The organism is Cohnella rhizosphaerae (assembly GCF_029525575.1).
In the GTDB taxonomy this organism is placed as follows: domain Bacteria; phylum Bacillota; class Bacilli; order Paenibacillales; family Paenibacillaceae; genus Cohnella; species Cohnella rhizosphaerae.
Window position 1 is genome coordinate 576,715 of sequence record NZ_JAPDIA010000001.1, and the last position, 57,671, is coordinate 634,385.

Here is a 57,671-nt window from a genome sequence, read left to right on the forward strand (position 1 = left end):
CGGTCCGATGTTTGCGGCTGGGAAACCGTGCCCCTCCCGCAGCAATCGCCGCTTGAGAGCAGAGTAATACGGAGAAGCGAGGCCAGTTGGCGGGATAAAAGCAACATCTCGTCTTATGCAACAAAGATACGAATGATGATATAATAGCAATGATAATAATTGGAGTTGATTCGGATGCACGACCTGCTCGACCCTAAAAATGATTTCGTCTTTAAACGCATCTTCGGCAGCGAAGAGAATAAGGATATTCTGCTTGCCTTCCTCAACAGAACCTTCATGGAGGCTGGCGCCGTCGACGGAGATCGTCCTGTTGAACCCCTATACGGATAAGGATTCACCGCGCGATAAACAATCGATCTTCGACATCCAGGCCAAGACGACCGAAGGTCAGCTTATTAACGTCGAGATGCAACTGTTCAACAAATACGACAATGAAAAGCGTACGCTTTATTATTGAAGCAAACAATACGCAGGGCAGCTTGAAGAAGGGCAATCCTACAAGCAGCTCCGAAAGTGTGTCACGATCAACATCCTCAACTTTTCCATTTTGCCGAATGATCGTTATCACAGCGTTTTTCATCTACGGGAAGACCATAGCGGCATTGCGCTAATCGATGACATTGAAATCCATATCATGGAGCTATCAAAACTGAGTACGCAAAACATTCCGAACGAAGGCGGTCTGCTCAACTGGCTGCTGTTCCTGAAAAGCGAAGATACGACGAATTGGGAGGTGCTGAAGGTGAACGAACCCACGCTGGGCAAAGCGATGACTGCGCTTGAATTTTTAAGCCAAGATGCTGAAGCACGCAGACAGTACGAAATGAGACAAAAGGCGCTTCATGATGAAGCATCAATGATTGAAGGTGCGCGCGCGGAGGGAATCATACAAGTCGCAAAAAATATGTTGCTGCTGGGCATCGATCTGGAAACCATTTCGCAAGCAACCGGGTTGCCCTCCCAAGAGTTAAAGAAACTGCAACAAACACATTAGGCTATACAGACGAAGCCAACAACGTAGGGTGAGCAAGAGCATTTCCTAAAGCGATCAGATCGCTTGGGAAATGCTCTTTTTTCAGCTTGCTGTCACGAAAGCATGTTAAGCCCTTCTTTCGTTCCTCTCTCCTGTCCCTCAAAAACACAAATAAAAAAAATCCCTTATGCATCAAGGGATTTCATCATTTAAGTTATGGTGCGGTCGAGAGGACTCGAACCTCCACGGTATTGCTACCGCCAGCCCCTCAAGCTGGTAAATTGTATATCTTGTAATTATCAATAATGTCCTACACTTACCATTACACATAATTTTATAATAGCGGTTAACGAGGTTGGTATCGCTAGTGTCGGCATATAGCCTGCCATTTCTTTATTAATGTGACCATATATGTGACCAAGCAGTATCAATCTAATGAGCCAAACAGTGAATCGATATCAGTGGAAGTATGACCATCCCCGCGAAAATCTCTCCAGTCATCATCAGGAGAATCAGGTTCGGTAATATCTTCTTCCAATTTTTTTTATTCGCTCTTGTAATGAATCAATCTCTTCTGTCATGTCTACATCAAAGAAAGAGGCTAACCTTTCAAGACTATCATAATAGCCATTAATATTATCTATATCGCTCTCTTCTTCTAAATAATGTTCCTGCTCTGATTCAATAATTTGTATGAAATTTTGTTGTATATATCTTTTTTCTTCAGAGCTTATGAAGTTTGGAATTAATTCATCCAACTCCATAAAAATTCCGAATGTTTCGAAATCCTCAAGATACTCCATCAAGTTATCTTTAATGGAACTAAGCCATTCTTCTTTCGTTATTCCGAAACGAAATCCATGTCTCATCAATAACTTAATTATCTCAGGATAACCTTCCCTCCAGCGAACTTTAAAAGTTAACACTCTGGAATAAATTAACTTTTCAACTCTAGCAATCTCCTCTATAGACGAGACGTAATTGATTTCAGTTAGAATATCGAGAATACTAATAAAACGTTGTTCAACAGAGAAAATAACTTTCGAAACTACGGAGAAAGGGTTTAGGTTTGCATAATTATGTAATGTGTACGTTGAAGCCTCAAATAACTCAACTAAAGAATGAATAAATTGTTTAGACAATTGTCTTTTTTATTACCGTAGTACAAGCAGTATTATTCCAGAGAGTAATACATTGGTCGAAGAAATATAAAGATTCGCACAATGGTCTTAATTCATGTAAATTTTCAGCTAAGTAATTTTCTATAAAGTCTCTAATTGATGGGTTACTATAAGCTATGATAGTTTCTTCTTTAACTTTAATAACTCTAATGAAGTTCCCCTCTAACTGATGCAAAGCCTTTCTAAAGTCGGATGGACTACTTACCAGGTGCCTAGATGAATCGTATGTCTGTAAAGCAAATTGTAGGTCCTCTAAGAGAACATTGGGAGATAAAGTACTTAAAACAATCAAAATTCTTTGGGCAACCTCGGAAATTTGATACTCAAAAGCATGTTGCCACAGACGATGAGGATTATCCAAATGATGAATAAATGTTTTAAAGTAGTCTTTGTCTTCCTTATTATTTACTACTGTCATCCACTCAATAATACGAGGGCTATAATTTTGATGATTAATTATCTTTAAGTAGTTTTTATTCTCTAATATTTTTTGTTTATTCAAAGCCGGTGTTTCTGAAAAATACAGATGGTTATATAAAATCTCAGCCTTATTAAACGATGTATAGTTAGAAAGTTGAATTATACATTTCATTTCGTCAAAATTAGAGGTAGCTAGCTTTTCATATATTATTTTTGCTTGATTTAGTATGTATTCCCTGGTAGTCAAAATAAATTTTGTATGTTGCGCTTTCCTGACACTTTTGATAAATTTGATTATTCCTTCATCTTCATTATTATTTAGTTTGCGGTCAAGACTTGTTTGACCTAAAAAATCATCATAATAAAAAGCCTGCTTTTTTTCCGGATTATACAATCTGTAAGCTTCTTCAATGTTGGAGACTTTAAAAATCTCGTATTCGTGAGCTAAATAATCTACTAATAACATTTCAGCCAGTGTTGTTTTACCTATACCTGGGGCTCCCGCGATAATACAATAGTTGGCCTCGGTCAATATTTTTTTTGCTTGAAGATAACTATTATTTTGCACATAAAATTTTATTTTTTGTATTATTAAGTCTAACTCAATGTCAGATTTATTATAAACATCACTGTGAATAATTCTTTCCATTACAGTGGCACTTGTTAGCCATAATTTGAAATTGCTTCGTTCCACTTCAGGGAACTTACCTAATAAATTATTTATATCATCCTTGCCATAGATATCACCAGTAGTAAGGATGTATGGATCTAAAAGCTTTAAAATAGAATCCTTATTAGCAGGTGTTAATCCAAGCGAAGTTACTAGAACATACCTCTTAACATTCATCTTCTCAATTTTTGGCAATTCTTTCTTTAATTCTGTTGTTAAATTTGTGAATGTTGATTTCGCATAGTGTTTGCATTGTACAATGATGGTGCTTGCTCTATTAGCACTATATCTTAGATCGATTCCTCCATCTCTTCCACTTTTAAAACTCTCAAAAGTTTTATCTTTAAGCTCCTTTTGTAGTAGATCTCTAGTTAAAAGTTCAAAATCGTAGCTTGATAACGATGTAAAATCATAATCTGGCACCATATTCACCTGTCTTCTTTTGGACTTTATTTAGTTTGATCATTTACTTTGACGATCGTCATTCTATAACTCGCTTTATTTATAAGTATGTTGCCATTTCTAAGGAGATAGAGTGCTGCTAGAAGTCTAAACAAAACATTGATAACTTTTTTTAGAAGATACCCTAAGGTTAAGTTATTCCCATCCTTAGTGGGACTCGATTTCGTCATTTAATGTCAAAGATAATGATATAGTGACAAACTTATATATGTAAATATGAGACATGTAAAAAAAGCCCTGCATTTAACAGGGACTTATCAAATCATATAGAGCGAGGGGGGCCTTACTCTAGGGATACTTTTATTAGTTCGTAAATCTTTTTCCTCTTCTTTCCAGACAGCTTTTTATCATTGAAATAAAGCTCAACTTGATTATCTTGTAGTAATTCATCCAAGCTAATTTTTCCGACATAAAATCGCTCTAATTGAGTTACAACATCATTAATATCATAGCCAAGCAACAAATAATTCGCTGACACTTCTAATGCTTCCGCTAACTTAGTCATATCTGTATTTGTTACTTCTGTGTATTCCCGTTCCCAATTTGAAATCACCTGCGTTGAGACACCAATTTTATTTGCAAGCTGGTTTTGAGTCCATTTTCTCTCTTTCCTGGCTTTCTTAATCCTGATACCCAATCCAGCTCCGATTTTAGGTAATTCCATCTGATCCCTCCGAACAGGTTCTTCTGTCTAATATCATAGCACTTAATAAAAACTAACGGAATGTTAATAGAAAATATTGAAAATAACGATATTCGTTATTATAATGTATATAACGGATTCCGTTAGTATATTTGCAGGAGGTGTATGGCAATAAGTGTACAGGCAGAATTAGAAAAGTGTTATACAGCTTTGATCAAAACACGAGCAATACAAACTGTCCAAGAAAAAAAAGCTTTTAAGACTAATTAATTCTCTTCGGCGAAGCCTGCAGAGCGAAGCCGATACCGGCTCGGCGCGTAGCGACGACCGGCTTGGCCTTGACATGGAGAGGCAAGACATGCCAGGCTGATCTGCCGGTCAGGCCACTCCGTGGCATGGCCGCAAGCCTGACAAGCATGTCTTGTAGAGGCTCCATGTCGAGGCTGAGGCGTCTCTAGGACGCCGCCCAGCAACCATATAACATGCTGGGCGTAAATTACAACTTAAGGAGTCGGGAGCCCTTGTTATTAAAGGCAATTGATACTTTAGAGTTTGGTTTAGAAATTTTAAATTATACCTCTTCTATGAATGAATATCTAAAAAAAATTTAAAGAACTTAAAGACAAGGCACAAAAAGAAGGTAAAGAACACAGTTTAAACATCGGCGGAATTGAATTGACAGTACATGCATCAGGCGTAAAGTTTTATGCTTTTCGTCTTTCATGTAATGACTTTCTAATTTGCTTTATGGATAAAGAAACAAAAACAAATTCACCAATTACAGTTCGATTCTTGTCTTCTTATTTATGGTCATTTGGCGTTATTCAAGCCTATCTGAACTTCCTAAAATGGTTCAACAACTTTTCAGTAGACGTTCAAAGCACCAAATTATCTCGCGTCGATCCCTCGCTAGATGCGGATGAAATTAGTTTTAAACAAAAAGATGCAATGGGAATTGTGACACGAGCGAAAGGAAAGACACAGCACTTTGTAGATGAGATATATACGAGCGGCAGAACATTTAGCGGATTCACAGTAGGTCGAGGTAATCCAATATTGGCGAGAATTTATAATAAGACGTTTGAAATAAACAACTCAGGAAAACTGTGGTTTCGAGACATCTGGAGGAATAACGGTTGGGATGAGAATAAGCCGGTATGGCGAGTTGAATTTCAAGTAAGAAGACAAGCTCTTATCGAATTCGGAATTCCTACTTTCGATCTCTTTGCTGATAAGCAAGATGAGTTATGGGCTTATCTGACTCAGGAGTGGTTAAGTTTGCGAAAACCATGCTCTGATAACATCTCTAGATGGAAACTCACAACAAAGTGGATGAAGGTGCAGAGAGCAATAACCAATTACTCTGCTGAGCCATTGATTCGTGAAACGATCAAGCAAAGCAACTTGATTCAGCTACTTGATCAAGCATCGGGATTATTCATGTCTGTGGCAGCACTAAGTAATCACGATTCCCCCGAGCGATACATCAAAATTATTAGAGTCGTGGTGCGAAATAAAGCTATTAAAAAAAAGATAAATCATTTGATAGCGAAAAGAAATTGAGACAGAGCAAATTTATGAATGCAAATGAGGTGTAAAAATGTCAACAACTTATGACGGTTTTCCTCCGGTACTTGACGTTCACCATATACAAGAGATCTTAGGGATTGGTAGAAGACAAGCCTATGAGTTAGTTAACTCCGGTCAATTCCATGTTGTTCGTGCCGGTAAAAGGATAAAGATTGCAAAGGACGTCTTCGTTTCATGGTTAATCGGTCCAAAACAATTACCAATAAATTAGGGGGCATTGCATTGGAAAAATACACGATAAAAACTAACACAAGCGTATTGATAGGTTACATAGTTGAACCAAACTTGGCAACTCCGCATCCTTTAATTAATGCTATGACTAATGGTATTTGGATTAGGCGAGAGAAGCATATAACTTTCCTGGCAAAATCAGAAATTATCGAAATGAGACCGACTTTGCCAACAGATAAAGAATCGGATCATATTTAAGGAGAATATCATGGCGGGATCAGTTCGGAAAGATGGCGCATCGTGGTATTACGTCCTAGAGCATTATGAGAACGGCAAAAGGAAGCAGATTAAGAAAAAAGAGGCTTCACAACGAAAAAAGACGCTCAGAAAGCCCTTGTAGAGGCTGAGAACGCCTTGAATACAGGGACATATCTAAAGCCCTCTACCCTGCTGCTAAAGGACTATTTGCTTGAGTGGATGCGCGATAAACAGCACACAATCGGTCGGCAAACCGCCGAGAACCATTGGACATGCATTCATAAGCACATAAACCCGATTATCGGCAATATACCCCTTACGAAGTTGACCACCTTTGACGTTCAAAAGTTTACTACCCGACTAGTCGAAAAGGGGTTAGCACCCGCAACAGTAAAACGGATATTTAACATTGTGCATACGGCTTTGAATAAAGCGGAGAAAATGCAGCTGGTGAATAAGAATGTAGCTTCCTTGATCGACAAACCTAAGGTGACACGGAAAGAATTAGATGTTTGGGATACAGACGAGGTAAATGCGTTTCTTGAACTTGCTAAAACCACTCGATACTACATCGCTTATCATTTGGCTGTAATGACCGGAATGCGTCAAGGCGAAATACTAGGCCTAAGATGGCTAGACGTCGATTTTGAAAGGCGCAAACTGTTCATACGACAAACCCTAAGTCACGATGGCAAAACATTTAATGTCGGTGCCAAGACTGCATCCAGCGTGCGTTCAGTCACGTTAGATGAATTAACCGTTAAGCGTCTTCAAGAACACCAACGCAAGCAAGAGAACGAGAAGAGATTAGCTCAAGGCGTTTTCATTGATAAAGGGTTAGTAATTTCAACATCGACAGGAAACCAGCTTAATCCTCGTGACCTAAAGAAAATTTTCGACCGAATTATTAATGATGGTGGATTAAGAAAGATAACCTTTCATGATTTACGTCATACTCATGCATCTCTTTTGTTAAAGCAAAACATCCATCCTAAAATAGTGTCTGAACGGCTGGGGCATTCATCTATTCAAATGACTTTGGATACCTCTCACATCTGATGCCTAATATGCAGCAAAAGGCAACCGATGACCTAGCAGATTTACTTTTTTAGACATTAAAGTTTTAACCGCCCTTGGGCGGTTACTTTGTTATGTGAAGGTTTGGATATTCTTACAAATCGGATAGTTAGAACATGCAAGGACAATTCCCTTTGAACTCTTACGCTGAATCATCGTTTCGCCACATAAAGAACAGTTTGATTGCTTATCATGACTTTGAGATGGTGAAGACTTTGATGTATTTGCTGCTACTGCTGTCTTTTCTGGAGAATTCACTTTTAACATCATTTCAATGAGCTCATCACGATTAATTAAGCGAACATTATTGGACTTTGCCAAAGTTACCGCCTGATCCGTAAAATAGCTGTTTGTTACGACCCATGCCTCTGATGCCCCGTACTTAGCCTTTCCAGTATGAACTTCTTGTACTGCTTTAAGACCTACATTATCTTTGTATCGCTTCGCTTGTACAGCGATCTTCCTCCCCTGTGTCCGAAGGACGAGGTCAACTCCGTAATCTCCAGTTGCTTAAGTGACCTCTGTTTGATAGCCAAATGAGCGGAACATTTGACCAAGGTATTTCTCAAAGTTATATCCGTCCATCTTGTCAATGTCGGCTATTCCGGAACGCTTGAGCTTCTCCAACCGAACGCTTTTTAACATTTGACCAATGACGACGAGGATTAACCCTCCCATTAGAAATGCGATACCGCCGGCAACCAATGATTTTGTAGCTGAGAAGACCAGAAAGAATGCTCCAAGCATAACTGGAGCTACAAGAAGTTCAAGAAGCGAGGATTGTTTCTTTTTTCTCCGTGCCAAAACGAGCGCCTCCAATTTGTTAGTTCGGAGACTTTCGACAAGAATGGCACATTTTCCTGCAAGATTGTTAATCGCATTAAAATGTCCTATGTGACCAATCCGTGACCATCAATTGAAATTTGAGTTTTCAAGGACATTTAAAATTGTCTTTAAAGTTAAGTGCACAATAAAAAAATCCCTTGCTGCGCAAGGGATCTCATCGTTTAAGTTATGGTGCGGTCGAGAGGACTCGAACCTCCACGGTATTGCTACCGCCAGCCCCTCAAGCTGGTGCGTCTGCCATTCCGCCACGACCGCATATTAAAAGTGTTGCTGTTCTCCAAGCGGCAGTGCCGGGGGAACTTGTTAAAGACTTTTCTTTGCGTAAAGCGACGATTCTGCCGATCGAAGGTGGTGAGCCATGAAGGACTCGAACCTTCGACACCCTGATTAAAAGTCAGGTGCTCTACCAACTGAGCTAATGGCTCGTACTGAAGTTGGTGACCCGTGGGGGGAATCGAACCCCCCGTTACCTCCGTGAAAGGGAGGTGTCTTAACCGCTTGACCAACGGGCCGCATTAGCATCAATTCGCTTTGTTTATCTCGTTCCCTCTCGGGCGACAAAAATGATTATATAACACCGTTTTAGGATTCGCAAGTACCTTTTCGCAATTTTTTTAAAAGTTTTTTTGTGGTGTATGCTAAGACCAAGAAAGGGGCATCCATCATGACTCAAATGCTTCTATATAACGAATCGACGCAGCGCGTCGAGGAGACCGCCGTGCGGGTGCCGCGCGATGGGGAAGTCGCCTGGGTGTCGCTGATCGCGGCCACGCAGGAGGAGATCGAGCGGGTGCTGCGCGACGTGTTCTGCTGCCATCCGCTCATCGTAGAGGATTGCGTCAAGCTGAACCAGCGTCCCAAGCTCGACCGCTACGACAAGCATCTGCTCCTTACCTTCTTCGAGGTCGGACAGGATCTGACGACGATCGAGACGGAGCATGTCATCGGTCCCAACTACGTCATCACGGTGGCGCCTCAGTCGGCGAGCTCTGTCGAAGCGGCCGAGCGGGACTTCCGCGCCGCGCCCGAACGCTTCATGACCTTTTCCGGCGTCATCCTCTACCGCCTGCTCGACCGCTGCGTCGACGACTACGCGGATCTGACCGACAAGGTGGAAAACGTGCTCGACAAGCACGAACGGGCCGTCTTCCGCAATCCGCACGTCAAGATCGCCGGAGACGTCTTTCGCCTCAAAAGGAAGCTGCACACGATCAGGCGCATCATGGCGGACGAAAAAGCGGCGCTCGCGCAGTTGACCCATCATCAGTTTCCTTATACCAGAGCGGAAGCGGATGTGTACTTCATCGATATCTACGATCACGTATCGCGCGTGCTCGATTCGATCGACGGCTTCCGCGAGTCGCTGTCCGGGCTTCTCGAGCTGCAGATCAATATGAAGTCGGATCGCATGAACGAGATTATGAAGACGCTCACGATCGTCAGCTCCATTTTCCTACCCCTGACCTTCGTCGTCGGCTTGTACGGCATGAACTTCCACGATATGCCCGAGCTGCGCTGGAGATACGGCTACCCCGCCGTCCTGATCGTCATGGCCGTGATCGCAGGATCGCTCTGGTGGTTCTACAAGCGAAAAAAATGGCTGTAGTCGTCCGCCGCCCCCCTCGTTTCAACGATCGTCAAATCCGGTTAAGCAAGAAGTAATATACGGATTCGACAAAGGGGCTACTCGCCATGAATGAATTCAAGCTGCACGACGGTTCCCTGTACTGGCCGAAAACAATGTCCTTCTTCCCTACATATCCCTCCCTTCGCGAAAGCTTGATGACGCAGGTCGCGATCGTGGGCGGCGGAATGACGGGCGCGATCTGCGCGGCGACGCTCGCGGAAGCCGGCATCCCCGCCGTGCTGGTCGAGGAGAAACGGGTCGTTTCCGCCAGTACGGCGGCCAACACAGGCCTCATCCAGTTTTCAAGCGATATTATGTTGAGCGAGCTATCGGATCGAGTCGGCGAAAAGGACGCTGCCGCGTTTTACGCGCATTGCCGCAAGGCCGTGAACGACCTTGGCCTGCTGTCCGCGGCACTCCCGCAAGACGGCGGCTATCGCGCACGCAGCAGCCTCTACTGCGCCTCTAAGCACGACGACGCGCCGAAGCTTCGCCGGGAATACGAGATGCTCCGCCGGCATGGCTTCGCGGCGGATTGGGGCTTCCCTGCGGGAGTCGGCGCCAGCTTCAAGGAACAATACCCCGCTGCGTTGGTGACCCGCGGCGACGCCGAGATCAATCCCGTCCGCCTCGCCCACGGCTTGATCGCGCAGGCGGCGCGAAGCGGCGTTCGCGTGTTCGAGAACACGGGCGTCACGAGCATCCGCAGAAGAGGCGACTGGTTCGTCCTGTCCTGCGACGGCGGCGAGATTCTGGCGCGAACCGTCGTACGCGCGACAGGCTATCTCCCGGGTCTTGAAGACGCCGCCCGAATCGAACCCATTCTGCGAAGGACGTTCGCGCTAACGACGACGCCGAACGCGATTCCCGCAGAATGGAGCCAGGAACTGATGATGTGGGAAACGGCGCGGCCCTATTTTTACTTCCGGCCGGCGCCGGACGGCCGGCTCGTCGTCGGCGGGCTGGACGAAGAAGCGGAGGATGCCACGGCCGGCGAGCGGACGCTGCAAGCGCGTACCGACAAGCTGCTCGCCGAGCTCGGAGCGTTGTTCCCGGGCCGCAGCTTCGAAGCCGAGTACGCCTGGAGCGGCGCGTTCGGCGAATCTCCGGACGACCTCCCCCTTCATCGGCGAGCATCCGGAGATGCCCGGTCTCTTCCACGCGCTGGGCTACGGAGGCAACGGCACCGTTTACGCGATGCTGGCCGCCAGCATGTTGGTTGCGCGCCAACGCGGGGAGACGCATCCGCTGGCCGGACTGCTACAACCGAGGCAGGTCACTAACCGGACCGTGAAGGGCAACCCGGCAGTCAGAAAAGTTTGAGCAGTTTAACTGCTGCTTGTGCGGAATAAAAGGAGCGGGGGGCGCCCGGCGCCTGCGATATGTTGGCAAGATCCCGGGAGAGCAATCTGAACGCGTGTGTTGTTCTAAACGAGACTTGTTCGGCCTTTGCGCAACTCCGAGGAGGGTGTTCGTTCCCGACCAGGAACGCCCCGCGCTTCGTGGCGCCGTGAGCGTGGTGGTTTGTTTCTAACCCAGACTATTCCGCGCTGCTTGACGTCGTGAACGGGGCGCTTGTTCCTGACCAGGACTAATCCGCTCTGCGTGCCGTCGTGGCCGGAGCAATTGTTCCCGATCAGGACTAATCCGCTCTGCGTGCCGTCGTGGGCGAAGCATTTGTTCCTGACCAAGACTAAACCGCTCTGCGTGCCGTCGTGGGCGAAGCATTTGTTCCCGATCAGGACTAAACCGCTCCGCTTGACGCCGTGATCGGTGATTTCGTTCCTAACCAAGACCACTTCGCTCTGCACGCCGCCGTGAGCGCGTTTTTGTTCCTAACCCGGACCTCCGAGTATATAAAAAAGGATTGCCTATAAGGCAATCCTTTGTCATGTCGCTGTGGTGGCGGAGAGAGAGGGATTCGAACCCTCGCACCACTTGCGCAGTCTAACCCCTTAGCAGAGGGTCCCCTTGAGCCACTTGGGTATCTCTCCATGTTGGCTCCCCGAACAGGACTCGAACCTGTGACAACTCGATTAACAGTCGAGTGCTCTACCAACTGAGCTATCAGGGAACGTTTTTCTCAAAAGCGACATTGATTAATTTATCATATGTCCTTAAATGAGTCAAGCACTGTCGGAAATTTTTTTTAAAACTAATTTTGCATCGCCTGCCCCGCGAAGGCAACCGCCTTCTCCGGCGCGGCTTCTTCGAGTCGCAGCTTGCCTTTGCACCGGCCGCATACGTACTTGCGCGGGTCGGTCTTGCGCTTGCGCGGGTAGGACATGCCGCAGGCGCGGCACACCAGGTGATAGCGGACCGGCAGGCTGCGGCGCGCGCCCGGCAACGCCTGACAATAAAGCGTGGCGCCGACTTGCGCGAGCAGCGTCTTGAACTCCGCGTCGCGATGACGGTAGCCCCGGCCGAGCAGGTGCAGATGATAGTGGCACAGCTCGTGCTTGATGATGCGTTCCGTCTCTTCCGCTCCGTTGATCGCGAGCTGGTGGGGACTGATCTCGATATGATGGCTTTTGGTGAAATAGCGGCCGCCTGTCGTCCTCAGCCTGCTATTGAACGCGGCCTTGTGCAGGAAAGGCCTGCCGAACCATTGCAGAGACAACGCCTCCACCCACTGCTGCAATTCACGGTTGTCCATTTACGGAGCCTGCCTTCCTGCCTGCGCCTTGTTTTACTTGAATTGTAGCCACGGGTTGGGCTACACTGTCAAGTAGAATTTGCCGAGGGGAGACCATCTGACTCATGCCCGACATGACCCACGTATTGCTGCAACGCGCCGACGGCAGCCTCCTGTTCGTCGAGATGCCCGCATCTCACGCTTATCAGCTTAGCGCGCTGAACCTTAGGCTGCACAAGGAGCTGTCCAAACTGACGGCGGACAACGTCCCGGCGCTGCCGAGAGCGGTTGCGGAGGTAGGCAGCCTGGATTTGGTGGAGGGTGCGGCCGAACGAATCGGCGGCATGGACTACGTCAACGAGCTCGAAGCGACGTTCGCCGCCGTACGGGAAGGCGAGTACCCGCTCGTCTCGCTGCTGACAGAGATTCGCGCCCTGCAGGCGCAGCTTGAGCAGTGGTACGAGGAAGAAGGCCTTCTCTAGTCCCCATCGTTCGACGCGCGGCCCGATTTTTTTGCCTTCGTTCGATCAGTCGGACCTGCACGGTTCGCCTTTCCGCTCCATAAGGTATTAGTACAGCATGACAGTGGAGGAGGACGACGGCTATGCCGCAATGGCTGTGCAATCAGATGATGAGGGCTTACCAGAAAAAGGACCGCCGCCAGATCAAGATGCTGAACGACTGCTGGTTTTTCTATTATCGCCAGCCCGCGAAGGATGCGGCCGCGATTCCACGTCCCTAACCGACCGTTCGACCGTTAAGGATTGACTCATCCCTATCGCTATCATAATCACAGCCGCCCCGAATGCGGACGCAGCATGCTGCGCCGCATTCGGGGCGGCTGTATGTCGGGCGGGATCATCTCGGCGTCAAGCCTCCGCAGGCCCCTTCATCGTCAGACTGACGCGACCCTTCTTCAGATCCGTGCCCATGACCCACACTTTGACCGTGTCGCCGACGGCCACCACTTCCGTCGGATGCTTCACGAACCGGTTGCTGATCTGCGAAATATGCACGAGACCGTCGTTCTTGATGCCGATGTCGACGAAGGCCCCGAAGTCGACGACGTTGCGGACCGTGCCGGTCAGCTCCATCCCCGGCTTCAGGTCCTCGATATCCAGGACGTCCGTGTGAAAAATCGGCGCCGGCAGCTCGTCGCGGGGATCGCGTCCCGGCCGCTGGAGGCTGTCGAGAATGTCGCGCAGCGTCGGCACGCCGACGCCCAGACCCGCGGCCGTCTCCGCGACGTTCACGCCGCGCAGGCGCTCCTTCACCTCGTCGGTGCCGATCCCTTCCAGCTGCAGTCCGAGCGCCTTGAACAGCTTGTCCACGACCCCGTAGGACTCTGGATGGATCGGCGTGCGGTCGAGCGGATGCGCGCCGTCCGAGATGCGCAGGAAGCCCGCGCACTGCTCGAATGCTTTTGCGCCGAGCCGGGGGACCTTTTGCAGCTGCTTGCGGTCGGTGAATTTGCCGTTTTCTTCGCGCGCCTTGACGATGTTCTTCGCCAGCGTGGCGTTGATGCCCGACACATACGAGAGCAGCGACGGCGACGCCGTATTGACGTCTACGCCGACATGGTTGACCGCCGACTCCACGACGCCGCCAAGGCTCTCGTCCAGCCGCTTCTGGGATACGTCGTGCTGGTACTGCCCGACGCCGATCGCCTTGGGCTCGATCTTCACGAGCTCGGCGAGCGGATCCTGGAGCCGGCGCGCGATCGACACCGCGCTGCGTTCGGCGACGTCGAGATCGGGGAACTCTTCCTGCGCGAGCTTGGACGCCGAATAAACGCTCGCTCCGGCCTCGTTTACGATGAGGTACTGCAGACCGCGCTCGGGCATGCCCTTGATGACCGACACGACGAACTGCTCGGTCTCGCGCGAAGCCGTACCGTTGCCGACGACGATCAGCGTGACGCCGTACTGGCCGATCAGCCTGCGGAACAGCGCCTCTGCCTCCGCCTTCTTGTTGTGCGGCGGCGTCGGATAGGAGACGGCTACCTCCAGCAGCTTGCCCGTATCGTCGACGACGGCCAGCTTGCATCCCGTGCGGTAGGCAGGGTCTACGCCGAGCACGACCTGCCCTTTGACGGGCGGCTGGAGCAGCAGGTTGCGCAGGTTTTCGGAAAAGATGGAGATCGCGTGCTCTTCCGCCTTCTCCGTCAGCTCGCCGCGCAGTTCGCGCTCGATCGAAGGCGCGATCAGCCGCTTGTAGGCGTCCTCCGCGGCCGCCGCGAGCGCATCCCGCGCCGGGGACGGCCCGCGCAGCGTACGCCTGTGCAGCTCGGCGACGACGCGCTCCGCCGGCACCTCGAGGCCGACGCCAAGCACGTCCTCCCGCTCGCCGCGGTTGATCGCGAGCACCCGGTGCGGCGGCAAGCCGCTTGACCGGCTCGCTGTATTTGTAGTACATCTCGTACACCGATTCGGCTTCGGCATTTTTAGCCTTGCATTGCAGCACGCCCTGGTCCCACGTGAAGCGGCGCACCCACTTGCGGATGTCCGCGTCGTCCGCGATGCCCTCGGCCACGATGTCCATCGCGCCCTGGATCGCCTCCTCCGCGCTGCCGACGCCCTTGTCGGCGTCGATATACCGGGCCGCCTCGCGCTGCAAATCGCCCTGCCTGGGCTGCGACAGCAGCCAGTTCGCGAGCGGCTCGAGCCCCCGCTCCTTGGCCACGCTCGCCCGCGTCTTGCGCTTTTGCCGGTACGGCCTGTACAGATCCTCGAGCTCCTGCAGCTTGACCGCGGCGCCGATCGCCTTCGCCAGCTCGGGCGTCAGCTTGCCCTGCTCGTCGATCAGGCGGAGCACCTCGCCCTTGCGGTCCTCCAGCTGCTTCAAATAGCCGCGGCGCTCCTCGATGGCCCGAAGGACGTTCTCGTCGAGTTCACCGGTCATCTCCTTGCGATAGCGAGCAATGAACGGAATCGTGTTGCCCTCGTCGAGCAGTCCCGCCACCGTGCGCACCTGCGCAGGCTTCAGGTTCAGCTCGGACGCAATCTGCGCGATCATGCGCTCCGCCGCCAGCTTCGCGTCCGGCAATGTCGCTTCATTCATCGTACTTCGGCTCCCTTTGGTCAAGTCTTTTCCCATCATAACAAAAGACGCTTCCGTCAGGAAGCGTCCGCAGGGTCCGCGTCAAACGCGAGTTCGGGCCGGTCGTTGTCGGGGCAGCGCAGCGCGGCAAGGGCGAACCCGACCATATCCTCGATCAGCCGCTCCGCGTCGGGCACGGGCTCCGACAGCACGGGATCGAAAAAGCTGAACTCGCGCCTGTACGTGATCCCTCCCCATAGGTAAAGAAAGGCGCTGTCGAGCGAGCGGTAATGAAAAACGCCGCGCAGCTTCCCCTCGGCAAGCAGCGACCGGATTTTCTCCCAGATCGGCGTCAGATACTCTCGAATGTAGTCGCGTCTGCAAGTCTCGTTGCCGATCTCGTTCTGGATCACGCGGACGAGATCGGGGTCCTCGAGCTGGAACTTCACGATCTCCCGGATGACCACCTTGAGTCCCGCGATCGGCTCCAGCGGCGCCGCGATCGTCTCCCTAACGAGCTCGATCGGAAAAAATTCGTCCAGCAGCGCTTCGAAAAGCTTGTCCTTGCCTTGAAAATAATAGGACACGAGCGCGGGATTCGTATCCGATTCGACGCCAAGCGCCCGAACCGTCGTCCCGTCAAAGCCCTGTCGCGCGAAAAGCCGCTTGGCGGCCAGCAGAATGCGCATCCTTGCATCTAGCTCGTAGGTACTCATAATTCCTCCCACTGCCGGATAATACTTTAGTGCTTCACCGCATTATCTCTATTATGAAGCAAAGGACCAGTGCGAAGCAAGCATGCGTTTGTCGAATTTGTGGTATATTTTGTGCAAAAAGAGCTGCCTGCGGCTTTTGCGTTTGCGCATTGGCGCGTAGCGGACGGATCGTGCGGGATAGAGTTGGACAGAGCAGCCGTTATTCCTGTTTGTATCGCTGTTCGTAGGCCGATCGCGGACTCAGGGGGCGCTATTGCGGGATTGACGGCCTTGTTTAGCCTTGATCCGAATAAATAACGCCCTTCCAGTCCGCAACGATCGCCATTTGGACCGGTTTTTACGAAATAGCGCCCCCCTGAGTCCGGTGCCTGGTGTGACGTACCACGTGCCTTGTGCCTTTGCCTGTCTTGCAATCAGCGGCTGCCGCGACTGCCCGGATGCAAAAAAAGAACGATCCCTTCCCTCGAGAAGGAACCGCTCTTAAAAATCGATCAGACCGACGCTGATGAGCAGCGCCTCGTCTACCTTTCTCATCATTTCCTCGTCCAAGTGCGTGATCTTGTCCGTAAGCCGCTGCTTGTCGATCGTGCGAATCTGCTCGAGCAGCACGACCGAGTCGCGCTCCATCCCGTGCTCCTTGGCCTCGATCTCCACATGCGTGGGAAGCTTTGCCTTTTGGATTTGGGCCGTGATCGCCGCTACGATGACGGTCGGACTGAACCGGTTGCCGATATCGTTCTGTATGACGAGCACAGGGCGTACGCCCCCCTGCTCGGACCCGACGACAGGCGACAGGTCCGCGTAGAACACATCCCCGCGTTTGACGATCAATCGCTACACCCCGCTCACGAGCCGTCCGAGCGTGCTCTCGGCGTCTTCCTCGGCATGAAAAGCCTCGGATGCCATGTTCAGGTTGATCTTGGCCATCTCCAGGTATCCCCGCTGCATCGCGTCGCGGATCAGGCGTTTCTTTCTGTCGACCAGGTACTGCTTCATCGCCTGGCGGACGACTTCGCTGCGATTGGAATTCTCGTTCGCCGCGACATAGTCCACCTCGCGCAGCAGATGATCGGGCAGACTGATCATAATCCGCTTCGTATTGTGCAAATTGGCCACCGAACACGCACCCCCAAAAAATGTCCATGCTGCAATAATTCCCAGTATCTCGTTCGCTGAAAGGAAATATACGAATATCATACCATTCGCGCCGTCCGCGCGTCATTCCTGCTTGACGGCATTAAAAATGTCGACGCATCGAAAGCCGCTACCGCTGCAATATCGGGTTGGCCACGCCGACGACCTTGCCGCCGCTGACGTACACTCTGGGCACGCGGGCCGCAATCATGCAGGTCACTTCATAATTAATCGTGCCGAGCTTGTCGGCCAGCTCCTCGACCGGCAGCACCGCATCGCCCTGACGGCCGAACAAGACGACTTCCTCGTCGGGCGCCCAAGGGGGCTCCGCGGCGCCGGAAGGTCCTTCGTCCAGTCGTACCATGCACTGATCCATGCAGATCGAGCCCACGACGGGATGGCGCCGGCCTCTGACGAGCGCCTCGGCCTTGCCGGACAGCATCCGGCTGAAGCCGTCGGCGTAGCCGATCGGCAACGTGCCGATCGATTCGCGCTTCTCCGTGAAATATCTCGTGCCGTAGCTGATGCCTTCGCCGGCCTCCAGCGTCTTGACGTGCGCGAGCCGCGTGCGCAGCGACATGACCGGCGCGAGCGCAATCTCGTCGCGCCGGACTTCGTCGCTCGGATAAAGGCCGTACATGCCGATGCCGAGGCGCAGCATGCCGCCGACCTGCGGCGGCAGATCGATGCCCGCGGCGGTGTTGCCCGCATGCACGATCGCGATGGGCAGATCCGCCCGCCGGACATAATCGACGACCGAAGCGAAACGCTCGGCCTGCATCTCCGTGTAGCGCTTGTCGCTCTCGTCCGCTCGCGCGTAGTGCGTGTACATGCCTTCGACAGCCAGTTGCGGCAGCTTGAAGGCCCTCTCCAGAAAACGCTCGGCAGCCGGCCCCGGCAAAATCCCGAGCCTGCCCATGCCCGAATCGACTTTGACATGCGCTTTGAGCTTCGCCCCGTTTACGGGCATTCGTTCGATCGCGTCGAGTTGATCCTCGCGGTACAGCGTCACGGCGACGCCGCGCTCGCGAGCGATCGGAAAAGCGTCGGACGGCGTGAGTCCCAGCACGAGCACGGGCGTATCGATGCCCGCGTCGCGCAGTTGCAGCGCTTCGTCCAGGAAGGCGACGCCGAGATGGTCCGCGCCGGCCTCCGCGGCCGTTCGTGCGGCCCAAACCGCGCCGTGTCCGTATGCGTTGGCCTTCACCGAGGCAAGCAGCCTCGTGCCCGGCGCGAGGCGCGACTTGAACGCGGTCACGTTGGCGCGCAGCGCGTCCAGCGAGATCGCGGCCACCGTCGGCCTGTAATATCCTTCCACGTACGTCACCTACTTCTGCCTGAAAACAGATTGCTGCCTAATACCGTAATGTTACCGGGCGCGGGCCTTACTGTCAACGCAAGAGCGACAGCCAAAGCTTGGCTATCCGTCTCTCTGATGCCAAAAAACCGGTCGTAGGACCGGCTTTTGGCAGTAAATGAAAACGACTTAATGTTGGCGAAGGTTATTTGCCGGATTGATCCACGAGCGCCTGGGCGACGCGAACCATCTCCTCGTGCGGCAGGTCGACCGTCGTCAGACGATAATCGACGCCGTCGTACGTCCAGGACAGCGACTGCGTGTCGTCTTCGGTCAGGAAGCCGACGGTGAAGCCGAGGTCGAGCGCCTTGGTCTGCGCCAGCGTCGAGACCGCGCGGTCCTTGGACTGCGACTCGACGATCGAGAAATCGTAGGTGCCGCTGTAGCGCAGCATGACCCCTTGCTGCCCGTCGCCGAGTTGCACGTCGAACGGCGCTTCCACTTGCGTCACGCCTTGCGGGAGCATAAGCGGGTCGGGCTCGATCGCGGCCATCTCGGCGACGGGTTCGGCGGCTTTGCCGTCGCTGCCGTCCGCCGGGTCTGCGGTCGCGGGATCTGCGGTCGCTGGATCTTCGGTCGCCGGGTTTGCAGTCGCCGGATCGGCGGACGCGCCCGTGCCGTCGTCCGGCAGCGCGCCGGTCGTGCTGGCGTCGCTCTTCGGCGTCGCGAGGTTCTGCTGCATGTCGAACGCGGACTTATCGAACTTTTTGCCGAATTCGAAGCTGTCGAACTTCACGTCCACCAGCACGTTCGAGTTCGTATCCGTCACTTCGACGAGCTGCGGCGAGTAGTCGCTCTTGTCCAGCCAGATCTTCTGGCGGGCGAACGAGCCGTTCTGGTAGTTGCCGGCCATGACGTTAAAGACGTAGGAGTCCTTCTCCGCCGCGAACTGGCGCGAATTGTCGACCGTGATGCTGTGCAGCAGCGTCTGCAGCAGGTACACTTGGCCCTGGTTGTCCGGCCAGTCGCTCTGGAAGCGGTAGCTCTTATTGAGGCTCGGCGTCAGGACGAACACGCCGTCGTCGTTGCGGAGCACGATCTGCGTCACGTCGCGGCTCGCGCTCGTCAGCGCGACGCGGTAATAGTTGGGCTTCTGGTACCAGACTTCGACCTTGTAAGCCTGCGGCTGCTGCCCGGTATGCAGCGTCATGACGCCGCTCCCCCTGGTAGCTGTCCATCTTGTCCGACAACTTGGTCAGATCCTTCACGACCGAATCGGCGTTCTTGCCCGCGCCGCATCCCGACAGCAACGTCGCGACGAGCACCAGGGCAGCCGCGATCCACGGCAGCTTGCGAAGCATCACATCAACCCCTCTTCGAATGGTTAGTCCATGCTTCATTCCTATGAGGGGACTTGACCGAATATGCGGACGAGATTGACGAGCCTGGATCGAAAAACGGTGAAGCAAGGCCTTGCACCTAAATGAAAACGGCCCTCGTCTTCGTGAACGAGGGCCGCTACGACTTGCCGAGCTTATTCGTTAATCAACTGCAGCTTCTCCAGCAGACGCTTCAGGGCGATCGTCGCCGTCGACCGACTCGCGGCCTTCGCAGGCTCGAAGCTGCCGGCGGACGACCGCTCCAGGATGCCCGCTTCAAGCAGCGAGCGAACGTCGGCTTCCGCCCATGCCGCGATAGGATCGCCGATAATGGTCGGCGCAGACTGGGCGGCATCGCTCGCCGGCAAGCCGCCGGCAAAGGTTGCGGCACGCTTCAGCATGACCGCCATTTCCTGCCGGCTGATCACGCCGGAGGGGATAAACTTGCCGTTGCCGTAACCGGTGACAAGGCCGGCATTAACCGCCGCCGTAACCGACGGCTCGTACCAGGAACCACGTACGACGTCCGCGAATGCCGATCCGCCGGTTTGAGGCGCGAGACCCAACGCCCGGACAAGGAGGGCCGCGAACTCGGCGCGCGTCACCGCGCGATCGGGTTCGAAGCGCTGGCCAGTTCCGAGCACGAGCTTGCGCGCCGCCATCGCCTCGATGTCGCTTCTGTCCGGTCGATTCGCCAGATCGGCGAACGACTTGGAGGCGCGAACGATCGTGTACACGCTGTTGTGCGGCGTCTTGATCTCGACCGTCAGTTTGCCGTCCTGAATCCGCGCGAGCGAAGGAACAAACGTCATCGAACCGGCCGCAGCGTCGTAAGTCAGCGCCGATACGCCGTTCAGGTCAGCCGTGTCGCCGACGATAAAGCGCTTGGTCACATACGTACCGCCAAAATTCGAAACCGTCTTGCTTACGTCGCCCGATTCCAGAACGATGTCAAAGTCGAGCGCGTCGCTTAGCGACGTCAGCCCCTCACTTTTTAACAAATCTCCGACTTTACCCGCGACGGCAAGGTCGCTCTTCTGCAACTTGATTACGATCCGCAGATCGGACGGTATCGTCTGCGAACCCCAAGCCTGCTTCAAAGAGTTGCCTGTCAACAGGCTGACGGGAAGCTCGTACTCCGCTTTGTCCGACTGAAGCACGACGACTGCTTTCGACGCTGCCGCGGTCCCCGCTATAAGGGAGGAAGCGTCCAATCGAACCGTCATCCCGTCTGCCAAGCTGGCGACCGGCAGGACAACCCTGGGAGGCGCGACCGACGAATGCTGTTTGGCGTAATCGTCGGCTTCCTTTTGAGCGGCTTTGAATGCCGCTTCCAGCTTGGCTCCTTCAGGCTGTAGCACAAGGATCGAGCGGCCCTGGCTGTCGACCTGCTTTTCGGCGTGGAGATCGCTCTCGCCAAGTCTGCCGCTCGCTGTCTTGCCGTCGTCTGCGCCAGCGGTTCCTGCAGGCGGAGCTCCGCCTCCGCCGCTACCGCCTCCTCCAACGCTACCGCTGCCACCGCTATTGCTACCGCCATCTCCACCACCGGAGCCGCTCGCCGGGAGTGGACAAGGATGAATAGCGCTATAAACATCGCTCGCTAATATCGATGGCTGCTCTCCTGCCGTCGGGGACGCTTTTCCCGGACTTCTGGTCAGCGTCGCGCCCATTTCGTCCGTTCGCACGTACACCATGCGACCGCCGTAACCCGGCAGTATGCCTGTTACGCTCCACCCGACCGGGTAACTCTCCGTCACCGCACGATGGTCCGTATCGTCGTATTTATTGACCGTGTGACCATTTAGCGTATAGAAACCCGTCCCGCCCGGTTCGAATGCGATATCGTCAAAGGCATCGATGGCACCTTCGTACAGCATGTCGTCCTGTTTGTTCGACGCTGCGCTGAATACCGTTCCCGCTCTGTTGAACAAGTGCTTGCCGTCCGGAGTCGCCCAAAGCGGATAGAACATCGGATAGTCTCCGTGATAAGGCGAACTGTAACCATGCCTGTCTGCCGTCAGGAACGTACCGGCTGCATTTATTTCAAAGGCTTCAATATCTCTTGGCGATGAATCTGTATCGATGGCGTAGACTTTATTCAACTGAGGTACATAAGCCAGGTATGACGCCTGGCTGATCGTCCTCGAGTCAATCCGATCGCCCGTCGCTCCGTTATAAGAGGTCAAGTTTGTCCATTGGCCGGAACCGGAAGCAATAAATACGCTATTTTGCGGGGTGACGATCAAGTCGAACGGGTCGGTATCGACCGTGAACTGCTTGTCCACCGCCAGCGATTGCTCATTCAGTACGGCAAGCGCGCCCGTTTGGTCCTCTACCCACCAATAACTGCTATGCGGCCGGTCCACAAGCGCTACATACAGTTTCCCGTTCGCCGCGTACAACCGTTCCGGCTGACGGTCCATCGTCGCCTCCGCCGTTTCTCCCGTAGACAGGTTCACGGCCGCAACCTGGTTGCTATCCTTGAAAATCGCGTAGACGATCGGCAAGGTCGGGTGCTGGATCATCTGCTTCACTTCGCCCGAGAAGCGCGCCCAATCCTGGGCACCCGACACTGCATTCATCGCCGTCCGGTTCAATGCCGTCGTGCCGGACACGGCGGCGGCCGGGTTGCCGGCCATATCGACGAGCGCGCCGGACGAAGATGCAGGCTTATAACTGAACTTGGCCACATCGCCGGCCTTGACGGGATTCGTCAGCGTCAAGACGAGATGCCTGCCTTCTACCGTCCATTGCGCGATCGGATCGTCGGACCCGTTCAGCTCCACGCGCATGAACGACATAACGGCCGTATAGGAGGCTACGACAGGCTCGTCGTACGTCAGCGTCAGCTTGTTCCCTGCCGCGCGCGCCGTACCGAGCACCGGTCCTTCCGTATCGTCCATCTGCACGTAAATGTCTGCGGCATCCGGGCGCAAGGCCATGCCTTTTGCCGAGCGGGCGTTCGCAACGATTATTTGATAGGCTTCATTGGAAGCAAGCGGCCGGTCCAGCGTCAAATAAACGATGGATGACGATGCGCACTCCTTTTCCACCTTAAGCACTTTTGGCGAACTCAGGCTCGAATTCAACGGCTTAACCGTATAGCTTGCCGCATTGCCCAGCGTAGAAGTGTCCATCGCTTCATCGAAGCCAAGCACGATCATCGTCGATGAACGCGTATAGCCGCCGATCGCCTTCGGACTGGACGAATCCTTGATCGCCCGCACGGTCCAGCGCTGCTTCGATCCGTTCTGCGCGGAGACCGTGTATACCTGCTCCGAATTGAGATTTACCTGGGCTCCGCTGGCAGGCGTTACGGTCGCGCCTTCGGATACGGTCACGCGGGGCGTCAGCGCCGACAGATCGTCGTCCGACTCCGCGTAGACGGTCACGGTGTGGCTGGCGGCATCGATAATAGCCCGCCCCCACAGCATCTCCAGGTTAAACGCCGTAATATCGTTGGCTCCCAGCGGGTCGGCGACAGCGCCGGAGACCGTCCAATCGCGGGCGGTACCGTCCTTGGCAGTCACACGAAAAACGACGGGACTCGCGTAGCTTCTCATCATTTTCGGATCCGGGCTGATCGATGCGCCAGGCGAGATGCCGATCGCAGCGGAAAGCTTCGACAGATCCGTACCGTAGGCAGCCTTAAAGATTACGGTGCCCGCTGCGGCGTCGATCGCGGCCGGGCCGAGCAAGCCCGGCACATCCAGCGATACGATCGCGTTCTCGGCGCCCGTATAGCCAAGCCCTACCGCTTCCCAAGCCGACTTCACCTTGTCGATGACGGCGGAGCGCAGCGTGTCGGACAAATCCAGATCGCCGGCAGCCAATACAAAAGCGTCGCGCGCGTCGGCGAATTGGGCCGTCGGCGTCAAATAAGAGGTCAGCGCCCCGTAAGCGATATCGCCCAGCAGCCTCCGGCCTTGGTCCTCCAGTCCCGGAATGCCGTCAATCCCTTCCGAGATCAGATAGGCCGCGCGATTCGGAATGCCGCTATTGGTATGAACGCCCCCATTATCGTGACCGTCATCCTCCGGCAGCTTCGCATAACCGGACATGTTCGAAGGCTGGGGCGAGAGACCATCCTCAGGATGCTGAAGACTGCGCAGGAACCCGTGTCCGCCCACGATGCCGGCATCTTCGCCGATCAGCCAATCGTCGTCGTCGAACACCGCCGCAAAAATATCCGAAAAAGATTCGTTCAGCGCGCCCGACTGCCCGCTGTATTCGAGACTTGCCGTATGCTCCGTTACGGCATGCGTCAATTCGTGCGCCACGACATCGCTCGCGCAGCTCAGACAAGCCATCGATTCGTTGCCGTCGCCGTACCAGATGACGCTGCCGTCCCAGAAGGCATTATCGATCGGCCCGGCGTTCACGACCGACAGAATCGACATTCCGTTGTCGTCGAGGCTGTTTCTGCCAAATCGATTCCGATAAAAATCGTAAACCTGTCCGGCATAATAATGCGCGTCGATCGCTTCGGGATTCGCATTCCCGAAGTTTTGCGACAAGGCACTCACCGGCTCGTACAGATTGCTCGCATCGTACGTCTCGATCGTGCCCCATTCGATGCCCTGTTCGCTGCCGTACATCGGCTTGGTCGTGTCGACCAGATAATAGCGTTGGAACCGGTAAATTCCTTCAAGCCCTTTCAAGTCTTTCAAATACCCGTTGCCCGTTATCGCTATGCCTTCGGCAGCCGCTTCCGCGGATCGGCTCAGCTTCTTCAGCACTTCGCCGCTCCGCGCATCGATAAAGCCGTACCATCGGCCGAGGGCCGGCTGCGACGCGCTCAATTCCACTTTGTATGCCAGCATATACGTATTTTCATCGACCGGGTAGAACAACAGCTGCGCAGTCGGCTTCGCGGCCGCGCCGATAACGGAGTCGGCCTCGGGAGCGTCTGACCGAGCGGTATCTTGCGCCGCTTGACCGATAGCCGTCCGCAGCGCGGCGATGGCGTCTTCCTCGCTCAAGACAGCGACGCTGTCAAGCGCAAGGCCCGCAAGACCGGCATCCGTCTCGTTTGTCGCAGCGTACAAATTGCGGCCGCCGTCCAAATGGGCCGTTATGTAACTCCCGTAGACCGGGATTCCTTTGTAATACTGCTGGATGCGATAGTGCGTCTTGCCTCGCATATCGACGCTTTTCCCAACGATCTGCAGGCTGTCCGCGGCGCTCGCGATTCGTTGGCGACCCGCGCCGAAATAGGCGAGGACATCCGCATCGCTCTGCAAGCCGGTCGCGCCGGCGTTCTGCAAGCCTGATGAAGGAATAGCCGCATCGGCCTGGCGAGGTCCCATGCCCGAGATTACGAATGAAAGAAATAGAATCAAACTCAGAAAAGCAGCATTGCCCGTCGCCAAATTTTTTTTCAAGCAGGCGTTCCCCTCTCCGCAATTGAAAGCCCTTGTCTTCGATACGCTAAACGAAAAAAAGTAAGCAATTCTATCTATCTCTCTAGAACTATAGGATAGGAATAAATGGATTACAACGAAAAAATTTCATTCCGTATATAAGAGAAAAAGCCCCGCCGTTGCGCGCGGCGGGACTCCAATACTAATCGATTAAATTTTTGGCCCTGATCTCTCTCGCAAGCCTTGCCGCCAGCGCTTCGACCGTCATCTCCTCCGCATCCCCGCTGCCCCGTTGCCTAACCGACACCGTGCCGCGTTCGCGCTCTTTTTCGCCGACGACGAGCATGTACGGCACCTTCGCGAGCTGCGCCTCGCGGATCTTGTAGCCGAGCTTCTCGCCACGCAGATCGGCCTCGACGCGGATGCCGGCCTCGGCCAGCTCGCGCTTGATCCGCAACGCATCGTCGGCGAACGGGTCCGAGACCGGCAGCAGCTTCGCCTGCACGGGCGCCAGCCAGAGCGGGAACGCGCCGCCGTAGTGCTCGGTCAGCATCCCGATGAACCGGTCGATCGAGCCGTAGATCGCCCTGTGAATGACGACCGGCCGATGCTTCAGGCCATCCTCGCCGACGTACGACAGATCGAACTTGTCCGGCATCTGGTAGTCGAGCTGAATCGTGCCGCATTGCCAGCTCCGCTTCAGCGCGTCGAGGATGTGGAAGTCGATCTTCGGGCCATAGAAGGCGCCGTCGCCCTCGTTCACCTGGTACGGCAGCCTCAGGCTGTCCAGCGCGTTCTGCAATCCCCGTTCGGCCTCGTCCCACGTCTCCGCCGTCCCGAGATAGTCGTCCGGGCGCGTCGACAGCTCGATCCTGTAGTCGAAGCCGAACACGCGGTAGATCTCGTCGATCAGCGCGATCGTCCGCTTGATCTCCGCCTCGATCTGGTCCTGGCGCAAGAAAATATGGGCGTCGTCCTGGCAAAACGTGCGCACCCGCATCATCCCGTTCAAGGCGCCGGAAAACTCGTGCCGGTGCACCTGGCCGAACTCGGACAGCCGGATCGGCAGCTCGCGGTAGGAGCGCAGCTCGTTTTTGTAGATCAGCATATGACCCGGGCAGTTCATCGGCTTCAGCGCGAATTTCGTGTCGTCCACCTGCGTGAAGTACATATTGTCTTTGTAATGATCCCAATGTCCCGATTGCTCCCAGATGCGGTTGTTCATCATGAACGGCGTGCGAACTTCGTCGTAGTCCCGCTTGCCCTGGATCTCGCGCGAGAAGTTCTCGAGCTCGGTCCGGATCGTCATCCCCTTCGGCAGGTAGAACGGCATGCCCGGCGCTTCCTCGGAGAACATGAACAGCTCGAGCTCCTTGCCGAGCTTGCGGTGATCCCGCTTCTTGGCTTCCTCCAGCATGCGCAGATGCTCGTTCAGATCGGCTTCCTTGGGAAAAGCAGTGCCGTAAATGCGCTGCAGCATTTTGTTTTTCGCGTCGCCCCGCCAATAAGCGCCGGCCACGCTCATCAGCTTGAACGCCCTGATGCGCCCCGTCGACGGCAGATGCGGTCCCCGGCACAGGTCGGCGAATTCACCTTGCTCGTAGACCGTAATGACGGCTTCCGCCGGCAGATCCCGGATCAGCTCCAGCTTCAGCGGGTCCGCGGCAAACCGCGCCGCAGCCTCTTCCCGGCTCACCTCGTGGCGGACGATCGGCAGGTCCTCCGCGGCGATCCGCGCCATCTCGCGTTCGATGTCGGCCAGGTCGCTCTCCGTCAACGATCGTTCCAGATCGATGTCATAATAGAAGCCGTCCCGAATAACGGGCCCGATTCCCAGCTTGACCGCGTCCGCGCCGCCGTATAAGCGACGAATCGCCTGAGCCATCAAATGCGCCGCGCTATGGCGGTAAACGACGATTCCATCGGGGTCGTCAAGCGTCAAAATCTCGACCTGCGCATCGCCTTCGATCGGCGTGCCGAGGTCGACCGGCTTGCCGTCGATCTTGCCTGCGATCGCCCGTTTGCGGAGGCTCGGCCCGATAATCCCGGCCAGCTCGCCGACGGTCGTGCCGCCGACCACCTCTCGTTTTTTTCCGTCAGCCAACGTTACCTTTACCATTGCACAAGCCTCCTTAAGATGTATTTGAACGCAAAAAAAACGCACATCCCCCCCAAGGGACGAGTGCGTTCAGCTCGTGGTTCCACCCTAATTCGACCTGCGCCGCACACGCGTCGGCAGCATGCCGACCCATGACGGGCAAAGTCCTCATCGGTATCCGGTAACGGGGATAAGACGGTATCGCCTACTGACGCGGCGCCGGGCGGCGGCACGCGATTTCGACGCTACGGCTGCAAAGGGGTAATCCGCTTCCGGTATCCGCAGAGGCTCGCACCTTGCACCTCTTTCTCTGGCCGGTCCTTGAAGGGGATCTTGTCTTTGGTCGTCGCCTGAATAGCTGGGATTGCTTGGCGTTAATTATAGGCCTCAAAGCGCTCCGGGTCAACCGTCCGTCTGCGGCCATTTCTGTCTGCCCCTCGACAAAGTTTAAGCATGTCTTAAGAATTGCCGCATCGGCCCGTATGCTATATTGGGAATATCGGATTCAGGGAAAAGCTTGCCGCGCAGGAGGAAAAGATGGCTGTCAGAGGAACGATATTGCTGGTCGACGACGAAAAAGAAATCATCAAGCTAATGGAAATTTACTTTGTGAACGAAGGCTACACGCTGCTTAAAGCGTCGGACGGAATTGAAGCGCTGGACCTGCTCGAGCGGCATCCGGTCGATCTCATCATCATGGACGTCATGATGCCACGCATGGACGGCATCGAAGCCTGCATGCGCATCCGCGAGACGCGCGAGCTCCCGATCATCCTGCTGTCTGCCAAGAGCCAGGACATCGACAAGATCGCGGGCCTCAGCATCGGCGCGGACGACTACGTGACGAAGCCGTTCAACCCGCTGGAGCTGGTGGCTCGGGTGAAGTCGCAGCTGCGCCGGTACAAGCAGTTCGGACGGTCCGACGCCCGCGACGAAGCACAGATCGAGATCGACGATCTCGTCATCAATACCGCCACGCACAAGGTCACGGCCGACGGCGAGGAAGTCAAGCTGACGCCCCGCGAATTCGCCATCCTGCGGCTGCTCGCCGTCAATCGCGGCATCGTGCTCAGCATGGACAAGATTTATCAGGAGGTATGGAACGAACCGTTCATGGAGTCCAAAAACACGGTCATGGTCCATATCCGCAAGCTGCGGGAGAAAATCGAAAAGGACCCGCAGGCTCCCCGTTATATCAAGACGGTGTGGGGCATCGGATACAAGATCGATCCGGATTAAGTGGGGGGGCGGCACGGACGCAGCAGCCCCGTCCTATTTTCGAATAGAAGGAAGCGTGTCTCGACTTATGCCCTTTAAGCTCGACTTCAAATGGCTGCGCACGGTCCGCTGGAAATTTCTTGCCGCCGCGCTGGCCGCCGCCGCGCTGAACGCAGCGACGCTGTACGGCTTGTATTTGCTCGCCGAATATTTGATCAAGCTCCCCTTCTTTCATCCGCCGATGGCGCTCGTCATCAACCGCATCGGCTCTACGCCCGTGCTGGTCGCGCTCGGAACGATCCTCTTTTTTCGTCTATTATTTTCTGTTCAGCCGCAGCACGATCCGCCGACTGGAGGAGCTGGACGCCGCGCTGCGCGGCATGGAAAACGGCGAGCTCGAACAGGCATCGCTCACGCCCGCGAACGACGAGCTCGGACAGGCAGCAGGCAGCATCGACAGGCTCGCCAGGAAGCTGGCCGACTATCTGGAGCGCATCACGGAGGGTTTGCAGGCGGTAGCCGGCGGCCAATTCGAATATCGCATCGAGATCGATCGTTCGTACGGCGACTTCGCCCGTATCGCCGAGAGCATCAATGCGATGGCGGAGCAGCTGGATCGCTCGATTCGCGACGAGCGGCACGCCGAGAAGACGAAAAACGATCTCATCACCGGCGTGTCGCACGACCTTCGAACGCCGCTCACGTCCATCCTGGGCTTCCTGGAGGTCATCGAGCAGGATCGATACAAAGACGAGGTCGAGCTGCGCCATTACGTCAATATCGCCTATGAAAAAGCGCGTTCGCTGAAAAAGCTCATCGACGATCTGTTCGAGTATACGCGTATCGGAGGCGGCATGCCGCTCGCCTGGACGAAGCTGGACCTGACGGACCTGCTGCGTCAGCTCGCGGAAGAATTCGTGCCGATCCTCGAGAAGGCTTCGATGACCTGCCGTCTGGCCGCGCCGGAAGCGCCGCTCGTCATCGAAGGCGACGGCAACCTGCTGGTGAGAGCCTTCGAAAATCTGGTCTCCAATGCAATCGCACACGGCAGCGGAAGTCCTTATGTGGACATTCAGATCGAACGCCGGGAGGATATCGCGCTGATCCGCGTCATCAACTACGGCGAGCCGATTCCCGCGATGGATCTTCCGTTTATATTCGACCGCTTTTACCGCGGGGACCGCTCGCGCGCTTCCGGCGGGACGGGTCTTGGGCTCGCTATCGTCAAGAGCATCGCCGAGGTGCACGGCGGACGCGTCCAGGCCCGCAGCGACAGGAGCCGGACCGCGTTCGAGATCGCATTGCCCGTCGCGCGCAGCTTATAACGCTCATAACATCGTCAGCTTTTGTTAAGGATTTGATAAGCTTTCGTGCAGGCGTCCGTTAAGATTCCTCTACTATACTTGCTTTCGATAGCAAGGATACGAAGAGGAAGGGGATACATAGGCATGGAAAGGTTAGCGCCATCCCGAACGCCGGCATTCAAGCCGGCGCTTGCCATCGCGTTTGCGTTCGTTTTCGCGTTAGCCGCTTTTTTTAAGATTCGATTTTTTTAACCTCCGTCACACATCACGTTACCCACGACACCGTCTATTACGACAAGATGATCCGCCAATTGATCGAGAACGGCGTTTACGGCTACAAAAGCGAGACGCCAAACGCGCAGGTGCCGCCCGGCTATCCGCTGTTCATGGCCGCAGTATACAAGCTGGCCGGCTATACCGAGCACGATCCGTACCCTTCTATTCGTTATGCACAGGCGGTCATGAGCCTGGCGACGATCGCGATCGCTGCGTACATCGCGAACCGGCTCGGCGGCCCGATCGCCGCGCTCGCGACATCGGCCGCTATGGCCGTCTACCCGCCGTTCATCTGGGCCAACGGGGCCATCCTGACGGAGACGCTGGCCGCCTTCCTGCTGCTCGCTTACCTCGCGCTGCAGCTCGGCGCGCTGAACAAGCTGACGCCAGGCGCTTCCATGCTGGCGGGAGCCGCGCTCGGGCTCGCGATGTTGGCGCGATCCGAGTTCGCAGTCCTTCTGCCCTGCTCCTACTTTCTGCTCTGGCTCATCATCAAGGACACGCGCAGTACCGCCAAGCTTCTGCTCTGCGCCGGGCTTGGCACGGCGCTCGCGCTGTCTCCCTGGGTTCTGCGCAACGTCGTCACCCTCCACAAGCCGATCATCGCGTCGACGCAGGTCAATCCTTTCGCGGCCGGCACTTATCCGAACAAAAACTACGATGACGGACTCGTCGACCGCCACGGCAAGACGCAGATGGAGGTCGCCAAAGAGCGCCTTCGCATCGGGTTCACCCAACATACGGGGACCTACGTCAAATGGTATACCGTCGGCAAGCTGCGCGCCATTTATGGCCGCATGTTTTTCGGCTCCGGGCACTCGCCGATGTACCTGGACTTTCCGTTCAGGCAGCCTTTTCACGTCGCCATCGTACTCGGGGGGCTTGCTCTCCGGCGCGCTGCTGCTTCGCAAACGTCGCAGCTCCGCATGGCTTCCCGCCGCCTTTCTGGCCACGATCTCGGTGACGCGCCTGGCTTTCGTGCCCGAGTACAGATACAACTTTACGGCGATGCCGATCCTCATCGTGCTGGACGGGCTGCTGGTCGCCGCGCTGGCCGGCTGGGCGCTGAAGCGCGTTCGCGGCGCCAAAGACGCGGGCCCCGGGAAGGAGGCCGCCGCGTATGAAGCAGGCTGAAACGCAGGCCGAACTGCTCATCATCGTCCCCGCCTTTAACGAGGCGGAGGGCATTCGCGGCGTTCTCGCCGATATTCGAAGCTATATTCCGGATGCCGACATCGTCGTCGTAAACGACGGGTCGTCGGACGCGACCGCCGCGGAAGCCGCCGCCGCCGGAGCCGCCGTGATTACGTTAAGCTGCAACCTGGGCATCGGCGGCGCCGTGCAGACCGGCTACCGCTACGCCGCGGAGCGCGGCTACCGCTTGGCCGCGCAGATGGACGGCGACGGGCAGCATTTGCCCGAGGAGATGGGCCGCATGCGCCTCGCCCTCGCCGGCAGCGGCGCGGACATGGTCGTCGGCTCGCGCTTCGTCGAACGGCGGGGCTTCCAGTCGAGCCGCGTCCGCAGGATGGGCATCGCGTTGCTCGCCGGTCTGCTGACCCGGCTGCTTGGACGCGAGGTTACCGACCCGACGTCCGGCTTCAGATTGTGCGGACCGAGGGCGATCGCGCTGTTCGCCGCCGATTATCCGACGGACTACCCCGAGGTCGAAGCGCTCGTCGAGATGGACAACGCGGGCTTGCGCTGCGTCGAGGTGCCCGTCGTCATGCGGGAGCGGCGGACCGGCACGTCCAGCATTTCCCCGTTCAAATCCGTTTATTACATGTGCAAGGTGACGGTCGCCGTGCTGATCGCGAAGACGCGCAAAAAGAAATGGAGCGTCCGCTATGAAACTTAATCTGTACCTGCTCAGCTTCCTGCTCAGCGCATCCTTCTTCATCGTCCTCATCTATATGATTCGCGGCCGCAAGCTCAGGGAGCAGTATGCGCTGCTCTGGCTGGCGCTCAGCGCCATCATGATGACGCTGTCGCTATTCCCTTCGGTCGTCGACCGCATGGCTCGCCTGATCGGCGTGGCTTATGCGCCGTCGCTCCTGTACCTGCTGGGACTCGTGTTCGTCCTGTTTCTGCTGCTGCATCTGACGATCGCGGTATCCGCGCTGACGCGCCGCGTCATAACGCTGACGCAGACGCTGGCGCTGCTGGAGCAGATCGACAGGCCCTTCGAAGCCCGGTACGTCCGGCAATCGCCGGACGAAGGCGGGCTCTTATGAGCGGTTTATTGCTCGCGGTCAACATCGTCCTGCTGGCAGCAGGTCAGCTTTTCTGGAAAAAAGCGATTTGGGTCGCCGGTGGCATCAGCCTGCGAAGCTTGCCGGGGCTGTTCATGTCTCCCCTGTTCCTGATGGGGGCGATCTGCTACGGCGCCGCGACGCTGTCCTGGATCGCCGTGCTGTCCCGGATGCCGCTCAGTCTCGCCTACCCGCTTCAAAGTCTGACCTACGCCATCGTCATGCTGGCTGCCTGGCAGCTGTTCGGAGAGGCCGTGCCCCTGAGCCGCTGGATCGGGGCCGGCATCATCCTGGTCGGCGCCTTCGTCGTCGGCCTGAAGTAAAGAGAGGAGAAATACATCGCATGAGATTGGCAAAATGGAGTTTGGCCGCACTGCTCTCCGCCGGTCAGACGGAGGTCTTGGCACCGTCGTCCGCCCGGACGGAGAGCCCGGCATTGGAGAGCGGCGCGGCATTCGATACCAGTAACGCGTCAGGCAAGCTTTTCTTGACCGTCGGCAGCGCGAATGCCGCGTTTGAAGGACGGAATTATGAGGCTGCACGTCCGGTCGTCGTCAAAAAAGGGCGTGACCTACGTCGCGCTCCGCTTCATGGCGGAGCGTCTGCAGGGGTCGCTGTCGGCGGATCCCGCGACGGGCGAGACCGTGCTGTCCGCCAGAGGCATATCGCTGAAGTACAAGCCGGGGAGCAAGCAATTTAAAGTCGATGGCGCTGCGCGCGCGATGAACGGCGCGCCGTATGCGGACCGTTACGTCTTGATGGTGCCTTTGACCTCGATCGCGCAAGGCTTGAATCTGCCGCTGTCCGCGTCCGGATCGTCGCTTGTCCTGCAGCTCGGCGCTCCCCATGCGCTGCCCCAAGCTTACTTCGAGATGGACAAACCATCGTACAAGATCGGCGAGCCTGTCCAATTTTTCGACCTGAGCACGGACGCGGAAGGCGCGATCGTGACGCGCAGCTGGACAGGGAAGCAGGCCGCTTATTTTGAGCCAGGCGACTTGACGGTCACGCTCACGGTCAAAGACCGCTACGGCTCGATGTCCGCCTACAGCCGCACGATCCATATCGAAGACAAGGCGCTGTACACAAAGGAGACTTTCGATTTGCTGTATGCGCCGGTCGGACAGAACATCGCGGTGGACGGCGTCGGCGTGAAAACGATGGAAGCACTCCCTTACTCCTATCGTACGGAAGGCCCAATCCTGCTCCGGAGCAGCGGTCCGGAGACCGTTTACGAGGAGGGCATTCTATACGGAGACGTCGCTACGGGGCCGGTTCGCTTTCTGCTGCATCATAAAAACGGCTCCGGCCGTAAAATGAAGCTTCATATTCTGGCGACGAACGCCGGCGCGGCGGCGGCCACGCTCACGCCGGGACCCGCGGGCGCTGCGGGCCCGACCATCGCTCCCGGTCAAGCTGGAAAGATGTCGCTGGCGAGGTATTTGAGCGCGCTCGAAGCAGGCGACGCTGATCCGGCCATCCTGCTCGAACCGGGCCAAAGCGCGCTGCTGTTCGATAACTTGGAGTCCCTTCCGGCCATGCCGGACGGCGATGTCGTGACCTTCACGGGCGAAGTCGGCAGCGACGCGGAGATTCGCTATACCGTCCTGATAACGACGGAGGGCCGCGATCCGCTCCTCTCGCTGCCGAATCTGCCAGCGCTCGACCCCAGGGAGTGGATCGTGCGAGGCACATTCGAAGGCGCGACGAGAACGTTCGACTATGCGGAGCCCGTCGGCGGCCGCATGGTCAAGCTCTCGCTGACGGACAACGCGGCGGACCCGTTCCAGGAAGGAACGGACGGCATTCTGAATACGGCCGCCGTCAACTCGGGAAACTACGGCTTGCTGTACAGGGTCAAGCTGCGCAAAGTCGCGCCGCGAACGCTGATCGTCTTCAATCCCCGCGGCGGCATGTATGCGGGCGCGGCGCTCGTCAACGGCCGGACCGTGACCTTCTCCCACCTGGGCGCCGCCGGCATCCAGAACGAAGCAAGCGTGCTGTACCGGACGGGAGACGCCGAAGAGGAAGTCGACATCGCGATCAGCCCGGCAGCCGGCAGCAACCTGCCGTTCTGCCTGTTGTTCGTGCCGATGCCGGATGCGTCGGGCGGTTAGGGCCCTTTCGAGCGGTTCGCGGATCGGGACTGCGGACTGCGGGCTGCGGGCTACGGGCTGCGGGCTACGGGCTACGTGCTGAGGGCTGCGGGCTGCGGGCTACGGGCTACGGGCTACGGGCTGCGGGTTGCGGGTTGCGGGTTGCGGGTTGCGGGTTGCGGGTTGCGGGTTGCGGGTTGCGGGTTGCGGGTTGCGGGTTGCGGTCGGGACAGCGGTTCGTTTACCGCCTTCAGCCCTTCTGCTCCTCTCCCATCGCCACGGCATGCAGCCCGATTCGCTTGAGCAGCTCGGCGAGTACGCGCTTCTCCTCCGCCGAGACGACGGACAGATTGCGCGAGATCATGGCCGCGTGCTTCGGGAAAATATCGTCGAACAAGTCGCGGCCTTCGTCCGTCAGCACCGCGTTCGAAGTCCTGCGGTCCTCCTGGCTTTGCCTCCGCTCGACGTAGCCCTTTTTCTCCAGCTTGTCGATGACATACGTGATGCTGCCGCTCGGGATCTCCAGCCGCTCGCTGATCTTCTGGATCGGCTGCGGCCCCTTGTTGTACAGCAGCTCAAGAATCATGAAGTTGTCCGGGCTGAGTCCATGGCTCTCGATATCCCGGCCGACATTGCTGAAGATCGCGCGCGACGCGCGCGACCAGATGCGGAACAACCGAAGATCGTCCGCCGTACCGTCGTCCATCGTCTCCATATGCAGCTGCCTCCCGTTTGCTAAACGTTCGTTTGTCATAGGGAAATCCTATTCTTAGGATAATCAAAAGTCAAGCCGCGAACCAAGCAAACAACGCAAAAAGAGCAGTGACGATAATCGTCGCTGCTCTTGAACTTTAGAGGTGGTAGGCCCTGTGGGGATCGAACCCACGACCCGTTGATTAAGAGTCAACTGCTCTGCCAGCTGAGCTAAGGACCTGTAAAGAACTTTTATAATATAACACAGCTGGGACAGGAATGCCAAGCTTTTTCGAAAAAAAATTTTGAGGGACGAATCCGCCAGCGGATCGCAGCGCGCATGGGTACATTAGCGATGCGCCGCATCCTTATCCGCCGCTCAGCCAGCTTCCGGGCAACTTAACGATGTGCGACATCTCTATCTGGAGGCAAACCGTCTTTGCGGGCACGATAGCGATATGCCGTATTCTTAAATCGCACGCAAAGTTCCTCATCGGCTAAATAACGATACGCGAACGTCTTATTTCGATCCGTACGCCGCTCAGGCAAAATAAAAAAGAGAACGGAGCGAAATCGCCGCCGTTCTCGTCGTTTACGGGATGGTAGGCCCTGTGGGGATCGAACCCACGACCCGTTGATTAAGAGTCAACTGCTCTGCCAGCTGAGCTAAGGACCTGTAAAGAACTCTTATAATATAGCACGCCACTTCCCCGCATGGCAAGTCCAATCCCAAAAAAAATTTTCGACTGCCGGACAAAGGCCCTTTAAGTCGATGCGCACGGCCCGTAAGCGGTCGTTGACGGGAATATGGTATGATACGTTTAATTCCTGTCATCTCCTATATAAATATAAAGCGAGTGGTAACGTTCATGGCTACGATCCTTACGGTCGAACATTTGACGAAAAGCTACGGGGACAAGGTCCTCTTTGAAGACATCTCCTTCGGCATCGAGGAAGGCGACAAAATCGGCATCATCGGCGTGAACGGCACCGGCAAGTCGAGCCTGTTGAAGGCAGTCGCCGGCCTTGAGCCTGCCGACGCGGGCCGGATCAGCGCGGCGGGGCGCACGCGCATCCGCATGCTCGCGCAGGATCCTGCTTTCGCGCCCGGAGAGACGGCGCTCTCGCATGTGCTCGGCGGCGATTCGCCGCAGCTCGCCGCGCTGCGCGCTTACGCAGCCGCGCTCGAAGCGCTGGAGCGCGAGCCCGAGCGGGCCGGCCTGCAGGAGAAGCTGATCGCGGCCAGCCAGCGGATGGACGAGCTCGACGCCTGGACAATGGAGACCGACGCCAAGACCGCACTGGCCAGGCTCGGCATCACGAGCTTCGAGATGCCCGTCGACACGATGTCCGGCGGCCAGCGCAAGCGCGTCGCGATGGCGGCCGCGCTCCTCCAGCCGTCCGATCTGCTCATCCTGGACGAGCCGACCAACCATATCGACAACGAGTCGGTCGCCTGGCTCGAGAGCATGCTCCAAAAGCGCCGCGGCGCCCTGCTCATGGTTACGCACGACCGTTACTTCCTGGATCGGGTGAGCAATCGAATCCTGGAGCTGGACCGCGGTCGCGCCTTCTCCTATGAAGCGAACTACAGCCGCTTTCTGGAGCTGAAGCTCGAACGCGAGGAGCGCGAGGCGGCTTCCGAGGCGAAACGCAAAAACCTGCTGCGCAATGAGCTGGCCTGGATCCGCCGCGGCGCGCAGGCCCGCTCCACGAAGCAGAAGGCGCGCATCGACCGGTACGAGGCGCTGAAGGCGAACGCGCCCAAAGCATCGGCCGGCAAGCTCGACATTTCGATCGCCTCCTCCCGGCTCGGCCGCAAGATCGTGGAGCTTGAAGATGTGTCCAAGCGTTACGGCGATCGCACGCTGATCGACGGCTTCAGCTATACGGCCGTGCCGGAGGACCGCGTCGGCATCGTCGGCCGCAACGGTACCGGCAAGTCGACGCTGCTCAAGCTGATCGCCGGCCGACTGCAGCCGGATGGCGGCTTGGTGGAGCTCGGCGACACCGTCCGGATCGGCTGGTTTTCCCAGGAGCACGAGGAAATGGACGAGAGCCTGCGAGTCATCGAATATATCCGCGAAGGCGCGGAGCAGATCACGACGGCGGAGGGCGAACAAATCTCGGCCGCGCAAATGCTGGAACGCTTCCTGTTCCCGCCTTCGGCGCAGTGGACCCCAATCTCCAGACTGTCCGGCGGGGAAAAGCGCCGGCTGCAGCTGCTGCGCGTACTGACCGAAGCGCCGAACGTACTGCTGCTCGACGAGCCGACCAACGATCTGGACATCGCGACGCTGTCGGTGCTCGAGGACTATCTGGATGACTTCCCCGGCGTCGTGTTCGTCGTCTCGCACGATCGCTACTTCCTCGACCGGACGGTCGATCGCATCTTCGGGTTCGAAGGCGGCGGCGTCATCCGGCAGCATACGGGCAACTATTCGGATTATCAGGCGTATGCGGAAAAGCAACAATCGCTCGAAGCTGCGGCACAAAATACTGCGACGGCGAAAAAAACGGCTGCGCCAGCTCCGGCTGACTCGGCTTCCGGCGGTGCCGCCGACGCGCGCGCAACCGGCAAAGCGCTGAAAATGTCTTACAAGGACCAAAAGGACTACGAGCAAATCGACGGCTGGATCGCCGAGGCCGAGGCGCGAATGGCCGATCTGGGCAGGCAGATGGAGGACGCGGCAAGCGACTCCTACCGGCTGCAGCAGCTCACGACGGAGCTGTCCGAGCAGGAGGCCAAGCTGGATGGCCTGCTCGAGCGCTGGACGGAGCTGAACGAGCTCGCCGAGGCGATCGCCGCGCAGAAGAAAAACTGAAGGCGGAATCGACGAAGGACCGGATCGATCGCGAGATCGCCGGTCCTTTTGTAGGGTGAAGGATATATCCGATAATCTAATCCAACTCAACTTTGACTGCCGTATAAGACGATGTCCACATGCCCGCTATCCAGGCCTTTATATTTTTCCCGACCGTCCCTTGACTGAACACGGGCTCTGATTCTGCTCCGTCCACGAGCAGCTTTGCGTCCTCAAAAAGCGAGACGACAAGGGGGGTATTCTCTCGCTACGCCGCGAAACTCCCCCCGACACTTCGATCGTTTTGCGATCCTGGTCGACTTTCGTTACGACGCCTCGAATGTCCGGGTCGCGAGTGCAGCATTCGACGACATCCAGCTGTAATGGAAATTCCTCGCCCGCGATCCGGTACATCGCAGCCCTGACGGCGGCGAGCTCCGTATCGCCGAGCTTCCTCTCCACATCCCCGTAACTCCGGATTTGTATCGCCACCCGCCCGTTTACAACGTCGCCGCTCAGCGGCATCACGCCCATACCGTCCATGAGCTCTTCATGGCGCTCGAAGACGGCTTCCATCCAATGCGCCAGACGCTCGTCGGGCGATTGCTCTTCCTTTTCGGCTCTTTCATAATGTACGCGCACGGTCAAAGCGGGTTTGCTTACCGCAATGCTGGCGCCGAGCGGCAGACTCACCGGTCTGAGCGGGACATACAGCGTACCGGCGCTCATCGAAGCAGGCTGGCTTAACAAATAATTCTCGCCGTTAAAGACGAATTGGGAGGCGCCCGTCGTGATCGTGGCGGTTGAGCCGTCTAACGTCGCAGTCGCGGTACGCGTGCTGTCGTCCCAACTCACCTGCCCGCCAAGCGCGGCAAAAAAAGCACGAAAAGGCACGACCGTCTGTCCTTTCCAAAGCTTCGCAGGGATCCGGACGCCCGCCTCCTCGCCGACGGTCACGATCACCTGGACCGGCGTTTGAGCTGCGGCGCTCGTGGCAAGCGCGGGAACGGCAGCGGCCGAAGCGATCCCGGGCAATGACAGGAGCAAAGCGGCGATCGCCATCCACAACAACCTATGTTTCATCCTCCTCGTCCCCCCGCCGTTTCTGGTAGTGACTCCAGCATAGATGGAATTTTTAAACATAACAAGATGTCGATTTCCGTTTTTTTCATCGATAAATAGATAAATCGACTCAGATACGTCGTGCTCGCCATGCGTCCGACGGTTCACAAAACCGCGGCCGGACGGTAAAATAAAGCTATATTTGGAAGGAGCGGAGAACGCGAATGACGATTCGAACGATACTGCCGTTCGGCGATGAGCTGCTGCGGAAAAAGTCGAAGCCTGCCGACGGCATCACGCCGCGCATCGAGAAGCTGCTGGACGACATGGCGGAAACGCTGTACGCGACGGACGGACGAGCCGGACTGGCGGCGCCGCAGATCGGCATTTTAAGGCGGGTGATCGTCATGGACTGCGGCGACGGGCTGATTGAGCTGGTAAATCCGGAGATATTGGAAATGAAGGGCGAGCAGGTCGGCGCCGAAGCGTGTCTGTCCTTTCCCGGCTATGCGGGCATCGTCAAGCGGGCCAACGAGATCACGATCACGACGCTGAGCCGGCAAGGCGAGACGGAGACGATCCATGCGGACGGCTTTTTGGCCCGCTGCATCCAGCATGAGATCGACCACCTCGACGGCATCCTCTTTATCGACCGCGTTCACGGCGCCACCCTGTACCACGAGGAAAACGGGGACAAAATCTCGATCCATCAAGTGAGGAAAATCGCGGGTCCGCCGCCTGAAGGCCGCTAGCCCTTTAATGACTTCCATTCCAAGCCTCCAAAGGGGAATACCCGTCTGATTGCCAACAAATTCAGTTCCATGCTCGGCCGGTTCGCCGGCCAGGGAGCGGGGAACGGCGGCGAGTACGCGAAGGTTGCGCTGCTGTTCCTCTATTTTTTCTGCACGGTCGCCGCCTCCATTCTGGGCAGAACGGCCGCCGACGCGCTGTTCCTAAGCCGTTTCGACAACGCCGCGTTGTCCGGCATGTATTTGCCGCAGGCGGCGACGATGATCCTGACCAGTCTCGTCTTCCAGCGGTACGCCCACCGCGTCCGGATCGAGCGCCTGCTCTTCGGACTGCTCCCGACCGTCGCCGTCCTCATCCTCGTCTCCCGTATCGGCGTCGGCCTCGAGCTGGGCTGGGTTTTCCGCACGATTTATGTCGGCTATGACGTGTTTAACTTTCTGATGATCGTCTGCTTCTGGCAGTTCGCGACCTCGGTGCTCGACCAGCGCAAGGCAAAAAAAATGATCGGCCTGGTCGCCAGCGGCGGCACGCTCGGCACGGTGGCGAGCGGATTCGGCATCCGCGGCATTGTCCCCGTCATCGGCACCTCCAATCTCTTGTACGTATTCGCCGCGCTCGTCGCGGCCGGCCTGGCGTTCGTGATCGCGATCGACGCGCTGCGCGTCCGCGGCGTCGACAGGACGGCGAACGCGCCAGTATCCCCACCCCCGCCTTCCAAGGCGTCCGGGACTGCCGCGGGAAGGAATGACGGTCTGTTCAAAAATGTCCCCCACCTGAAATACATGATCCTGCTGGCGGCATCGGTCACGCTGTCGCTGACGCTGATCGACTATCAATTCAAGGTGCTGCTCAGGGAGACGCTGCAAAACGAAGCGCTCGCGGGCTTCATGGGCAGCTTCCAGGGCATATCCGGCATCGTCGGCCTGCTCGTCCAGGTCACCTTGTCCGGCTGGGTGCTCACGCGCTTCGGCGTTACGACGGCGCTGCTCGTCTTCCCCGTCACGCTCGCGGCCGCCAGCCTCGGACTCATTTTCCTGCCGGTGCTCGCGATGTCGGTCGTCGCCAAGGGCAGCGACAAGGTGCTCGGCGATACGCTCTACGCCTCCGCCAACCAGCTGATTATGTTCCCGGTCCCCCCGGCTTGGCGTTCCAAGGCCAAAAACTTCATGGACGGCATCGTGCGCAACGGCTCCAAGGGCCTCGCCGCGCTGCTGCTGCTCGTGCTCAGCCATTGGCTGGCGCCTTCGCAGTTCAGCTACATCGTCGCGGTTCTGCTCGGGATCGGGATCGTGTCCGGCCTCAAAATCAAGAAGGCCTACTTGCAGACGCTCATGTCGACCTTAAAAACCGGGCAGGACGATCCGCAGCGGGCCGAGCTCGACTTCATGGACCCGGCGAGCCGCGCGCTGCTCGCGGAAGCGCTGCGGCAACCCGACAAGCAGCAGGCGCTTTACGCGCTCCGCTTGCTCAAGGACATCGACGCGTTCGATCTTAAGCCGTACCTCCCCGGGCTGCTGGCCCATCCGCATCCGCAGGTCGTAGCGGAGACGCTGGAATATATCGAACGGCTGCGGCCCGCCGGCCTGGAAGCGCGGCTGCTCGAGCTGCTCGGCGCGGACAACGGGCCTGTCCGGGCCAAGGCCATCCTGGCGCTGGCATCCTACATGGACGAAGCGCACCTGGATGAGATTACCGAACGGCTTGAGGACGAATCGGCTGACGTTCGGGCGGCGGCCATTGCCGCGCTGGTGAAGTATTTCGGCATCGAAGGCATGTATCGGTCTGTCGGCGTGCTCAAGCGGCTGACCGAGAGCGAGGTCGAAGCCGAACGGATGGCCGTCGCCTCCCTGTTCGGACAGATCGGCGTCCCCAGCTTCTACAAGCCGCTGCTCGGTCTGCTGCGGGACCAATCGAGCCAGGTCGCCGTTCGCGCGCTCGACTCCGCGGCGAAGCTGCGCGTGACCGCGTGCATCCCGCCGATCGCGGACCGGCTGGCTGACGGCGGCGCGCGGCGGCACGCCATTAAGGCGCTCGCGGCCTACGAGGAGTCGGTCATCGTCCCCGAGCTGCGCGCTTACCTCGGCCGGGAGGATATCGCCGTCCACCTCCCAGCCGTCTTCGAGCGCATCGGCACCCAGCCGGCAAGGGATACGCTGCTAGACTTCTACGAATCGGCCGGCTACGCGCTGCGGGACCGCATACTCGAATCGCTGCTGCGCATGCAAAAGGAGCTGCCCGCCGTGCCGGTCGCCCTGGCCGAGCGGTACGCCCGGCTCGAGCTCGCGCTAGACGAGCAATACGGCGAGCATGGCGGCGCCCTCGCCGGCGATGCTGCCGGCTCCGAGCTGTCGGGCAGCATCGCCGAGATCCGCGCGGGCATCGTCCGACGGATCTTCCAGCTGCTCTCCCTTCTCTACGACGAGCGCGCGATGCAGGCCGTCTACGCGAATTGGACCGAGGGCGACGGCCAGCGTCAGGCCAATGCCATCGAGGTCATCGACCAGACGGTCCAAGGTTCGCTGCGAGGTCCGCTGCTCAAGCTCATGTCGGCGTCACGGGAATTGGCCCCCCTCGAAGACGGCGAATGCGGCGCCGCACTGGGCATGGCTCGCCGCGCAAGGCGACGCTTGGCTCTCGCAGCTCGCCGCGTACGAACGCGCCAGGCGCGAAGGCATCCCCGCGGATCCCGGAGCCGCGCGGCAAGTCGAGCAGGTTCGGCTGCTCAAGAAAATCAGCCTGTTCCAGGGCGTGCCGCGCGCCGAGCTGGCCGCGCTTGCGGATACGCTGCAGCCGGTGACGGCGGCGGCGGGCGACGCGATTATCCGGGAAGGCGAGCCGGGCGATTGCCTGTACATGATCGAGAGCGGCAAGGTCGGCGTCTTCAAAGGCGGCGCGCGCGTGCACGAGCTCCGGAGCGAGGAATATTTCGGCGAGATGGCCGTACTGACCCACGGCGCGAGGACGGCCACGATCGCGGCCGAGGAGGACGTTCGGCTGTGGAAACTGGACTCCGACGTCTTCTACGAGCGGATGATCGACCGGCCGAGCATGGCGGTCGAGATGATGAAGCTGCTATCCCGTCGGATCAGGGATGCGCTTGGCGCTGCGGGAGCGGGCGTAGGTGCGATTGGAGCAGGCGCGGTTGGAGCAGGCGCGGTTGGAGCAGGCGCGGTTGGAGCAGGCGCGGTTGGAGCAGGCGCGGTTGGAGCAGGCGCGGTTGGAGCAGGCGCGGTTGGAGCAGGCGCGGTTGGAGCAGGCGCGGTTAGAGCAGGCGCGGTTGGAGCAGGCACAGCGACGGCAGGCGCAGTTGGGACATCTGCGGCCGCAACCGTTGGTGCCGCGGATGCCGTCGCCTCCAGCGCGGACGAGGCGGAACGCGAAGCGGCGGCTGCCGGTACGGGACGCGCCGGCGATTTCGATGCTGCCGGTACCGAAGCGACGTCCGGCAACGCGACGCTTGTCAGGCGCGTGCTGGTGCTTCAGCAAGTGCCGCTGTTTCAGCACCTGAGCACGGAAGGCTTCCTTGATCTCGCGCAGCTCGTGCAGGAGGAAGAATACGGACCCGGCAAGACGATCTGCAAAACGGGCGAGTACGGGGATACGCTGTACGCCGTCGTCGAAGGCGCCGTCGGCGTCCGCAGGGATGGCCGCGAGATCGCGAACCTGGGAAAAGGCGAGTATTTCGGGGAGATGGCGATTATCGACAGCGGCCCTCGCTCCGCGGATTGCGTCGCCATCACCCGCGCTTCCCTGCTAGCGCTGCGGAAGGAGCAGCTGCAGGCCTTCTGTTTCCGCGACGCGCAGGTGCTTCGCGGCATGATGCGGGTGCTCTCTGAACGCCTGCAAGGCATCGCATAAACAAAAGAAACGGGATGAAGCGGCGTTATGCGCCTGCCTCATCCCGTTTTCGTTTACGTTTTTGAAGGTACTTGTTTCTACTTAGTAACTCTTTCTCCAACCTATCCCGCTCGCTACCGAAGCTGGTCCCACTCAGGAACTCTTTCGCCAACCTCTCCCGCTCGCTACCGAAGCTGATCCCACTCAGGCACTCTTTCGCCAACCTCTCCCACTCGCTACCGAAGCTGGTCCCACTCAGGAACTCTTTCGCCAACCTCTCCCGCTCGCTACCGAAGCTGGTCCCACCCAGGAACTCTTTCGCCAACCTATCCCGCTCGCTACCGAAGCTGATCCCACCCAGGAACTCTTTCGCCAACCTATCCCGCTCGCTACCGAAGCTGATACCACTCAGGAACTCTTTCGCCAACCAACCCCGCTCGCTACCGAAGCTGGTCCCACCCAGGAACTCTTTCGCCAACCTATCCCGCTCGCTACCGAAGCTGATACCACTCAGGAACTCTTTCGCCAACCAACCCCGCTCGCTACCGAAGCTGGTCCCACTCAGGAACTCTTTCGCCAACCTATCCCGCTCGCTACCGAAGCTGATCCCACCCAGGAACTCTTTCGCCAACCTCTCCCGCTCGCTACCGAAGCTGTCCCACTCAGTAACTCTTTCGCCAACCAATCCCGCCCTGCATGGAAGTTGTTTCTACCTGGAAACGCTTGTCGCACCTACGCTTGCCGGAACAAAGCTCCCCTGTCCGAAGCTGCCCGCGCGCTATTCGGCCACGGGGTCGCCTGCGCTCGGCGCCCGCTTCCCGAGCCATGCGCCTTGCTCGACCAGACGCGCTTGAAGCCAACTGACGTCGACTCCGCGGGAGGACGCGCCCGTTCGGCCCGCGATCGCGGCGGCCGTGCCTGCGGCCTGGCCCATCGCGAAGCAGTTTGGCATGACGCGAAGCGAGCCTTGGACGACGCGGTCGGCCGAAGCCGCGCGGCCGGGCACCCAGACGTTGTCCAGCCCTTGCGGGAGCAAGCAGCGATACGGCACGCCGTGGGACCGGCCCGGCGGCAGGTGCCGGATATCGATGCGGTCCTTGCTCGTCGCCATATGCACGTCGATGAAGTAGGCGTTTCGCGCGATATCGTCCGAGAAGCTCCGCATTTCCAGGAAGTCCTCGGCCACCAGCATATAATCTCCGACGATGCGCCGCGTCTCGCGAATGCCCACCTGCTCCGCCGTAGCGACGAGATGCGCGTCCTCGAACCCCGGCACGTATTTCCTTAGAAAACGCAGCTGCGTCTGCACGATCTTCCTCCCCCTCGATCGCGCCTCGCGTGAGGTCCTCGGCTTTGGTGCCGTCGATACCGAACACATGCCCGAAGTTGACGCCCACGAGCTCGTTCGACGCCCAAGCGAAGCCCGACACCTCCTTGCGGCCTTCCGGCAGATCGCCGTTCTGTTGCGCGAGCGTCACCAGCTTGCCGACTTGACCGCTATCTCCGCTCTCCTCGAGGTAAACGTCGAATCGGCGCTTGTCTACGCCGCTGAGCAGATAACACATCGTACCCGGCTGCAGCTCCCCCCTGCTCGCCCCCCTTCTGGAACGGCGCGCCGGCTCTCGCCGCAATGTCCGCATCCCCGGTGGCGTCGATCACGTAACGGCAAGCGATGGCGGACAGGCCCGTCTTGTTGGCCACCGCCACGCCTCGGACGGACTGACCGACCTCCCCTAGCAGCGCGTCGACGACGAAGGAATGGAACAGCACGTCGGCCCCGCTCCCCAGCACGGCTTCGTCGTACACGACTTTAAGCGTTTCCGCGTCGATAGGCACCCAATCGAGCCGGTCCCGATGCATCGCCAGGTAAGACTCGGAGCATCTTCGCTTCATCTCTTCCATCAAAGCCAGCCCGATCCCGCGCACGACCGGCTTTTCCTTGTCGGTAAAAGGGCAAAACGCGGGCACGAGCGACACGGTCGCCATGCCGCCCAGATAGCCGCGCTGCTCGAGCAAAAGCGTCCGAGCGCCGTTGCTCGCCGCCGCGATCGCCGCCGCGACGCCTGCCGGACCACCCCCTACCACCAGTACGTCCGTCTCATGCGCAATGTCGAGCGTTCCGTTTTTCCACGGCATCGTCTTTGCCATTTCGTCTCTCTCCTATCTCGCTTCGAATGTTTGCCTTTATTTTATGTTATTTGTATGCTTACTTTTAGCTTACGTTTATAATAAATGTAAACTCACTTCAAGGAGCAGACGCCGTTGGCCAAGCGCAACAAAGTAACGATGGAACAGCTCGCCGCGCAGCTCGGCCTGAGCCGGCTGACCGTCTCCAAAGCATTGAAGGGGCAAGCCGGGATGTCCGAGGAGACCCGCAGAACGGTGCTGGAGTTGGCCGAGAAAAGCGGCTACCGGACGAAGGCGCAGACGGAAGCGGACGCAGTGGAAAACACCGGTCCATCTTCGCCCGCCCGCCGCTTCGCGTTCGTCATGGCCGGCGAGCAAGCCGAGTTGTCGGAGATTCATATGAAGCTGCTAAGAGGGCTCCACGACAGATACCAGCCTTTGCGTCATCAGGTCGTGCCGCTATTCATGCCTGAATCCTTCGAGGGCAAAGATAGCTGGACCGACTGGCAAGAGGATAGCGGACTCGCGCACTACGACGGTCTGTTTATTCCGCCCATGCTGAAGCCCGTACAGGAGCGAATGCTCCTTGCGCTCGGGCTGCCGCGGATCTTGCTTAACTATCCCCGCCCGGGGACGAAGGCGGACAGCGTCATCTGGGACAGCTACGACCTGGTGCGCCAAGCCGTGCATCGCTTGCTGTCGGAAGGGCGCAGGAACATTCTGTTCGTCGGCAACATGCGGCTCGAAGGGCTTCGCTTGCGCTGGGCCGCCTTCCGCGACGAAATGGAGGAAGCGGGATTGCCCGCGCGCGAAGAAAATCATGTGACGACGCCGATCCACGATAGGGATCGCTGGCAAGCAGTGGTGTCTGAGCGAATCCGGTCGATCAAGCCGGACGCCATCGTCAGCGCCATCGAGCACGAGCTGCCCTGGATCGTCTATTTGTGCGGCCGCGAAGGCATCCGACTGCCCGAGGATTGCGTCGTCGCCGGCCTTGATCACGCCGAAGACGGTCCCGGACGGGACGGCGTCGCCCTCTACTATTTGCCGGTTCTCGAGACGGGCAGGCGCGCGGCCGAATTGATGCTCTGGCGCATCGCCCATCCCGCCGTGCCTTACGAGCATATACGAATTCAAGGCAGGTCCTTGCCGGATAAACCAGGAAAAAAGGGAAAGCCGGAAAAGCCCGCTAAGTCGCTCGCGGACTAGCCGGGAACGAAGCCGTCGTATTCGGCGCGGACGATGGAACGGGCCTGTCTGATGCTGAGCGGACCCAAACGCAAAAAGCCGCATCTCCGTCATACGAATGACGGAAATGCGGCCTTTCTCGTTTGTCGCGCCTAACCGATTAGTACGGCAGCTTGACCTCGACCTCGCGGCGCTGATCCGCGGAACGCAGCACGCCGTCGATGATCGCCTGCTGGATCAGGATCTGCTCGGCCGGGATCGGAGCCGGACGGCCGTCGCGCACGGCTTCGGCGAAGTCGCGGACCTTTTCGAAGAACAGGTCGAGCGAATGACCGATCAGCGGCACGGCCGTCGAGGTGTGGCCGCCGAAGTCGTCGTGATAAAGCGTCATGCTGCCGATCGCGCCGTCCCACACGCCCGACCACGGACCGGAGCCGGCCGGCGTCACCTTGAGGCCGGCATCGGTGCCGAGGAACATCGTCGCGCCAAGCGTATCCATGTGCATCGCCCAGGATATCTTGAACTGGAGTACGAGGTCGTTGTCGAAGCGGACCATCGCGACGCCGAAATCTTCGACCTCGAACTTCGAGGCTTCCTGATGGTAGAGCGGGTTCGTGCCGAAGTGGTTCGACGTGAACGCGGATACCGATACCGGACGCGGATAGCCAAGCGTGTTCAGCGCCATATCGAGCGAATAGCAGCCGATGTCAGCCATCGCGCCGGCGCCGGCGAGCGCTTTGCTGATGAACGTGCCGCCAGGCATGCCGCGGCGGCGTCCGCCGCCCGTTTCCGCATAGTAGACGTTGCCGAGGCGACCGGACTGGATGATGTCCTGCAGCAGCTTCATGTTCGGATCGTAGCGCGGCTGAAACCCGATCGACAGCATGCCGTCGTGGGTCTTCACCGTCTGCACCATGTCCAGCGCTTCTTCAAGCGTGACCGACATCGGTTTTTCCAGCAGCACCTTCTTGCCTGCGCGCACCGCGTCGACGCTCGTACGGTGATGCGATGCGTTCGGGGTGCAGATGCTGACCGCGTCGAGGTCTTGCGCGAGCAGCTCGGTATGGCTGTCGTAAGCGCCCGCGCCGACGAGCCCTTCCTTTTCGGCGAACTCGCGCGCTCTGCCGGGGATCACGTCCGCGACCGCGACGATGTCGACGAAGGGAAGCTTGCGATAGGACATCACATGATAGCGGGCGATGCCGCCCGTTCCGATAATGCCGACTTTAATTCTTCTTTCGCTCATGATGATCCGTCTCCTCTTCCGGCGCGCCTGGCGGTCTGATGCCGTGCAAGCGGCGATAAGCCGATGGCGTCATGCCGAATTTATGTTTGAATACCGGGTATAAATAATTCGGATTGCCGTAGCCGTGACCGGCCGCGATCGTCTCGACCGGACTGGACGAGCTGAGCAGCTCCTCCGCGATCCGCTGCAGGCGGACATGCTCCACCCAGTCGCGGAATGCGGTCCCGCCCTCGCTTCGGAAAATCCGCTGGAGCTGGCGCGGACTGACCTGCACCCGCTCGGCGACCTCGTCGAGCGAGATCGGCCGGGCGGCGTTGTCCTCGATGTACTGCACAGCGAGCCTGAACCGGTGGTCGTTCATGTCGCGCGCGGGAATGCTGCCGGCGGCCTCCGGCGCTGCGTGCGCGCGGGCCGCTCGCAGCAAAATCTGCACGATGTGCTGCTTGAGCGTCGTATAGAAACCGACCGGCTGGTCCTCCCACGCCCGGTAGGCGTCCAAAAACGCGTTCATCCCGTGATAGCGGTCGAGCGCAGGCACGGCGGGCATCGTCTGCAAAATCGCCAGACATTCGTCCGCCTCTCTCCGCTCAAGGGGGTCTCCCCACGCCGCATCCGCGCCGGCATCGTCCAGCCTCGTTATTTCGCAGTGGAGGCACAGTTCGTACATCGGCTCTTCCGGACCCGAACGCTGCTCATGCACGACGTCGGGCCCGGTGAGATAGAACAAGCCTTCCTGGAGCGGATAAGTCGCGTCTCCGACGATCAACGCGCCCTTGCCCTTCGGAATAAAATGAAACTCGTACTCCGAATGCTTGTGCGCCGCGATGATTTGCCCCGGCGCGAAGCTGGTCAGATGGCAGCGCAGCACCCGAATGCCGAGGCCGCCCCACCGGAACCGAAGGTCCAGCCGGTCCAGCGCGTCCCAGCGGCGCTTCATGCGGGCAAAGGCGAACGGCGGCTCGCCTGTCCGGCGCTCGGCCTGCTGCGCTTCGTTCCGGTTCGAGGTTTGGCCATTCATCGGCAATTAGCCCTGCAGATCGGACAAGCGCACGGATTTGCCTTCGGCGGCGGAGCGGTTCGCCGCTTCCATGATCGTCGTGAGGTCGAGCGCGAACGCGATGTTTTCGGTCGCTTCGGTGCCAGCTTCGATGTGGCCGACCCACTGCTCGAACGCGAACGGCAGACGGTCGCCTACCGGCACTTCCGTCCAAGCCTGTTCCGTATCCCGGTTGCTGCGAACCAGAATTTTCTCCTCGGGGGAATCCGTACAGCAGCGTGCCGTCGGTACCGTGGAGCTCGATGGAAAACGGCGAGTGGCTGTTCACGAAGCCGGCTTCCGCGATGCCGACCGCGCCGTTCGGATAAGCGAACACGGCAACGGCGTTATCCTCCACCTCGCGGCCGCTGACGAAGCCGAAGGTAGCGCTTACGGACTCGGGCAGGCCGAGGAATTTGCGTACCAGATATACCGGGTGGCAGCCCAGGTCGATAAGCGCGCCTCCGCCGCATTGTTCCTTCGAGTAGAAATGCGCGGGCAGCCAGTTCGCGGTCGAGCCGTTGTGCGACAGCCTTACGCGGGCCAGCGTCAGTTGGCCCAGCTTGCCGGAGGCGATCACTTCCAGAATCGATTGCGTATAATCGTCATAGAGACGGGGCAGGGATACCGCCAATTTAACGCCGGCATCGCGGACGGCGGCTGCGATCTCGCTTGCTTCGGACACGGTCGGGGCCACGACTTTTTCGGTGAAAATATGCTTGCCGGCGCGCGCGGCCTTCACCATGACGTCCCTGTGCATATTCGTAGGCGCGTCGACGACGACGGCGTCGATATCGTCACGCGCGAGCAGTTCATCCAGATTCGCGATAAATGGAACGCCGTACTTGGCGGCCTTCTCCGCGCCCCGATCGGGCAGTTCGTCCCAAATCGCGGCAATTTCCGTATTCGGATGGCTCAGCACCTGCTTCGTGTAATCCTCTGCGTGTACGTGCCAGTAGCTTAACATGCCGATTCGAATCATTTTGACTGCTCTCTCCCTTCAAATATACGACACTACCACAAGATAGCATGGACCAACATCCGATTTAAATGCAATTTCGTGTCATGAAGACTATAATTATGCGACATCTCCCCCTCTTCATTTTAACTGAAGTCGCGAATATGTTACACTTCGCGTTAGACGCTTTTATATGGGAAAAAGGAAAGAGGGAACCGGTATGAACGCGCAGCTGGCGCACGATAAATCGCGAATTCGCGATGCCATAGACGCTTACGCCCCGAAGCTTCGCGAGCTTGCCGCCTGCATCGCGGCGAATCCGGAGCTCGGGCACGAGGAAAAGCTGGCTTCCGCCCGCTTGGCGGAAGCGCTGGAGGCGCTCGGCTTCAACGTGGAGCGGGGGACGCTAGGGCTCGAGACGGCGTTCATCGCGGAGTACCGGTCCGCCAAGCCGGGTCCGACGGTTGCCTTGCTCGCCGAGTATGACGCGCTCCCGGAGATCGGCCACGCCTGCGGGCATCACTTGATCTGCACGATGGCGCTCGGCGCGGCTGCGGGACTGCTGCCGCTGCTGGCGGAGACAGGCGGCACCCTCCGCGTATACGGTACGCCCGCCGAAGAGACCAAGGGCGCCAAGGTGGACATGGCGGCCGCCGGTCTGTTCGACGACGTGGACGCGGCGCTTATGGCGCACCCGTACCACAGCTTCGAACGCTCCGGCTCCTCGCTCGCCATGGACGCGCTGCAATACGAATTTTTCGGCAAAGCCGCGCATGCGGCTGCCAACCCCGAAGACGGGATCAACGCGCTGGACGCGGTCATCCAGCTGTTTAACGGCGTCGGCGCCTTGCGGCAGCAGACGCGCAGCGACGCCCGCATTCACGGCATCGTGTCGCACGGCGGCACGGCGCCCAACGTCATCCCCGATTACGCCGCCGCCAAGTTCTACGTCCGTGCCAAGAGCCGTGCCTACACGGACGAGCTCGTTCGCAAGGTGAACGCCTGCGCCGAGGCCGCCGCGATCGCCACCGGCAGCAGACTGGCCGTCAGCAACTATGAATATTCGTACGACGAGCTGCGCACGAACGAAGCGCTCTCCGACGCGTTCACCGCCAACCTGATCGAAGGCGGCGTCCGGGCGGAGGAGATCGCCGGCGGCCACGACAACGGCTCTCTCGATCTGGGCAACGTCTCCCTGCGATGCCCCGCGGTGCACGGCTACGTCAAGGTCGCCGACGCTCCTTACGCGCTGCATTCGCTTGAATTCAGGGACGCTGCGCAGCTCCCCCGGGCTTACGACGGCATGGTGTTCGGCGCCAAGACGCTGGCGCTTACCGCCTACGACGTGCTGACCGACGGCGAGCTGCTCTCGCGCATTCGCGCCGAGTTCGCGTCCGCGAGCGGGAGCCGGAGCGCCGACCGCCCTTAAGCCACGCTTCTGTTGCACAATGAAGCGTCCGAAGTTCCTCTCGCCAATCCCGGCGCGGGATGCCTCGGGCGCTGTTTTGCTTTTCGACGGCGTAGTATCACACCTCTCCAGCCAACTAACAATGTGCCGCATCCTTATTCGCGCTCAGCCTCGCCCGCCCCGTCGAATAACGATGTGCAACATCACTATTGCCCCTGGATCACGCCTCTCCAGCCAACTAACAATGTGCCGCATCCTTCTTTGCGCTCAACCTCGCACGCCCTTCATTTTGTTCTCCATGGTTCGGCTTTTTCGCCGAGTTTATAAGTTCGAATACGCGTTGAACCCGACGCGACCGCCAACCAGGCATCGTCAATCAACTCATGGAGCATCTTGCGCGCATACTGCAAACTGATACTAACGGCAAACTGATTTCTTCAGGAGTAAACGACCTCTTATAGCCTACGGCAAGACGAACGATCTCACGTTTGAGCAATGAAAGCTCGGATCGATCGCTCGTTTTGAAATCGCCATACAGCTTGCCCATCACTTGCCATACAAACTGCTGGCATTTCCGCGGGTGCTCCCTGATCATATCCAGCGGTATTCGAAAAACTTTCCATCCGTCCAACGTCAGCTGATTCTGCCGATCCCGTTCGTACTCGAAGGTGCGCCGATTGACATGTTTGCCGTGCGTCGCAAAATCGTCGATCTCCCAATCGATAAGATGCGGCGGCCGTACATAGGCAAAATCAAGGTAGAAGGAGCCGTCCCGGTGGCTCGGAACTTCAAATTCGGCATGCAGAAAATCAAAGTTGCCACTTAGCGGCCACCAGATATTTTTGGCGAACAGCTTCTCGGATTCTCCATGCCCTTCCAGAAGACGGCGACGCGATTCCCCGGCCCGGCCTTTCGCCTGATCCGCCATCCAAAACGCATGTCGATTTTCGAACATATCCATATCCCTGGCCTCCCTTTATGTACGAAGAACGCAAAAAAACCGCCAACTCCATTCGGAGAGGCGGTGTGCTTCACTCGCGTTCAATACTTCCAATACTTTTATAATACTCGGTCCGGCCGGCTTGTTCAACCCTTCGCTACCTCATCCGCATACGCCCGCACGAGCTTCGCCAGCGCCTTGAAATCGCCGTCCGCGACGAGCTTCTTGTCCACCAGGTTGCCGCCCAGGCCGACGGCTACGGCGCCGGCGTCCAGCACGGACCGGATGTTCTGCAGGTTCACGCCTCCGGTCGCCACCATCGGGATGTGGTTCAGCGGCGCGCGGATCTCTTTGAGGTAACCGATGCCGAGGCTGCCGAGCGGGAATACTTTGACCGCCGTCGCGCCTGCCTTGTAGGCTGCCACGATCTCGGTCGGCGTCATCGTGCCCGGCCACACCTCGATGCCCTGCTCGACGCCGAAGCGGACGACCTCAAGATCGAGGTTCGGCGAGATGATATACTCCGCCCCCGCCGCCGCAGCTTCCTTGGCTTGCCCCAGATCGAGCACCGTGCCCGCGCCGATCCGCATGCGGCCCTCGTAGCGCTCGCGGAACCGCGAGATCATGCCGAGCGCGCCGTCGGTGTTAAGCGTCACTTCGAGGAAGACGACGCCTCCCTCCGCCAGCGCTTCCGCCGTCGCATCTCCTTTATCCTCCGCGATGCCCCGGATAATGGCGACGATCTTGCTCGCCGCCAGCGACTTCATCAGCTCGCTCTGCTCTCTGCCCGTCGTCATCGCGCCAGCCAACCTCCGTCCACGCACAGCACATGGCCGTTGAGATAGTCGGACGCGGCGGAGGCGAGGAACACGACCGGCCCCTTCATGTCTTCGGGCTGACCCCAGCGTCCTGCCGGGATGCGGTCGGTGATCGACTGATAGCGGGCCTGGTCCGCCACGATCGGCGCCGTATTGTTCGTCGTCATGTAGCCCGGCGCGATCGCGTTGACCTGGATGCCCTTGCTCGCCCATTCGTTGGCGAGCGCCTTCGTGATGCCCGCGACGCCATGCTTGCTCGCCGTGTAGCCGGGCACGTTGATGCCGCCCTGGAACGTCAGCATCGAGGCGATGTTGATGATCTTGCCGCTGCCGCGCGCGATCATATGGCGGCCGGCTAGCTGGCTAAGGAAAAAGACCGCGTTCAGGTTCAGGTCGATGACGTCGAACCAGTCCTGCGCCGCATGGTCCGCGGCCGGCGTGCGCCGGATCGTCCCCGCGTTGTTCACGAGAATATCGATGCTGCCGTAAAACGAGAGCGCCTTCTCGAACACGCCCTCCAGCCCATCCAGCTCGCTCAGGTTCGCGGAGATCTGCTCGATCGTCCCGCCCGCTTCGCGTACGGCCGCTACCGTCGCGTCGCAATTGGAGGAGGCGACCGCCACGATCTTGGCGCCGGCCTCGGCGAGCCCCATCGCCATCGCCTGACCCAGTCCGCCGGATGCGCCGGTGACCAGCGCCGTCTTGCCGGTTAAGTCGAACAACATTGGCTCTATCCTTCTTTCTCTTCGTTGATAAGCAATCGGACGCCCGCTTGCCGGTACTGCGCCGCCACCTCGGGAGAGAGTCCTGCATCGGTGACGATCGCCTCGACCTCGGTCAACTGCGCAAACGTGAACAGCGCTCCCTGCCCAAACTTGTGATGGTCCGCCGTCACGTAGGACAGCTGGGCCGTCTCGATGAGGGCGCGCTTCATCTCGCTGAATTCCCCCCGTGTATATCGTGAAGCCGGAGTCCGGCTGAACCCCCGTCGCCGCGAGAAATGCCTTGCGGATGTTGAGCTTCCGCACGTAAGCGACCGCATCGGCGCCGACCAGCATGTTGCGCACCCGGTAGCCGCCGGGTACGACGAGCCGAATCGCGTCCTTGCGCACGAGCTCGCTGATGATGACGATGTCGTTGGTCACGACGGTCATCGGCTGGTTCGGCAGCTGCCGGGCCATCTCCTGCGTCGTCGTGCCGCCGTCGAGCGCGACGATGTCGTTCGGCTCGATCAGGGACACCGCCAGCCTTGCGACCTCCGCCTTCTCGGCGGCATGGCGCGCGACCGGATTTTTGAGCGACAGGATGCCGAGCTGGTCCGCCTGCGCGAGCACCGCGCCGCCGTGCATCCGCTGCAGCAGCCCCTTTTCCTCGAGCTTCGCCAGATCCTCGCGGATCGTTTTTCCCGTCACCTCAAGCCGTTCGCTGAGCTCTGCCACCGTCACCTCGTTCGCGGCCAGCAGCATCTCCATGATCATCTCGTGTCTGCGCAGAGGGTTCATTGCCGAATCTCCAATCCTAGCGATTTCCTTCTATTTTATATCTTTCATCGCGACGGCATCCATATCCTCGAAAATTTGATTTTCGCCGGCCATGCCCCAGATGAACGTATAGCTGCTCGTGCCGACGCCGCTGTGGATCGACCAGCTCGGCGAGATGACGCTCTGCTCGTTGCGCACGGCCAGGTGGCGCGTCTCCTGCGGCTCGCCCATCAGGTGGAAGACGACGCCGTCCTCCGGCATGTCGAAGTAGAAATAAACCTCGGAGCGGCGGTTGTGCGTATGGCAGGGCATCGTGTTCCACATGCTGCCGTCCTTGAGCAGCGTCATGCCCATGACCAGCTGGCAGCTCTGGATGCCGCCGGTGTGAATGTAGCGATAAATCGTGCGTTCGTTCGAATTGGTCAGGCTGCCGAGGTGGTTCGGCGAAGCTTCGCTGATCGCGGCCTTCACCGTCGGGTACGTCTTGTGGGCGGGCGTCGAGTTCAAATAGAACTTGGCCGGCTGCGCGCCGTCGTCGCTCGCGAACAGCACTTCCTTGGCTCCGAGGCCGATGTAAAGGCAATCCTTGCTCGCCATCGCGTACGTTTCGCCGTCGACCGTTACCGTGCCCGCGCCGCCGACATTGATGATCCCGATCTCGCGGCGTTCCAGGAAGGTAGCGGCGCCGATCGACTTGGCATCTGCTTCAAGCTTGACTGAGCCCTTCACCGGCAACGCGCCGCCGACGATAAAGCGGTCGACATGCGTGTAGGTGAGCGTCAACTGGTCCGGCTTGAACATCTCCTCGATCAGGAATTCCTCGCGCAGGCGTGTCGTGTCAAATGCTTTAACTTCACGGGGATGGGATGCATAGCGGTTTTCCATAAATTAAATCCTCCAATTGTTTATTTTGGTTCATAAAAGTTCGGATAGGTTTATTTTAATGCAACTTAGGTTCATTTACAACCTAAAAAAGAAAAAGCGCTTTGTTGCACGCGTAAAATGCAGCCTGCGACCTTTGTTTGCGCATTAGCGTGCAGCGAACGGACCGAGGAGCCCTTATTTTTATTCCGATCACGATTTATGGCTTGCCCGCGGACCCAGGCGCCGCTATCGCGGGCTTGACGGCGCTTTTTTAGCCTTCATCCAGGCTCATAAGGTCTCCCCGGTCCGAAACGCTCGCAAAAATACGGTTTTTACGAAAATAGCGCTTCCTGAGTCCGATACTCGCTGATGAACAAACACTCGACACATGCGCCGCTTCGTCACATTAGTCCTATGTAGGAACAAATCCACTCGATCCAATCGCCCCTGCGTCACATAGTCCTATGTAGGAACAAATCCACTCGATCCAAGCGCCACTGCGTCACATAGTCCTATGTAGGAACAAATCCACTCGATCCAAGCGCCCCTGCGTCACATAGTCCTATGTAGGAACAAATCCACTCGATCCAAGCGCCCCTGCGTCACATAGTCCTATGTAGGAACAAATCCACTCGATCCAAGCGCCCCTGCGTCACATAGTCCTTTGTAGGAACAAACCCACTCGATCCAAGCGCCCCTGCGTCACATAGTCCTATGTAGGAACAAATCCGCTCGCTCTACACGTCTCTGCTTCACATTAGTCCTATGTAGGAACAAATCCACTCGATCCAAGCGCCCCTGCGTCACATAGTCCTATGTAGGAACAAATCCGCTCGCTCTACACGTCTCTGCTTCGTATTAGTCCTATGTACGAACAACCCACTCGATCCAAGCGCCGCTTCGTAGAGTAGAGAACTGAAATTTCATCGGAGGGCGCAAGCCCTCCTTTTACTTTTCCAGCTCCCCCTGCATCAAACCGGACGTGAGGTTTTCCCTCATCCGGCTTTCCGATGTTCTTCGTCCTTCAGCGTTACGGTACTCTCTTTAGCTGGCGAGTTTCTTTAGTCCTGCAAGCTGTGCCGCCATGGCGGCTTGCCTGGACTTGCTGTGTTTCTTACGACGGTTGCGCTTCTTGTTCCAGAACAGCATGAGGCGTTTTCGGATGTACCAGTCGATCTTGTTCAGGAATGGGTCGGCAAAGGAATCAAGCGCGTAGTAGTTCTTCCACCCCTGTATCTTGGGGTTCAGTTCCGCCACCATCTGGTTCATCGTCCAGTACAGGCGATTTCTCGGCTCGGTCGCTTCCTTCACCTTCTGTCTCATGCTCTTCATCGCCTTCTTGGACGGGTAGCTGCGGAGGATAGACACCGTTTTGTTTCCTTTCAGCTTCTTCGGTATTTTCCGGTGATGCATCCCCAGAAAATCGAATCCCTGTTTGTCGTCCCACAGGTTGATGAGCTTCGACTTTTCCCTGTTCATCTCGACTTCTAGCTTTCCGAATACCGCCTTGAGCACGTCAATCGCTCTTAGCGCTTGTTCCTTGTTTCTGCACAGGATCACAAGATCATCGGCGTATCTCACCATCGTTCCCGTCTCTGCGAACTTCTTCTCCCAGATGGTATCCAGGTAGTTCAGATACAGATTTGAAAGTAACGGGGAGATGACGCCGCCCTGCGGACTTCCCAGGTTGGTTTCGTGAAACTGATCATCCTTCACGAATCCTGCTTTCAGCCA

At 57.7% G+C, this 57,671-nt stretch carries 47 protein-coding genes, 7 tRNA genes and 7 pseudogenes (1 of these 61 running past the window's edge); 24 read left to right on the plus strand and 37 right to left on the minus strand.

The features are described from left to right. Positions 1-174: 174 nt before the first annotated feature. Positions 175-994, plus strand: a pseudogene (locus tag OMP40_RS02730) (Rpn family recombination-promoting nuclease/putative transposase). A gap of 491 nt (positions 995-1,485) precedes the next feature. Here OMP40_RS02730 and OMP40_RS02735 read toward each other — a convergent pair. The 3 genes from OMP40_RS02735 to OMP40_RS02745 all read right to left on the minus strand — a co-directional run bounded on the left by OMP40_RS02735 (position 1,486) and on the right by OMP40_RS02745 (position 4,370). After that, complete coding sequence (locus tag OMP40_RS02735) at positions 1,486-2,115, minus strand: hypothetical protein (protein WP_277528927.1); 630 nt, start codon at positions 2,113-2,115, stop codon at positions 1,486-1,488. Further along, positions 2,108-3,670 carry an nSTAND3 domain-containing NTPase gene (locus OMP40_RS02740; protein ID WP_277528929.1) on the minus strand — a complete coding sequence of 521 codons (1,563 nt, stop codon included), beginning with the start codon at positions 3,668-3,670 and terminating at the stop codon, positions 2,108-2,110. Before OMP40_RS02740 ends, OMP40_RS02735 begins: the two co-directional genes overlap by 8 nt. Before the next feature lie 319 nt (positions 3,671-3,989). Next, a complete protein-coding gene (locus tag OMP40_RS02745) occupies positions 3,990-4,370 on the minus strand; it encodes a helix-turn-helix domain-containing protein (protein WP_277528930.1) in 381 nt (126 codons plus the stop codon). 654 nt (positions 4,371-5,024) lie between these two features. On the opposite strand from OMP40_RS02745, the gene OMP40_RS02750 reads away from it, so the two are divergent. The 4 genes from OMP40_RS02750 to OMP40_RS02770 all read left to right on the plus strand — a co-directional run bounded on the left by OMP40_RS02750 (position 5,025) and on the right by OMP40_RS02770 (position 7,427). Beyond that, complete coding sequence (locus OMP40_RS02750) at positions 5,025-5,912, plus strand: replication initiation factor (protein ID WP_277528931.1); 888 nt, start codon at positions 5,025-5,027, stop codon at positions 5,910-5,912. Between the two features lie 37 nt (positions 5,913-5,949). Then, positions 5,950-6,150, plus strand: a complete 201-nt coding sequence (locus OMP40_RS02755) for a helix-turn-helix domain-containing protein (RefSeq protein WP_277528932.1) — start codon at positions 5,950-5,952, stop codon at positions 6,148-6,150. Then, entirely contained in the window at positions 6,114-6,368 is a 255-nt protein-coding gene (locus tag OMP40_RS02760) for a hypothetical protein (RefSeq protein WP_277529241.1), read from the plus strand. The genes OMP40_RS02755 and OMP40_RS02760 overlap by 37 nt, the downstream gene beginning before the upstream one ends. 156 nt (positions 6,369-6,524) lie before the next feature. Next, complete coding sequence (locus OMP40_RS02770) at positions 6,525-7,427, plus strand: tyrosine-type recombinase/integrase (protein ID WP_420871875.1); 903 nt, start codon at positions 6,525-6,527, stop codon at positions 7,425-7,427. 90 nt (positions 7,428-7,517) lie between these two features. Here the strand turns inward: OMP40_RS02770 and OMP40_RS02775 are convergent, their stop codons facing one another. From OMP40_RS02775 to OMP40_RS02800, 6 genes and pseudogenes are all read right to left on the minus strand, one after another. After that, positions 7,518-7,715, minus strand: coding sequence for a topoisomerase DNA-binding C4 zinc finger domain-containing protein (locus OMP40_RS02775; protein ID WP_338131017.1), 198 nt, complete (start codon positions 7,713-7,715; stop codon positions 7,518-7,520). A gap of 6 nt (positions 7,716-7,721) precedes the next feature. Then, positions 7,722-7,940, minus strand: a pseudogene (locus OMP40_RS02780) (restriction endonuclease); the annotation flags it as partial. Positions 7,941-7,955: 15 nt separating this feature from the next. Next, positions 7,956-8,249, minus strand: a complete 294-nt coding sequence (locus OMP40_RS02785; RefSeq protein WP_277528933.1) for a PDDEXK family nuclease — start codon at positions 8,247-8,249, stop codon at positions 7,956-7,958. A 211-nt stretch (positions 8,250-8,460) separates the two neighbouring features. Next, positions 8,461-8,546 (minus strand) — tRNA-Leu (locus OMP40_RS02790). Positions 8,547-8,640: 94 nt separating this feature from the next. After that, positions 8,641-8,716: transfer RNA gene (locus OMP40_RS02795), tRNA-Lys, on the minus strand. Positions 8,717-8,726: 10 nt separating this feature from the next. After that, positions 8,727-8,803, minus strand: a tRNA-Glu gene (locus OMP40_RS02800). Between the two features lie 152 nt (positions 8,804-8,955). Here OMP40_RS02800 and corA point away from each other — a divergent pair. Both corA and OMP40_RS02810 read left to right on the plus strand, forming a co-directional pair. Beyond that, positions 8,956-9,897 (plus strand): magnesium/cobalt transporter CorA, encoded by a 942-nt coding sequence (gene corA / locus OMP40_RS02805; protein ID WP_277528934.1) that lies wholly within the window; start codon positions 8,956-8,958, stop codon positions 9,895-9,897. An 86-nt stretch (positions 9,898-9,983) separates the two neighbouring features. Continuing rightward, a complete protein-coding gene (locus tag OMP40_RS02810) occupies positions 9,984-11,201 on the plus strand; it encodes an NAD(P)/FAD-dependent oxidoreductase (protein WP_277528935.1) in 1,218 nt (405 codons plus the stop codon). 620 nt (positions 11,202-11,821) lie between these two features. Here OMP40_RS02810 and OMP40_RS02815 read toward each other — a convergent pair. The 3 genes from OMP40_RS02815 to OMP40_RS02825 all read right to left on the minus strand — a co-directional run bounded on the left by OMP40_RS02815 (position 11,822) and on the right by OMP40_RS02825 (position 12,574). Beyond that, positions 11,822-11,912: transfer RNA gene (locus OMP40_RS02815), tRNA-Ser, on the minus strand. Positions 11,913-11,916: 4 nt separating this feature from the next. After that, a tRNA-Asn gene (locus OMP40_RS02820) sits at positions 11,917-11,992 on the minus strand. Between the two features lie 81 nt (positions 11,993-12,073). Then, positions 12,074-12,574, minus strand: a complete 501-nt coding sequence (locus OMP40_RS02825; RefSeq protein ID WP_277528937.1) for a SprT family protein — start codon at positions 12,572-12,574, stop codon at positions 12,074-12,076. A gap of 104 nt (positions 12,575-12,678) precedes the next feature. Between OMP40_RS02825 and OMP40_RS02830 the strand changes: the two genes are divergently transcribed. After that, positions 12,679-13,035 carry a hydrolase/acyltransferase gene (locus OMP40_RS02830; RefSeq protein WP_277528938.1) on the plus strand — a complete coding sequence of 119 codons (357 nt, stop codon included), beginning with the start codon at positions 12,679-12,681 and terminating at the stop codon, positions 13,033-13,035. A 122-nt stretch (positions 13,036-13,157) separates the two neighbouring features. Then, positions 13,158-13,295 carry a cortex morphogenetic protein CmpA gene (gene cmpA / locus OMP40_RS02835; protein WP_277528939.1) on the plus strand — a complete coding sequence of 46 codons (138 nt, stop codon included), beginning with the start codon at positions 13,158-13,160 and terminating at the stop codon, positions 13,293-13,295. A gap of 127 nt (positions 13,296-13,422) precedes the next feature. Here cmpA and OMP40_RS02840 read toward each other — a convergent pair whose 3' ends face one another. The 9 genes and pseudogenes from OMP40_RS02840 to thrS all read right to left on the minus strand — a co-directional run bounded on the left by OMP40_RS02840 (position 13,423) and on the right by thrS (position 27,600). Beyond that, positions 13,423-14,934 carry a helix-hairpin-helix domain-containing protein gene (locus OMP40_RS02840; protein WP_420871876.1) on the minus strand — a complete coding sequence of 504 codons (1,512 nt, stop codon included), beginning with the start codon at positions 14,932-14,934 and terminating at the stop codon, positions 13,423-13,425. A gap of 58 nt (positions 14,935-14,992) precedes the next feature. After that, a pseudogene (locus OMP40_RS41115) lies at positions 14,993-15,652 on the minus strand (Tex-like N-terminal domain-containing protein); the annotation flags it as partial. A 17-nt stretch (positions 15,653-15,669) separates the two neighbouring features. Then, a complete protein-coding gene (locus OMP40_RS02845) occupies positions 15,670-16,281 on the minus strand; it encodes a TetR/AcrR family transcriptional regulator (protein WP_277528940.1) in 612 nt (203 codons plus the stop codon). A gap of 507 nt (positions 16,282-16,788) precedes the next feature. Next, positions 16,789-17,139 (minus strand): type II toxin-antitoxin system PemK/MazF family toxin, encoded by a 351-nt coding sequence (locus tag OMP40_RS02850; RefSeq protein WP_090114400.1) that lies wholly within the window; start codon positions 17,137-17,139, stop codon positions 16,789-16,791. A 3-nt stretch (positions 17,140-17,142) separates the two neighbouring features. Further along, the gene (locus tag OMP40_RS02855) at positions 17,143-17,424 is read right to left on the minus strand and encodes a CopG family ribbon-helix-helix protein (RefSeq protein WP_090114402.1); all 282 of its coding nucleotides are present in this window, start codon (positions 17,422-17,424) and stop codon (positions 17,143-17,145) included. A gap of 148 nt (positions 17,425-17,572) precedes the next feature. Beyond that, positions 17,573-18,760: an alanine racemase gene (gene alr / locus OMP40_RS02860; RefSeq protein WP_277528946.1), complete on the minus strand. Its 1,188-nt coding sequence runs from the start codon at positions 18,758-18,760 to the stop codon at positions 17,573-17,575. A 184-nt stretch (positions 18,761-18,944) separates the two neighbouring features. After that, positions 18,945-19,949 (minus strand): LolA family protein, encoded by a 1,005-nt coding sequence (locus OMP40_RS02865; protein ID WP_338131000.1) that lies wholly within the window; start codon positions 19,947-19,949, stop codon positions 18,945-18,947. 324 nt (positions 19,950-20,273) lie between these two features. Continuing rightward, positions 20,274-25,502 (minus strand): M4 family metallopeptidase, encoded by a 5,229-nt coding sequence (locus OMP40_RS02870; protein WP_277528947.1) that lies wholly within the window; start codon positions 25,500-25,502, stop codon positions 20,274-20,276. Between the two features lie 181 nt (positions 25,503-25,683). After that, positions 25,684-27,600 carry a threonine--tRNA ligase gene (gene thrS, locus OMP40_RS02875; RefSeq protein WP_277528949.1) on the minus strand — a complete coding sequence of 639 codons (1,917 nt, stop codon included), beginning with the start codon at positions 27,598-27,600 and terminating at the stop codon, positions 25,684-25,686. Between the two features lie 516 nt (positions 27,601-28,116). On the opposite strand from thrS, the gene OMP40_RS02880 reads away from it, so the two are divergent. The 7 genes from OMP40_RS02880 (at position 28,117) to OMP40_RS02910 (ending at position 34,746) form a co-directional block, all read left to right on the plus strand. Continuing rightward, positions 28,117-28,818: a response regulator transcription factor gene (locus OMP40_RS02880; protein WP_277528952.1), complete on the plus strand. Its 702-nt coding sequence runs from the start codon at positions 28,117-28,119 to the stop codon at positions 28,816-28,818. Positions 28,819-29,177: 359 nt separating this feature from the next. Beyond that, on the plus strand, positions 29,178-30,122 hold the full coding sequence (locus OMP40_RS02885) for a sensor histidine kinase (RefSeq protein ID WP_277528953.1): 945 nt from the start codon (positions 29,178-29,180) through the stop codon (positions 30,120-30,122). A gap of 290 nt (positions 30,123-30,412) precedes the next feature. Further along, positions 30,413-31,501, plus strand: coding sequence for a glycosyltransferase family 39 protein (locus tag OMP40_RS02890; RefSeq protein WP_277528955.1), 1,089 nt, complete (start codon positions 30,413-30,415; stop codon positions 31,499-31,501). Further along, a complete protein-coding gene (locus tag OMP40_RS02895; RefSeq protein WP_277528958.1) occupies positions 31,498-32,235 on the plus strand; it encodes a glycosyltransferase family 2 protein in 738 nt (245 codons plus the stop codon). Before OMP40_RS02890 ends, OMP40_RS02895 begins: the two co-directional genes overlap by 4 nt. Next, the gene (locus OMP40_RS02900) at positions 32,225-32,611 is read left to right on the plus strand and encodes a DUF2304 domain-containing protein (protein WP_277528961.1); all 387 of its coding nucleotides are present in this window, start codon (positions 32,225-32,227) and stop codon (positions 32,609-32,611) included. The genes OMP40_RS02895 and OMP40_RS02900 overlap by 11 nt, the downstream gene beginning before the upstream one ends. Beyond that, positions 32,608-32,952: an EamA family transporter gene (locus OMP40_RS02905; protein WP_277528964.1), complete on the plus strand. Its 345-nt coding sequence runs from the start codon at positions 32,608-32,610 to the stop codon at positions 32,950-32,952. Before OMP40_RS02900 ends, OMP40_RS02905 begins: the two co-directional genes overlap by 4 nt. A 207-nt stretch (positions 32,953-33,159) precedes the next feature. Continuing rightward, positions 33,160-34,746 (plus strand): stalk domain-containing protein, encoded by a 1,587-nt coding sequence (locus tag OMP40_RS02910; protein ID WP_277528968.1) that lies wholly within the window; start codon positions 33,160-33,162, stop codon positions 34,744-34,746. Between the two features lie 229 nt (positions 34,747-34,975). Here OMP40_RS02910 and OMP40_RS02915 read toward each other — a convergent pair whose 3' ends face one another. The 3 genes from OMP40_RS02915 to OMP40_RS02925 all read right to left on the minus strand — a co-directional run bounded on the left by OMP40_RS02915 (position 34,976) and on the right by OMP40_RS02925 (position 36,094). After that, positions 34,976-35,440, minus strand: a complete 465-nt coding sequence (locus OMP40_RS02915; RefSeq protein WP_277528971.1) for a MarR family winged helix-turn-helix transcriptional regulator — start codon at positions 35,438-35,440, stop codon at positions 34,976-34,978. Between the two features lie 143 nt (positions 35,441-35,583). Then, positions 35,584-35,659, minus strand: a tRNA-Lys gene (locus OMP40_RS02920). A 359-nt stretch (positions 35,660-36,018) separates the two neighbouring features. Further along, positions 36,019-36,094, minus strand: a tRNA-Lys gene (locus OMP40_RS02925). 193 nt (positions 36,095-36,287) lie between these two features. Here OMP40_RS02925 and OMP40_RS02930 point away from each other — a divergent pair. After that, positions 36,288-38,243 carry an ABC-F family ATP-binding cassette domain-containing protein gene (locus OMP40_RS02930; protein ID WP_277528973.1) on the plus strand — a complete coding sequence of 652 codons (1,956 nt, stop codon included), beginning with the start codon at positions 36,288-36,290 and terminating at the stop codon, positions 38,241-38,243. A 138-nt stretch (positions 38,244-38,381) separates the two neighbouring features. Here OMP40_RS02930 and OMP40_RS02935 read toward each other — a convergent pair whose 3' ends face one another. Then, positions 38,382-39,305 carry a copper amine oxidase N-terminal domain-containing protein gene (locus OMP40_RS02935; RefSeq protein WP_277528974.1) on the minus strand — a complete coding sequence of 308 codons (924 nt, stop codon included), beginning with the start codon at positions 39,303-39,305 and terminating at the stop codon, positions 38,382-38,384. 203 nt (positions 39,306-39,508) lie between these two features. Between OMP40_RS02935 and def the strand changes: the two genes are divergently transcribed. The 5 genes and pseudogenes from def to OMP40_RS02950 all read left to right on the plus strand — a co-directional run bounded on the left by def (position 39,509) and on the right by OMP40_RS02950 (position 43,892). Further along, positions 39,509-40,036 carry a peptide deformylase gene (def, locus tag OMP40_RS02940; RefSeq protein ID WP_277528977.1) on the plus strand — a complete coding sequence of 176 codons (528 nt, stop codon included), beginning with the start codon at positions 39,509-39,511 and terminating at the stop codon, positions 40,034-40,036. Between the two features lie 258 nt (positions 40,037-40,294). Continuing rightward, positions 40,295-41,863: pseudogene (locus OMP40_RS41120) on the plus strand (Npt1/Npt2 family nucleotide transporter); the annotation flags it as partial. A 1,024-nt stretch (positions 41,864-42,887) separates the two neighbouring features. Continuing rightward, positions 42,888-43,001, plus strand: a pseudogene (locus tag OMP40_RS41125) (hypothetical protein); the annotation flags it as partial. A gap of 154 nt (positions 43,002-43,155) precedes the next feature. Beyond that, positions 43,156-43,542: a pentapeptide repeat-containing protein gene (locus OMP40_RS41130; protein ID WP_420871890.1), complete on the plus strand. Its 387-nt coding sequence runs from the start codon at positions 43,156-43,158 to the stop codon at positions 43,540-43,542. Further along, on the plus strand, positions 43,509-43,892 hold the full coding sequence (locus OMP40_RS02950) for a cyclic nucleotide-binding domain-containing protein (RefSeq protein WP_277528983.1): 384 nt from the start codon (positions 43,509-43,511) through the stop codon (positions 43,890-43,892). Before OMP40_RS41130 ends, OMP40_RS02950 begins: the two co-directional genes overlap by 34 nt. A gap of 25 nt (positions 43,893-43,917) precedes the next feature. On the opposite strand, the gene OMP40_RS02955 is transcribed toward OMP40_RS02950, so the two are convergent. From OMP40_RS02955 to OMP40_RS39690, 3 genes are all read right to left on the minus strand, one after another. Continuing rightward, entirely contained in the window at positions 43,918-44,556 is a 639-nt protein-coding gene (locus OMP40_RS02955; RefSeq protein ID WP_277528985.1) for a hypothetical protein, read from the minus strand. Between the two features lie 93 nt (positions 44,557-44,649). Continuing rightward, positions 44,650-45,180: an FAD-dependent oxidoreductase gene (locus tag OMP40_RS39685; RefSeq protein WP_338131001.1), complete on the minus strand. Its 531-nt coding sequence runs from the start codon at positions 45,178-45,180 to the stop codon at positions 44,650-44,652. Positions 45,181-45,368: 188 nt separating this feature from the next. Beyond that, a complete protein-coding gene (locus OMP40_RS39690; RefSeq protein ID WP_338131002.1) occupies positions 45,369-46,019 on the minus strand; it encodes an FAD-dependent oxidoreductase in 651 nt (216 codons plus the stop codon). A gap of 114 nt (positions 46,020-46,133) precedes the next feature. Between OMP40_RS39690 and OMP40_RS02965 the strand changes: the two genes are divergently transcribed. Further along, complete coding sequence (locus tag OMP40_RS02965; protein ID WP_277528988.1) at positions 46,134-47,207, plus strand: LacI family DNA-binding transcriptional regulator; 1,074 nt, start codon at positions 46,134-46,136, stop codon at positions 47,205-47,207. A gap of 139 nt (positions 47,208-47,346) precedes the next feature. Here the strand turns inward: OMP40_RS02965 and OMP40_RS02970 are convergent, their stop codons facing one another. From OMP40_RS02970 to OMP40_RS02980, 3 genes and pseudogenes are all read right to left on the minus strand, one after another. Next, entirely contained in the window at positions 47,347-48,432 is a 1,086-nt protein-coding gene (locus OMP40_RS02970; protein WP_277528990.1) for a Gfo/Idh/MocA family protein, read from the minus strand. Further along, positions 48,413-49,450, minus strand: a complete 1,038-nt coding sequence (locus tag OMP40_RS02975; RefSeq protein WP_277528991.1) for an AraC family transcriptional regulator — start codon at positions 49,448-49,450, stop codon at positions 48,413-48,415. Before OMP40_RS02975 ends, OMP40_RS02970 begins: the two co-directional genes overlap by 20 nt. A 6-nt stretch (positions 49,451-49,456) precedes the next feature. Continuing rightward, positions 49,457-50,450, minus strand: a pseudogene (locus OMP40_RS02980) (Gfo/Idh/MocA family protein). Between the two features lie 196 nt (positions 50,451-50,646). On the opposite strand from OMP40_RS02980, the gene OMP40_RS02985 reads away from it, so the two are divergent. Next, positions 50,647-51,855, plus strand: a complete 1,209-nt coding sequence (locus OMP40_RS02985) for a M20 family metallopeptidase (RefSeq protein ID WP_277528994.1) — start codon at positions 50,647-50,649, stop codon at positions 51,853-51,855. Between the two features lie 355 nt (positions 51,856-52,210). Here OMP40_RS02985 and OMP40_RS02990 read toward each other — a convergent pair whose 3' ends face one another. From OMP40_RS02990 to ltrA, 6 genes and pseudogenes are all read right to left on the minus strand, one after another. Further along, entirely contained in the window at positions 52,211-52,795 is a 585-nt protein-coding gene (locus tag OMP40_RS02990; RefSeq protein WP_277528997.1) for a DNA-binding response regulator, read from the minus strand. A 125-nt stretch (positions 52,796-52,920) separates the two neighbouring features. Then, positions 52,921-53,571, minus strand: coding sequence for a bifunctional 4-hydroxy-2-oxoglutarate aldolase/2-dehydro-3-deoxy-phosphogluconate aldolase (locus OMP40_RS02995; RefSeq protein WP_277529000.1), 651 nt, complete (start codon positions 53,569-53,571; stop codon positions 52,921-52,923). After that, positions 53,568-54,317, minus strand: a complete 750-nt coding sequence (gene kduD / locus OMP40_RS03000; RefSeq protein ID WP_277529002.1) for a 2-dehydro-3-deoxy-D-gluconate 5-dehydrogenase KduD — start codon at positions 54,315-54,317, stop codon at positions 53,568-53,570. The genes OMP40_RS02995 and kduD overlap by 4 nt, the downstream gene beginning before the upstream one ends. 294 nt (positions 54,318-54,611) lie before the next feature. Further along, a pseudogene (locus OMP40_RS39700) lies at positions 54,612-55,094 on the minus strand (DeoR/GlpR family DNA-binding transcription regulator); the annotation flags it as partial. Positions 55,095-55,124: 30 nt separating this feature from the next. After that, positions 55,125-55,958: a 5-dehydro-4-deoxy-D-glucuronate isomerase gene (gene kduI, locus OMP40_RS03010; protein WP_277529004.1), complete on the minus strand. Its 834-nt coding sequence runs from the start codon at positions 55,956-55,958 to the stop codon at positions 55,125-55,127. A 1,023-nt stretch (positions 55,959-56,981) separates the two neighbouring features. Beyond that, positions 56,982-57,671, minus strand: partial view of a group II intron reverse transcriptase/maturase gene (gene ltrA, locus OMP40_RS03015; protein ID WP_277529006.1) — the 3' portion only. It continues 615 nt past the right edge of the window; 690 of the gene's 1,305 nt are visible here — the last part of the coding sequence; the start codon falls outside the window, past its right edge — the gene reads right to left on this strand; its stop codon occupies positions 56,982-56,984.

Coding starts and splice junctions, on each gene's coding strand:
- OMP40_RS02740 (WP_277528929.1), bottom strand. CDS start 3,670: ATGGTGCCAGATTATGATTTTACATCGTTATCAAGCTACGATTTTGAA.
- OMP40_RS02745 (WP_277528930.1), bottom strand. CDS start 4,370: ATGGAATTACCTAAAATCGGAGCTGGATTGGGTATCAGGATTAAGAAA.
- OMP40_RS02755 (WP_277528932.1), top strand. CDS start 5,950: ATGTCAACAACTTATGACGGTTTTCCTCCGGTACTTGACGTTCACCAT.
- OMP40_RS02760 (WP_277529241.1), top strand. CDS start 6,114: ATGGTTAATCGGTCCAAAACAATTACCAATAAATTAGGGGGCATTGCA.
- OMP40_RS02775 (WP_338131017.1), bottom strand. CDS start 7,715: ATGATGTTAAAAGTGAATTCTCCAGAAAAGACAGCAGTAGCAGCAAAT.
- corA (WP_277528934.1), top strand. CDS start 8,956: ATGACTCAAATGCTTCTATATAACGAATCGACGCAGCGCGTCGAGGAG.
- OMP40_RS02810 (WP_277528935.1), top strand. CDS start 9,984: ATGAATGAATTCAAGCTGCACGACGGTTCCCTGTACTGGCCGAAAACA.
- OMP40_RS02825 (WP_277528937.1), bottom strand. CDS start 12,574: ATGGACAACCGTGAATTGCAGCAGTGGGTGGAGGCGTTGTCTCTGCAA.
- OMP40_RS02830 (WP_277528938.1), top strand. CDS start 12,679: ATGCCCGACATGACCCACGTATTGCTGCAACGCGCCGACGGCAGCCTC.
- cmpA (WP_277528939.1), top strand. CDS start 13,158: ATGCCGCAATGGCTGTGCAATCAGATGATGAGGGCTTACCAGAAAAAG.
- OMP40_RS02845 (WP_277528940.1), bottom strand. CDS start 16,281: ATGCGCATTCTGCTGGCCGCCAAGCGGCTTTTCGCGCGACAGGGCTTT.
- OMP40_RS02865 (WP_338131000.1), bottom strand. CDS start 19,949: ATGACGCTGCATACCGGGCAGCAGCCGCAGGCTTACAAGGTCGAAGTC.
- thrS (WP_277528949.1), bottom strand. CDS start 27,600: ATGGTAAAGGTAACGTTGGCTGACGGAAAAAAACGAGAGGTGGTCGGC.
- OMP40_RS02880 (WP_277528952.1), top strand. CDS start 28,117: ATGGCTGTCAGAGGAACGATATTGCTGGTCGACGACGAAAAAGAAATC.
- OMP40_RS02885 (WP_277528953.1), top strand. CDS start 29,178: ATGGAAAACGGCGAGCTCGAACAGGCATCGCTCACGCCCGCGAACGAC.
- OMP40_RS02895 (WP_277528958.1), top strand. CDS start 31,498: ATGAAGCAGGCTGAAACGCAGGCCGAACTGCTCATCATCGTCCCCGCC.
- OMP40_RS02900 (WP_277528961.1), top strand. CDS start 32,225: ATGAAACTTAATCTGTACCTGCTCAGCTTCCTGCTCAGCGCATCCTTC.
- OMP40_RS02905 (WP_277528964.1), top strand. CDS start 32,608: ATGAGCGGTTTATTGCTCGCGGTCAACATCGTCCTGCTGGCAGCAGGT.
- OMP40_RS02910 (WP_277528968.1), top strand. CDS start 33,160: ATGAGGCTGCACGTCCGGTCGTCGTCAAAAAAGGGCGTGACCTACGTC.
- OMP40_RS02915 (WP_277528971.1), bottom strand. CDS start 35,440: ATGGAGACGATGGACGACGGTACGGCGGACGATCTTCGGTTGTTCCGC.
- OMP40_RS02930 (WP_277528973.1), top strand. CDS start 36,288: ATGGCTACGATCCTTACGGTCGAACATTTGACGAAAAGCTACGGGGAC.
- OMP40_RS02935 (WP_277528974.1), bottom strand. CDS start 39,305: ATGAAACATAGGTTGTTGTGGATGGCGATCGCCGCTTTGCTCCTGTCA.
- def (WP_277528977.1), top strand. CDS start 39,509: ATGACGATTCGAACGATACTGCCGTTCGGCGATGAGCTGCTGCGGAAA.
- OMP40_RS39690 (WP_338131002.1), bottom strand. CDS start 46,019: ATGGCAAAGACGATGCCGTGGAAAAACGGAACGCTCGACATTGCGCAT.
- OMP40_RS02970 (WP_277528990.1), bottom strand. CDS start 48,432: ATGAGCGAAAGAAGAATTAAAGTCGGCATTATCGGAACGGGCGGCATC.
- OMP40_RS02975 (WP_277528991.1), bottom strand. CDS start 49,450: ATGAATGGCCAAACCTCGAACCGGAACGAAGCGCAGCAGGCCGAGCGC.
- OMP40_RS02985 (WP_277528994.1), top strand. CDS start 50,647: ATGAACGCGCAGCTGGCGCACGATAAATCGCGAATTCGCGATGCCATA.
- OMP40_RS02990 (WP_277528997.1), bottom strand. CDS start 52,795: ATGGATATGTTCGAAAATCGACATGCGTTTTGGATGGCGGATCAGGCG.
- OMP40_RS02995 (WP_277529000.1), bottom strand. CDS start 53,571: ATGACGACGGGCAGAGAGCAGAGCGAGCTGATGAAGTCGCTGGCGGCG.
- kduD (WP_277529002.1), bottom strand. CDS start 54,317: ATGTTGTTCGACTTAACCGGCAAGACGGCGCTGGTCACCGGCGCATCC.
- kduI (WP_277529004.1), bottom strand. CDS start 55,958: ATGGAAAACCGCTATGCATCCCATCCCCGTGAAGTTAAAGCATTTGAC.